We start from the raw sequence: 56682 nt of genomic DNA on the forward strand, positions 1-56682 counted from the left end.
TGGCTGTTCCAGGCCGAAAAGGCCGGCCATGCCGGCACGCTCGACCCTCTTGCCTCCGGCATGCTGCCGATCGCGCTCGGCGAGGCCACCAAGACCGTGCCCTACGTGCAGGACGGCGCCAAGATTTACCGTTTCACCGTTGCCTGGGGACAGGAGCGGTCGACCGATGACCTCGAAGGTCCGGTGACGAAAGAGGCCGATCAGCGTCCATCGGAAGCCGATGTCCGGGTGTTGCTGCCGAAATACACCGGCGTCATTATGCAGACGCCACCGCAATTTTCCGCGATCAAGATTGCGGGTGAACGCGCCTACGACCTCGCCCGCGAAGGCGAGACGGTCGACATACCGCCGCGCGAGATCGAGATCGGCCGGCTCGACATTGTCGAGCACAAGCCGGACCAGACGATTTTCGAGGTCGAATGCGGCAAGGGTACTTATGTGCGTTCGCTGGCCCGCGACATGGGCCGCGACCTCGGCTGCTTCGGCCATATCAGCGAACTGCGCCGGGTCGAGGTCGAGCCGTTTACGCCAGAGGACTTCGTCACCATCGCCGAACTCGAGGCCGCGCGCTTCGGCGCGCAAGGTGACGATAAACCGGATCCGGAGGCAGATGCCGCGGACGCAGTGGAGATGCCTATCGATTTCGGCGCCATCGACGGGCTTCTCGTCGACACCTCGGCGGCGCTCGACTGCCTGCCGCAGATCGCGATCAGCGACGATGCCGCGACCAAGATCCGCCTCGGCAATCCGGTCATCATTCGTGGCCGTGACGCGCCGGTGGAGGCGGAAGAAGCCTGTGCGACGGCGCGCGGCAAGCTCGTCGCCATCGGCGCTATCGAGCAAGGCATGTTCAAGCCCAAGCGGGTCTTTGCCGGGTGATCGGTCTGATCGCGATGGCGGTATAGGACAAGCAGGTTCGACGGGTGGGGGCATGGCAAAGGCCGAGGTGGTGAAAAAACGGGCGCCGGTGAAGACGAGACGGCCTCCGGTTGGCGCCTCGCCCGGCACGCTGATCGCCGATCCGGCGGCGCGGCGCTCCGAACTGCGGCTGACCTTGATCTCGCCGCAGAAGTTCAAGACCATCGAGAACGCCAGCATCGACGACGTCGAGGTCAGTTGCCGGAAATGGCCCGTCATCTGGCTCGACTGCACCGGCCTTGCCAACATCCAATTGATCGAGGAGATCGGCCGCATCTTCAGCCTGCATCCGCTGGCGCTGGAGGATGTCGTCAACACCGGCCAGCGGCCGAAAGTCGACTTCTTCGAGGATCACGCCTTCGTCGTCATGCGCATGATCGACGATGTCACGTCGCATCGCTATGAGCAGATCGCTCTCTTCCTCGGCGAGAACTTCGTCGTCACCTTCCAGGAGCGCGAGGGCGATCCGTTCGATCCGGTGCGCAAGCGCATCGAGAGTTCGGCCCCGAACCGGTTGCGCACGCGCGGCGCCGACTATCTCGCCTATGCGCTGATCGACGCCATCGTCGACAGCTATTTTCCGCCGATCGAGGCTGCCGGCGACCTGGTCGACAGCATTGAGGACCAGATGCTGCATTCGACGCACAAGCACCAGATGCGGCAGCTGCACGAATTGCGGCGCGATGCCAATGTTTTGAAAGGCGTGCTGTGGCCCATGCGCGATGCGCTGGCAACGCTGATCCGCAACGACGTGGCCTATGTCACAGCCGAGACCAAGGTCTTCCTCAACGACACGCTCGACCATTCGCTCAGGCTGATCGAGCTGGTCGAGACCCAGCGCGACATGCTGACCGGCCTGATCGAAATGCATCTGTCGCTGAGCCAGGCCCGCACCAACGACGTCATCTCCTATCTCACCATCGTTTCGGTCATCTTCATGCCGCTCACCTTCCTGGTCGGCATCTGGGGCATGAACTTCGACCCCGCCAGCTCGCCATGGAATATGCCGGAGCTGAAGGCGTACTACGGCTATCCCTTGTCTCTGCTGTTCATGGCTGCCGTCGCTGTCGGGCTGATTGCATTCTTCAAATGGAAGAAATGGCTTTGACCGGGTTTAAACCTGTCATTTGAGCCTCAAAAGCCGGCTTGTGAATTGGGCTGGTGTTTTTCTGGGAATTGCACTATATGCGCCGCAGCATAGCGCCTTGACGCTTTGCATGCACGGCCCCTGCTGGACGACATCCCGGCTGTGGGCGACCCGTTTCCTCAAACAGATAAGGAAAAACACGATGTCGATTACTGCCGAGCGCAAACAGGAATTGATGGGTGAATTCGCAACCGCCAAGGGCGATACCGGGTCTCCGGAAGTCCAGGTGGCCATCCTTTCCGAGCGCATCAAGAACCTGACCGACCATTTCAAGGACCACAAGAAGGATAACCATTCCCGCCGTGGTCTGCTCGCTCTCGTGTCCCAGCGCCGCAGCCTGCTTGATTATCTCAAGCGCAAGGACGACTCGCGCTATCAGACACTGATCGAGAAGCTCGGTCTGCGCCGTTGACGAATTGACCGGCGGGCTTTCTTCGGAGAGCCCGCCGGTCGCGCATTCTGCCAGTCGCACAGGCTGGCCAGACCCGGTTTCGAACGTGCAAAGGGCCGCTCGAAACCGCCCATGGACGGTCATGGGGCAGGATTGCAGGACGCTCGCGCGCGCTTGTCGCGCCTAAATCACCCGAGCTTCCCGTTGTCTTGCCCGTGGCTGCCCGAGAAAGGAAGCCAGGCAAAGGGCATCCGCGCACCGTGAAACGGCGCGGCCCTTTCCGCTTATTAAGGACAAGACATGTTCAATCACCACAAAGTGGAAATCGAATGGGGCGGTCGTCCGCTCATCCTGGAGACCGGCAAGATCGCGCGCCAGGCCGACGGCGCGGTGCTCGCCACCTACGGCGAGACCAAGGTTCTCGCCACCGTCGTTTCGATGAAGGAGCCCAAGCCCGGTCTCGACTTCTTTCCGCTGACCGTCAATTACCAGGAAAAGACGTATGCCGCCGGCAAGATCCCGGGCGGCTATTTCAAGCGCGAAGGCCGTCCGAGCGAGAAGGAAACGCTGGTTTCCCGCCTCATCGACCGCCCGATCCGCCCGCTCTTCGCCGCCGGCTACAAGAACGACACGCAGATCGTCGTCACCGTCGTCCAGCACGATCTCGAAAATGACCCGGACATCCTGTCGATCGTCGCCACCTCGGCGGCCCTGACCCTGTCGGGCGTTCCCTTCATGGGCCCGATCGGCGGCGCGCGCGTCGGCTACATCAATGGCGAATATGTGCTGAACCCGCATGTCGACGAGATGCAGGAATCCAAGCTCGACCTCATCGTTGCCGGCACCACTGATGCCGTGCTGATGGTCGAGTCGGAAGCCAAGGAACTCGGCGAAGAGCTGATGCTCGGCGCTGTCATGTTCGGCCACAAGGGCTTCCAGCCGGTCATCGACGCCATCATCAAGCTGGCGGAAGTTGCCGCCAAGGAGCCGCGCGACTTCACCGCGCCGGATTATTCCGCGCTTGAGGCCGAGATGCTGAAGATCGTCGGCGACGAGCTCAGCAATGCCTACAAGAACGTCGACAAGCAGAAGCGCTACGCCGCCGTCGACGCTGTCAAGGCGAAGGTCAAGGCCGCGTTTGCCCCGGCTGAAGGCGAGGACGCAAAGTACACCTCCGAACAGATCGGCTCGGTATTCAAGGAATTGCAGGCGAAGGTCGTTCGCTGGAACATCCTCGACACCGGCGCGCGCATCGATGGCCGCGACTTGAGCACGGTTCGCAAGATCGTCTCCGAAGTCGGCGTCCTGCCGCGCACCCATGGTTCGGCGCTGTTCACCCGCGGCGAGACCCAGGCGCTCGTGGTTGCCACGCTCGGCACCGGCGAGGATGAGCAGTACGTCGATTCCCTGACCGGCATGTACAAGGAGAAATTCCTCCTTCACTACAACTTCCCTCCCTACTCCGTCGGTGAGACCGGCCGCATGGGTTCGCCGGGCCGCCGCGAAATCGGCCATGGCAAGCTCGCCTGGCGCGCCATCCGTCCGATGCTGCCCTCCGCCGACCAGTTCCCCTACACGCTGCGCGTCGTCTCGGAGATCACCGAGTCCAACGGCTCGTCCTCGATGGCTACCGTCTGCGGCACCTCGCTGGCGCTGATGGATGCCGGCGTGCCGCTGGCCAAGCCGGTGGCCGGTATCGCCATGGGCCTGATCAAGGAAGGCGAGCGCTTCGCCGTGCTCTCCGACATCTTGGGCGACGAGGATCACCTCGGCGACATGGACTTCAAGGTTGCCGGCACCGAAGGCGGCATCACCTCGCTGCAGATGGACATCAAGATCGACGGCATCACCGAGGAGATCATGAAGATCGCCCTTGGCCAGGCCAAGGACGGTCGCCTGCATATCCTCGGCGAGATGTCCCATGCTCTGACCGGCGCCCGCCCCGAACTCGGCGAGTTCGCGCCGCGCATCGAGGTCATGCACATCCCGACCGACAAGATCCGCGACGTCATCGGTTCGGGCGGCAAGGTCATCCGCGAGATCGTCGAGAAGACCGGCGCCAAGATCAACATCGAGGACGACGGCACGGTCAAGATCGCTTCGTCGAACGCCAAGGAGATCGAGGCGGCGAAGAAGTGGATCCACACCATCGTCGCCGAGCCGGAAGTCGGCGAGATCTACGAAGGCACGGTCGTGAAGACCGCCGACTTCGGCGCCTTCGTCAACTTCTTCGGTCCGCGTGACGGCCTCGTCCACATCTCGCAGCTTGCCAACGACCGGGTCGCCAAGACCTCGGACGTCGTCAAGGAAGGCGACAAGGTCTGGGTCAAGCTGATGGGCTTCGACGAGCGCGGCAAGGTCCGCCTGTCGATGAAGGTCGTCGACCAGGCCACCGGCAAGGAAATCGCCCGCGACAAGAAGACCGAAGGCGAAGAAAACGCCGCCTGAGGCCTCTGACGGAAAAATCGAAGCGGGCGCGGCTTATGTCGCGCCCGCTTTTGTTTATGGAGCACGGCTATGTCCGCTGAAGCGTTGAAGACGCTTTTTCACCCGTTCGAGGCCGGGGCTCTTTCCCTGCCGGGCAGGGGCGAGCGCATCCTCTTCCTTGGCGCCGAACCCGGCCTGCGCTTGCCACCGGGTTTCGAGGCTACGCTGCATCTCGTACAGGGCTTTCGGCCGTATTTTCGCGCGTTGCAGGCAGCTGGCTTCACGGTCACGCCGCGATCGGCTGGTGAGGATTTCGATGCAGTGCTTGTGCTCGCCGGCCGCCATCGCGGCGAGAACGAACTGCGCATCGCCGAGGCTCTCGAGCGGGTGGCGGAGGGCGGATTGATCGTCATTGCAGGTGGCAAGGAGGATGGCATCGCAAGCCTGCGCAAGCGCGTCGGCGATCTTGTTCTGCTTGATAGCCACATGCCAAAATATCACGGTATTGCCTTCTGGCTGCGTCGTCCGGTTGATGTGCAAGCCGCCGCCGCGCTTCGCGCCGCCAATCCCGCCTTGCTTGTTGAGGACCGGTTCCGCACCGCACCCGGCATGTTCTCCTTCGACCGCGTCGATACCGGTTCGAAACTGCTGGTCGACAATCTGCCCGGTGATTTGCGTGGCACCGCGGCCGATTTCTGCGCCGGCTGGGGCTATGTGGCGGCCGAGATGGCTGCCCGCTGTCCGGGCTTGTCGGCCCTCGATCTTTACGAGGCCGATTTCGATGCGCTGGAGGCCGCCAGGGGCAACCTTGCCAACACCTTGGCGCAGGGCTTCTTCTGGACGGATCTGCTGGCCGAGCCTGTCGAGCGCCGCTACGACGTCATCGCAATGAACCCACCCTTCCACCGCAGCCGTGCGGCCGAGCCCGAGATCGGCGTCGGCATGATCCGCGCCGCGGCCAAGGCCTTGAAGCCCGGTGGGCGCCTGTTCATGGTCGCCAACCGCCAGCTTCCCTACGAGCCGGTGCTGTCGGCCGCCTTTGCCAGCCACGCCGAGCTTGCCCGCGACGGTATGTTCAAGGTGTTTGTCGCACGGCGCTGACGCGATGCATTTAATGCGTGTCGCCCGGAATTGTCATCGGTTCGGGGACAACGCCATCCACAAATCAGAAGCTTACAGCAGGTCGGGCGAATCCTATTGCCGCGACATGTTGTAGGTCAGTGTAGATTGGCGACGCGCCGGACTTCGTCGGTGGCGTGCCTGTCACCAGCGCTGAATTTGAGCGGCGCCGGCCGGCCGAACAGATAACCCTGCACCACTTCGCAACCAGCTGCCCGCAGCAGTGTCGCCTGGTTCTCGGTCTCGACGCCCTCGGCAATGATGCTGACGCCAAGCGCCCGGGAAAGCCCGACAATGGTCGACACGACCGCGCCGGAGCTCGCATCGGTATCGATACGGCTGACGAAGGAGCGGTCGATCTTCAGCTTGCCGAATGAGAAGTCGATCAGATAGCTGAGGTTGGAATAGCCGGTGCCGAAATCATCGACGGCGACCGAGATCCCCATCTCGGCGAGTTCTTTTAGGATGGCGGCCGCGCGGTCGCGGTCCTGCATCATCGCCGTCTCGGTGACTTCCAGTTCCAGCCGTGACGGCTTGATGCCGGTGCTCCGCATCGTGTCGCGCACAAGGCCGACGAAATCCTTGGTCATGAACTGGACCGGCGAGATGTTGACGGCGACGAAACAGTCGTCCGGCAGATGGCGGGCATCGCTGCAGGCCTTGCGCAGCACCCATTCGCCGATCGGATTGATCATGCCGGTCTCCTCGGCGATCTGGATAAACTCCATCGGAGGGATCATGCCGCGTTCGGGATGCTGCCACCGGATCAACGCCTCGTAGCCGACGATGCGGCCGGTCGGAAGGTCGAGCTGCGGCTGATAATGCAGGTCGAAATCGCCGCGCTCGAACGCATTGTGCAGTTCGGACTCGACCCATTGGCGATGGTCGGCCACCCGCCCCATATCGCTGTTGAAGACCGACCAGTTGCCAACCCCGCTGGCGCGCGCATTCTGCAGCGCCAGGTTGGAACGGCGCAGGATGAGGACCGGATCGATCCCATCCTTGGGCATCGCCACGATGCCCACCGACAGGCTCACCGATTGCTGGTGGGTGCTGAGTTCATACGGCTCCATCATCTCGTCGATGAGCCTCTCGACCATGCTTTCCAGGGTCCCCTGGATCTGGTGATCGGGAAGCAGCACCGCGAACTCGCCGGCCCCGATCCGCCCGATCAGTGCGCGCGCCGGCACGCAGTCGTGCAGCCGCTTGGTGAAGGCGCGGATCAGTTCGTCACCGTGAGTGTAGCCGATTGCGTCGTTGATCTGCTTGAACCGGTCGATGTCGATGTCGATCAGGAACATCGGTTCCCCGGTGCGGCTTGTCGCGCATGCCGCCTCGGCGATCTTGCCGACCATCGCCGGGCGGGCCAGCAGTCCGGTCAGCTTGTCGAAATGGGTTTCGTTGAAGACGAAATCCGCCGATTCATCGACACCAGCAAAGAAGGACATTGCCGCCACCGATGCGGCCAGCGCACAAAGCGCGGCCATGATCGACACCATCATATCAGCCGAAATGCCGGCAAATCCGTCGCCGAGACCGTGCTTCAGCCCCCAGATTCCGAGGACGAAACTGCCAATGCCCGAACTTGCTATCGTGAGCAGTCGGAACACGGGTGTTCGCTTCGGGTTGATGGCGGCAGGCATGAAAAAGGTCCCCAGATGGGAGCTTTATAGCGGAAACCTTCTTAAAATGGGTTTCCGCGAATGAATCCAATTTTACCGGAGAGGATTATTTTCTTTACTGGCAAAAGACCCGCGTGACCGGGGCCGCTCGTCAGTCGCGACCGCCATCTGTCTGCTTCAACTCGTCGAGGGTCGGCATCGACACGATATGGTAGCCGGAATCGACATAGTGGATTTCGCCTGTGACGCCGGAAGCAAGGTCTGACAGGAGATACAGCGCGGAGCCGCCGACCTCGTCGATCGTCACCGTCCGGCGCAGCGGCGAGTTTCGTTGCTGGTAGGAGAACATGTGGCGGGCGTCCGAAATGCCGGCGCCGGCCAGTGTACGCACCGGACCGGCCGAGATGCCGTTGACCCGGATGCCGCGCGGACCGTAGTCGTTGGCGAGGTAGCGCACGCTGGCCTCCAGGCCGGCCTTGGCGACGCCCATGACATTATAGTTCGGCATGACGCGGACCGAGCCGGCATAGGTCAGCGTGATCATCGAGCCGCCGGCGGTCATCAGGGGCGCGGCATTGCGCGCCACCTCGGTGAAGGAATAGCAGGAGATCACCATGGTGCGGACGAAATTGTCGCGGCTGGTATCGGCATAGAGGCCTTTCAACTCGTTCTTGTCGGAAAAGCCGATGGCATGGACGACGAAGTCCAGTCCGCCCCACGCCTTGCCAAGCGTCTCGAACGTGGCGGCGACCGAAGCGCTGTCCTCGACGTCGCAGGGAACGACCAGCGAAGCGCCGAGCTTGTCGGCGAGCGGCTTGACCCGGCGGCCAAAAGCCTCGCCCTGGTAGGTGAAGGCCAGTTCCGCCCCCTGTTCGGACAATTTCCTGGCAATGCCCCAGGCGATCGAATGATCGTTGGCAACACCCATGACAAGCCCGCGCTTGCCCTTCATCAATCCGTCCATGGCCGGCAATCCTTATATGAAAAACTTGGCCTTATGCGGAGTAGCGCTGGAAAACGAGCGTCGCGTTGGTGCCGCCGAAACCGAAGGAGTTCGACAGAACGGTGTCGATCCCTGCGTTGTCGATGCGCTTGCGTACGATCGGCATGCCCTCGAATTCCGGATCTAGCGTCTCGATATGGGCGCTTTCGCCGATGAAGCCGCCTTGCATCATCAGGATCGAATAGATGGATTCCTGCACGCCCGCCGCGCCCAGAGAATGGCCGGTCAGCGACTTCGTCGACGTGATGAACGGCATCTTCTCGCCGAACACTTCACGGATCGCGCCCATTTCCTTGGAATCGCCGACCGGCGTCGAGGTGCCGTGCGTGTTGATGTAGTCGACCGGCGTGGAAACCGTCGCCAGCGCCTGGCGCATGCAGCGGACCGCGCCTTCGCCCGAGGGCGCAACCATGTCGAAACCGTCCGAAGTGGCGCCGTAGCCGACGATCTCCGCGTAGATCTTGGCGCCGCGCGCCTTGGCGTGCTCCAGCTCTTCCAGCACCAGTACGCCGGCGCCGCCGGCTATGACGAAGCCGTCGCGATTGGCGTCGTAGGCGCGCGATGCGGTCGGGGCCCTGTCGTTGAACTTCGACGACATGGCGCCCATGGCGTCGAACAGGTCCGACATCGTCCAGTCGAGATCCTCGTGGCCGCCGGCAAAGACCATGTCCTGCTTGCCCCACTGGATCAGCTCGTAGCCATTGCCGATGCAATGCGCCGAGGTCGAGCAGGCCGAGGAGATCGAATAGTTGACGCCATGGATCTTGAACCATGTTGCCAAGGTTGCCGAGGCCGTCGACGACATCGCCTTCGGCACCGCGAAGGGACCGATGCGCTTGGGGCTGCCGTTCTTGAGCGTGGTTTCGGCCGCCTCGACGATGGTGCGCGTGGAGGGACCGCCCGAACCCATGACGATGCCGGTGCGCTCGTTGGTGATGTCGCTCTCGTCGAGGCCGGCATCCGCGATCGCCTGGTCCATGGCGACGTGATTCCACGCCGCGCCCTGGCTCAGGAATCGCATCGCGCGGCGGTCGATCATCGCCGAAGGATCGAGCGTCGGCGCGCCCCAGACCTGGCACCGGAAGCCATGTTCGGCAAAGGAATCGGAAAAGCTGATGCCGGATCTGGCGTCATGCAGCGAGGTCTGCACCTCGTTGGCATTGTTGCCGATCGACGACACGATGCCGAGGCCTGTGACTACGACACGTCTCATTCGCAACTCCTTCCAGGGATGCTGGCCAATGCGCGGGCCAGGGCTGCGGTCAAGCGACCGCCGACTGCTTGGACAGACCGACCTTCAGGTCCGTCGCCGCATATATGGGCTCGCCATCCGCCTTCATCCAGCCATCGGCGATGCCGAGCACCAGCCGGCCGCGCATCACACGCTTGAAATCAACGCCGTACTCGACCTTCTTGACCGATGGCGTGACCATGCCCTTGAACTTGACCTCTCCGGTCGACAGCGCCATTCCCTTGCCGGGTTCGCCAAGCCAGCCGAGATAGAAGCCGGTCAATTGCCACAGGGCGTCAAGGCCCAGACAGCCCGGCATGATCGGATTGCCGATGAAATGGCAGGCAAAGAACCACAGGTCGGGATTGATATCGAATTCCGCGCGAATGAAACCCTTGTCGAAGGCGCCGCCGGTCTCGCTGACCTCGGTGATACGGTCGAACATCAGCATCGGCGGGTAGGGCAACTGGGCATTGCCCTCTCCGAACAGCTCGCCACGAGCGCAGGCCAGCAATTCTTCGTAGTCGTAGCTGGATTTCGAACCCGCCATCAATTTCGTCCCCATATCGTCCGGGCGGTAGCGCGCCCTTGTCGTTGGTGTCCTAACACAATCTGTTTCAGGCCGGAAACCGGCGTTTGCGCTTAACCCGCCAGTCTGCCCGGGTCAATGCGCGCTATTGATCGCATTCGGGCGACAGAATATATGTCAACAGGGGTCCGGTTCCGGCAGACATTCATTTTTTTGCCATTCTGGGCGTGTCTTGAAGCGGGACTGCGAGCTTGGAAGACCAGATGGACCGGGGCTGCCGGAAGGAAAATGTCGCTGTGGACAAGCGGGTACGTGAAGCCGGCCTGAGGCCGACCCGTCAGCGCATTGCGCTGGCCGACCTGCTTTTCGCCAAGGGCGACCGCCATTTGTCGGCTGAGGAACTGCATGAGGAGGCGCAGGCCGCCGGCGTGCCGGTATCGCTGGCCACCGTCTACAACGCGCTTCACCAGTTTACCCAGGCGGGGCTGCTGCGCATTCTCGCCGTCGAAGGTTCCAAGACCTACTTCGACACCAACACCTCCGACCACCACCATTTCTACATCGAAGGCGAAAACAGGATTTTCGACATTGCCAACGGCCCGGTAACCGTTACCAATCTGCCGGAGCCGCCCGAAGGCATGGAGATCGCCAATGTCGATATCGTGGTGAGGCTGCGTCCCAAGCGTCCGGAATGATCGGCAAGGCCGGAATAAGCGGTCTGGGATGAAATTCCTCGATTGGATAGTCCGGCTCGAATGGGCCGTCGCGGCGGCTGCCGCGATCGTCTTCTATGGCGCGACAGGCGTTTCCTGGTGGCTCTTCGCGTTGCTCATCCTGGCGCCGGACCTGTCGATGCTGGGTTATCTCGGCGGCCCACGCGTCGGCGCCATTGCCTACAACGCCTTGCACATTCTGATCGTACCGGTGCTTGTGTTGCTTGCCGGGCACCTCGCCGGCAGTGCGGTCGGCAACGCCGTCGCACTGATCTGGATCGCGCATATCGCGATCGACCGCGCGCTGGGCTACGGCTTGAAGCTGTCAACAGGATTTCAGGATACCCATCTCGGCCGTATCGGGCGCAAAAGCGAAACGTTCAGTCCTTGACCCGCTCGCCCGGATAAGCGCCCCAGACGACCGACTGGGCAAGCCAGCCGGTGTGGCCGTCGAACGTCATCTCGCACCACTGGCCGTCGCAGGCTTTGATCGTGCCCATGACGCCGGGTTCTACGATCGCCACCACTCTGGCATCCTTTTCGGGGCTCTTGAGAAGGTTGATCTGGCCGCCCTTGCCGCGCTGCCAGGGAGCGACGATTGCGGTACGTCGGCCCGAAAGCAGCGACTGGTTGATCCATCCTTCCGAGCCGTCGGCGTCGCGCACGCGCCGCCACGTATCGAATTCCTGGATGATTTCCATGGGCAGGCCAGCCTTCATGTACATCCAGTCGACCGAATAGTTGGCGCCGGGGCCGACACGCGAGTTGACGCGGCCGGATTTCAGGCTGACGAATCGCGGCAGCGGCAGGCCGCTCGGTCCGAGCGTGATGGCGCTCTGGGCGGGAGCGGCCGCGCTTTGCGCGCCGGCAAGCGGAGAATAGAGAAGAGCGCCGAGAAATGCTGCGCTGAGGGCCAGGCGAAGCGACGCGAAACCAGACACTTTCGTTCCTTTCGGCACCGGCCCGATGGCTGCGGCACCCCTTTTTCTTTGTCTTCGGCGGCACCGCTTGTTACATGGGTAAATCGGCTACCGCGACCGGCTTTCAGTTTCGCCTGTCTTGGTTAAAGAGGTCTCAACGAGGGAAACAATGGTAGGCAAAAAGAAGCCTCTCGTGGTCATCACGCGAAAGCTGCCCGACCCGGTCGAGACCCGCATGCGCGAGCTGTTCGACGCAAGGCTGAACGTCGAGGACAGGCCGATGACGCAGCCGGAACTGGTCGCCGCGGTCAAGGAAGCCGACGTGCTGGTGCCGACCGTGACCGACCAGATCGACGCCGCACTGATTGCCCAGGCCGGCGACAATCTCAAGCTGATCGCCAATTTCGGCAACGGCGTCGACAAGATCGACGTGGCGGCGGCGGCCAAGAGGGGCATCACCGTCACCAACACGCCCAACGTGCTCACCGAAGATACCGCCGATATGACCATGGCGTTGATGCTGGCGGTGCCGCGCCGGCTGGCGGAAGGCGCCAGTGTGCTCACGGGCGACAAGAAATGGGCCGGCTGGTCGCCGACCTGGATGCTTGGCCGGCGCATCTGGGGCAAGCGGCTCGGCATTGTCGGCATGGGCCGCATCGGCACCGCCGTTGCCAGGCGAGCCAAGGCTTTCGGTCTGTCCATTCACTATCACAACCGGCATCGTGTGCTGCCGGCGGTCGAGGATGGGCTGGAGGCGACCTATTGGGAAAGTCTCGACCAGATGCTGGCCCGCATGGACATCATCTCGGTGAATTGTCCCTCGACACCCGCTACCTTTCATCTTCTGTCGGCGCGGCGGCTCGCGTTGCTGCAGCCCACCGCCTATATCGTCAACACTGCCCGCGGCGACATTATCGACGAAGAAGCGCTGGTCAAGCTGATCCAGGACGGCAAGATCGCCGGCGCCGGCCTGGACGTTTACGAGCACGAACCGGCCCTGAACGGCAAGCTCTTGAAGCTGGCCGCCAGGAACAAGGTCGTGCTTCTGCCGCATATGGGCTCGGCCACGCTCGAGGGCCGCATCGACATGGGCGAGAAGGTCATCATCAATATCCGCGCCTTCGTCGATGGCCATCGCCCGCCGGACCGCGTGCTGCCGCTCAGGACCTGAAAACCTTCCAGGCGCCGGCTCTCATAAACCGAAGCTTACGAAATGGTCTTGCGCATGGTGATGGACGTCGGCCTGTCATAGCCCTCATGCACCGTCCGTTCGGTTTCGCGAAAGCCGAGCCGGGCAAAGGCGGCATGATTTGCGGCCAGTTCGATCCTCGTCTCCAGTTCGATGTCGGCCTTGCCGCGGCTGCGGGCCAGATCTTCGGCCGCTTGTATCAGCCGCCGGCCAATGCCTTGCCCCTGCCGGTCCGGGGCGACGGCGAGCTTGCCGACATAAAGACCCTCGGCCTTTTCGAGAGCAAAAACGCAGCCCACGATCCTGTCGCCGTCGAGCGCCAGAAAGCCTGTCTCCCGCAAGGCTTTGGCGCGCAGTGCTTCGACTGTGAGCAGGTGAGCCGACGACGGCGGGTCGATGATGCCGTCCATGAAGGCGAAGGCATGCATGATCAGGGCAAGCACATCACCCCAGCGGCCGAAATCGGCGGGGATTTGCGTGATCGAAACAGGGGGTTGTTCCAAGATCAGCGTCTTTTGTAGCGGATGGTCTCGAAGCGGGCGGCGAGCGCATCGTAAAGCAGCAGCCGGCCGATCAGCGGCTCGCCTATGCCGGTGACCAGTTTGATCGCCTCCATTGCCTGCAGGGTGCCGACGACGCCGGTCAGCGCGCCGAGCACTCCGGCCTCCGCACAGGACGGCACCAGGCCCGGCGGCGGGGCTTCGGGAAACAGATCCCGATAGCTCGGGTTCGGCTTGCCGTCCCTGCCGTCCTCGAAAGGCTTCAACACGGTGACCGAGCCATCGAAACGTCCGACGGCCGCATGCACCAGCGGCTTCCCTTCGCTGGCGCAGGCATCGGCAACCACATAACGCGTCTCGAAATTGTCGGACCCGTCGACGACGATATCGTACTTGGCGACGAGGGCAGGGGCGTTTTCCGCGGTGAGCCGGAATGTGTGCGTTTCGACCGATATGTTGGGATTGATGCGGGCGATCGCAGCGCCGGCGCTCTGGGTTTTCAGCATGCCGACCGTATCGGTGCCGTGAATGACCTGCCGTTGTAGGTTGGAGAGCGAAACAGTGTCGTCGTCGACAATGCCGAGCGTGCCGACACCGGCCGCGGCGAGATATTCAAGCACCGGCGCCCCGAGCCCGCCAGCGCCGATCACCAGCACCCGCGCCTGCTTGAGCTTCTGCTGGCCAGCGCCGCCGACCTCGGGCAGCACGATGTGGCGGGCATAGCGTTCGATCTCGTCGGCGGTGAGGGCGGTAGTCATGTCAGGACCATATAGCGGCCGAAAAATCTTGTCAGGGGTCTTCGGTTGGCCCAACCGTGCCATGGTCGACCGTCAGGAACTGAGCGCGGCCATGCAGGCTGGAAAACAGCGCCGCATCGGTACCCGTCATGAAAGCCTGGCAGTTCAGGTCTTCCAGGATCGAGAACAGTGCCGCGCGCCGGCCGCCATCGAGGTGCGCCGCGATCTCGTCGAGCAGCAGGATCGGCGTCAGGCCGGACATTTCGCCGGTCAGCCGGGCATGCGACAGCACGATGCCGACCAGCAACGCCTTCTGTTCGCCGGTCGAGCAGAGTTCGGCCGGCATTGCCTTGGGCCGGTGCCGGACCATGAGGTCCGAGCGGTGCGGGCCCTCGAGGGTACGTCCGGCGGCGCGGTCGCGGTCGCGGCCATCGGCAAGCGCCCGTCGGAACCGCTCCTCGACATCGACCGCCGGCGCACCGGCAATCTCGGCCTCCAACTCACCCGAAAGGCCGACATCGGCCTGCGGAAACGGTCCGGTGTCGGGCAGCCGGTCGATCATGGCCACCAGCAGGCGCACCAACTCGGCGCGCGCGGCCGCTATCGCCACGCCGGTCTCGGCCATTTGCGTCTCTATCGCCTCGAACCAGCTGGCATCCCGCGAGCCTTCCGTCAGCAAGCGGTTACGGCCTCGCATCGCCTTCTCGTAATCGAGTGCGCGCTGGCCATGGCCGGGATCGATCGCCAGCACCAGCCGGTCGAGAAAGCGCCGGCGATCCGCGGCTGGCCCGGTGAACAGCGAATCCATAGCCGGCGTCAGCCACACGACCCGCAGCCATTCCAGCATGTCCTCGGCCCGCGCCGCGGCTCCATTTATACGCACCCGCCTGCCGCTCTCCGCGGAGTCGCCCCCGGAAATGCCTGTGCCGATCTCGACCTCGCCTGCAAGTCCGCCGAGCCGTGCATGCAGGGCAAAACCGCCATCGCCACCCTCACGGGCCACATCCCCGTAGGCTGCGCGGCGCAAGCCGCGTCCCGGTGTCAAAAAGGAGATCGCTTCGAGGAGATTGGTCTTGCCGGCACCATTGTCGCCGGAAAAGACCACGGCGCCCGGCGCGACATCTATCGCAAGGGTCGCATAGTTGCGAAAATTGGTAAGCGTGAGCTTACTTATGTGGGTTTGTGCCGGCAACCGCTATCCGCCTGTAGAAGTCGCCGCAACCAAGGCCTAGTCGTATCGCCAGCGACGCCGCGCCGGCTATACCCGCATCGGCATCAGCACGTAAAGCGCGGTCTCATCGGCCATGTCGTGGATCAGCGTCGGCGAACCGGCATCGGCCAACATGAATTTGGCCTCCGTGCCGGTCAATTGCGCGGCGACATCGAGCAGGTATTTGGCGTTGAAGCCGATCTCGATCGGGTCGGCCGAATAGTCGGCCGCCAGTTCTTCCGTGGCGCTGCCTGAATCAGGATTGTTGACCGCAAGCGTCACCTGGCCTTCGCTGATCGAGAGCTTCACCGCGCGGCCGCGTTCGGAAGAGATGGTCGAGACCCGGTCGACCGCGGCGGCGAAGCTTTGGCGGTCGAGGATCAGCTTCTTGTCGTTGCCGGTCGGAATGACCCGCTGATAGTCCGGGAAGGTGCCGTCGATCAGCTTCGAGGTGAGGACGACGCTGCCGATGGTGAAGCGGATTTTGGTGTCGGACAGTTCGGTGGTCACGGCGACATCCGGATCGTCGACCAGTTTCTGCAACTCGCTCACTGTTTTGCGCGGAATGATGATGCCCGGCATGCCCTCGGAGCCGGCCGGCGCGTCAATCTCGGCGCGCGCCAGCCGATGGCCGTCGGTTGCCACCGAGCGCAGCTTCAGCTTGCCGCCGACTTCATGCGTGTGCAGGTAGATGCCGTTGAGATAGTAGCGTGTCTCCTCGGTGGAGATGGCGAACTGCGTCTTCTCGATCAGGCCCTTCAGCGCCACCGCATCGAGGCGGAAGATGTGCGAGAAGGATCCGGCCGAAAGCTCGGGAAAATCGGATTGCGGCAGGCACTGCAGGCGGAAGCTCGAGCGGCCCGACGTCACCGTCATGGCGTTGCCGTCCTCATCCGTCTTCAGCATTACCTCGGCGCCGTCGGAGAGCTTGCGCACGATGTCATAGAGCAGGTGCGCGGGGACCGTCGTCGCGCCGCCGCGCTCGACCTTGGCGGGCGTCGCTTCCGTCACCTCCAGGTCGAGGTCGGTGGCCTTCATTTCGAGGCTGGCGCCGTCCGCGCTGAGAAGCACGTTCGACAGGATCGGTATGGTGTTGCGCCGTTCGACCACGCGGTGCACGTGGTTGAGCGACTTCAGGAGATTTGACCGTTCCAGGATAACACGCATGACGAAACAGGCTCGCTTGAATGAATGAACGGGTCTCCGGCTGCCGGCGCCCCGCGAAAGCTCTGAACAGGCTTCAGAATCTACGCAAACTGACAGGAAAAAACCAGTGAACGCAAGCCCGCGCCACCGGTTCGGGCCGGTTGCGCGGGCTTTCTGGGGATAAAGCTGGCCAACCCCGCAAGCGGGCGCTTTCCAGCCGGTCAGGCCTGGTCGTTGATCAGCCTTCTCAGCAATTCCAGTTCCTGCGCCAGCGTGTTGTCATTGCCGGAAAGGTCCTCGATCTTGCGCACGGCGTGCAGCACCGTCGTGTGATCGCGGCCACCGAAGCGCCGTCCGATTTCCGGCAGCGAGCGCGGCGTCATCACCTTCGACAGATACATGGCGACCTGTCGCGGCTTGACGATGGTGCGCGTGCGCCGATTGGACAGCAATTCCGTCTTCGAGACGTTGTAGTGACGCGCCACGATGCGCTGAATGTCCTCGATGCGGACCCGCTTCGGCTCGCCCGTGCGATAGATGTGGCCGAGGATCTCGTCGATGCGGTCGATGGTGATCTGCGGCTCGAACGACTGGCGAAACAGGAGCTGGTTGAAGGCGCCCTCCAGTTCACGTCCGCTGCCGGTCACGGTGCGGGCAACGTGGTTGAGGATCTCTTCGGAAATGCCCAGCGATGCATCGTCGATCCTGGCCGTGGCCAGACGCAGTTTGAGCATGCCGAGCCGCATGGCGAAATCGGGCGCCGACATTTCGAGCGCGACGCCGCCATTGAGACGCGAACGGACCCGCGGTTCGAGCGATTCCAGCTCCGACGGTGGCCGGTCGGCGGCAACGACGACCTGCTTGGCGCTGTCGAGCAGCATGTTGATCAGATGACAGAATTCATGCTGGATCGATTTGCCCTGCAGGAATTGCATGTCGTCGATGATCAAGAGATCGATGTCGCGCAACTGCTCCTTGAGCGTCAGTGCGTTGTTGTCGCGGATCGCCGTGGCGAAGCGCCACATGAAATACTCCGCGGTGAGGTAGACGACGCGTGACTTCGGGTTCTGCTTCAGCGATTCCGCCGCGATGGCCTGCAGCAGGTGCGTCTTGCCGAGCCCGACGGTGGCATGCAGGAAAAGCGGGTTGAAGCGTACCGCGCTCGACTGCGATTCCGCCACGGCCTTGGCGGCGGCGAAGGCAACGCGGTTCGACGGTCCCTCGATGAAGGAGCCGAACGTGTAACGCGGATCAAGCGGTGATCCCAGGACATTGTGGCGGAACTCGCTCTCGACCGGCACGCCCGGACGCGGCATCGGAGACCGCTCCACCCTACTTGGACTGACGGTGCCGGCGGCCAGCGCCGTCTGCGTCTGCCGCGTCATCTTGCGGGCCGGCGCCAATTCCGGTTCGGGCTGGCCGCGCCCCTGACGGGTTGCGGTGCGCACGACGATTTCGATCTTGAGAAGCTCGGGATCCTCGTGCTTCCACAGCTCTGAAATGAGATCATGATAGTGGCCGTTGATCCACGAGCGCAGGAATGCGGTGGGCACGGAGATGCGGACAATGCCCTTGGACGCTTCCGCGACCTTCATGCGCCCAAACCAGCTGGAATAGACTTCGGTTCCCAGGCGCGCCTTCAACTGGGCCTTGACCCGGTCGAACTTCTGTTCCGCGTCGCTGGAGACCGCCATCTCGTTTGCTCCGATCAAAGTTCCAGGAAATGGGAGGTCGCCCGTAAGCTCCCTTTCGATGCCGCTCTGCATGATCGAGTTCCTTGCCTTTCTGTACCTGTTTTTCGCTGGGGATGCGCCTCCTGCATCCTTTTCCGGCGACCGTGTCTTCGCTACGATGCCCATTGCCGCCGCCGGCAATGAACGTCGCCCACTATCCGACGGGAACCGGTGCCGGCCCATGGAAGCCAGTCCGCGTTGGGTATGTCAGGGCAATACAACGCCGTCCGGCGAAAGAGCGCCGGCGCGCCGTCCTACCTGCCATGTCTAGTTACGCCAGTCCCCTACCGTATCGAAAAAGAGCAAACCATACCCGTTCGCGGACTTGATCCACGTCGCAAATCCCGCCAATTTAAGCTGGCCGCGTAAGGCTGGGTTAGGGCCAGAGGCCCGTCCCGTTCGATAGATCGACATTACCGAAATCGCTGTGGATAGGGCAAGGCCACGTCTAACGGATTTTTAAGGAATCTGGTTACCTCGGGCAGGTTGGAGCGCCATGCCGCAGCGGCATATTTTGACAAAGCCATTGGGATTCAAACCCTTTTCCGACGAATATGAAAAAGCCGGGCCGGCGCGAAATTTTCTGAAATAATTCACTTGACAGCCAGTTGTCCTCCCGTCTCTTCGGCGCGTTGTGGACAAGCTGTGGATGACTGCCGCTAACCGATTGAAAAAAAATAGCTATTTGTGCGGAGCGTAGTTTTTTCAGTCGGCGCTTTTCAAGCGTGCCGGTCATCAGCGGGCATGTATGTGCCGGCAAATCATTTCGCACTCGGGAATCTGCACTTGGGGCTGTCTGCGGCTATTCTTTTTAAGTACTTGCCGGCAAACGAAAAAACCCGGCGCGATCGGCCGGGTTCGAAGAAGATCGTCCTGAAAAGGCGATGTCAGGCCGACAGCACCTTGAGGCGCTGGGCGAGGCGCGACACCTTGCGGGACGCTGTGTTCTTGTGCATCACGCCCTTGGTTGCGGCGCGCATCAATTCCGGCTCGGCTGCCTTGAAGGCGGCCTGTGCGGCGGCCTTGTCGCCGGAGGCGAGTGCCTCTTCGACCTGGCGCACGTAGGTGCGGACGCGCGAGCGGCGGTTCTTGTTGATCGCTGCGCGGCGGGCGATCTTGCGCGTTGCCTTTTTGGCCGAGGATGTGTTGGCCATGATGCCTCTCTTCTGATCTGGTCGGCGCACGCGGCGTGCCGCAGGGCGCAAAAAACAAACGGGCAGCCACGGGGCCGCCTCGGTTGGTGCGGCTTATAGTTCAGCTTTTCCGGCGCGTCAACGCCGACGGGCGTTCTTTTTGCCGATGCCACGGGTTTCGGACGCTGGCCCGCCACGCCCTACCGGTTGGTGAAATTCGGCTTCCGCTTTTCGGCGAACGCCGCCATCCCTTCCTTCTGGTCTTCGAGCGCGAAAAGCGAGTGGAACAGGCGGCGTTCGAAGCGCAATCCCTCGGCAAGCGTCGTCTCATAGGCCCGGTTCACCGCTTCCTTGGCCATCATCACCGATGGCAGCGAGAAATCCGCGATTTTGGCCGCCGCCTTGACGGCCTCTTCGACCAGCTCGGCGGCCGGAACGACCCGCGACACCAGGCCCGAACGTTCGGCCTCGGCGGCATCCATCATTCGTCCCGTCAGGCACATGTCCATTGCTTTCGATTTGCCGACGAACCGGGTCAGGCGTTGCGACCCGCCCATGCCGGGAATGACACCGAGCGTGATCTCGGGCTGGCCGAATTTGGCCGTATCGGCGGCAATGATGAAGTCGCACATCATGGCGAGTTCGCAGCCGCCTCCCAGGGCATAGCCGGCCACAGCCGCGATGATCGGCTTTCGTGCCCGCGTGAACTCTTCCCAGCCAACGAAGAAGTCCTGGCTGTAGGCATCCGCGTAGGAGATCGCCTGCATTTCCTTGATGTCGGCACCGGCGGCGAAGGCCTTGTCGGAACCGGTAACAACCACGGCGCCGATGCCAGGATCGGCGCAGAAACCGTTCACGGCCGAGACGAGTTCAGCAAGGATCCGGGAATTCAACGCATTGAGCGCTTTTGGCCGGTTCAGCGTGATCAGCCCGACCTTGCCACGCGTCTCGGTGATGATCGTCTCATAGTCCATGGGCTGCTTCTCCTTGCTCGACGGCGGTCTAGCTTACCTCTGACAGGTCCGGCAATAGAAGGTCGAGCGTCCGCTCTGCACGATACGTTGGACATGGCCGCTGCAGCCGGGCGTGGGGCAAGGCTCACCCTCGCGGTCGTACACGGCGAAGGAATGCTGGAAATAACCCAGCGACCCATCGGTGCGCACATAGTCGCGCAGTGAAGACCCGCCGGCCGCGATGGCGTCCGCGACGACCGAACGGATTGCCTCGGCGAGGCCTTCGCTTTGTTCCCTGGCCTTCTTGCCTGGCTTGGCGATGGTGCCTGCCTCGCGCAGGGGTGACAGCCCTGCGCGCCAGAGCGCCTCCGAGACGTATATATTGCCTAAGCCGGCGATCAGCCTCTGGTCGAGAAGCGCTGCCTTGAGCGGCGCTCTGCGGCCTTTCAGCAGCGAGGCAAGCAGAACGCCGTCCAGCGCATTGCCGGTGGGCTCGACACCCAGTCCGCCCAGCATCGGATGCGTCTCCGGCGGCTCTTCCGCAAACAGCATGAAACCGAAGCGGCGCGGGTCGTTGAAGATCACCCGGGAGCGCGCGCCGGCCGCGGAAACGACATGGAACACGACATGATCGTGCGCCGCGCTCTTCGAACGCTCATGATGGAACACGCCCGTTGTCTCGTCGTCGTCGCCGGTCTCGATGCGAAAGGAGCCCGACATGCCGAGGTGGCAGATCAGAACCGGACCGCCCTGCATATGCATGGTCAGATATTTGGCGCGCCGGCCAAGCGCCGTGACCGTCCTGCCCGTCAGCCGCTCCGAGAACCGTTCGGGAAAGGGGAAGCGCAGATCGGGTCGTCTCATCTCGACCTTGGCCAGATGAGCACCTTCCATGACCGGCTGCAGGCCGCGTCGGACTGTCTCGACTTCGGGCAATTCAGGCATGACCGCCAATCGTGGCGTGGAAGGACGTGCCGTTACGGCCGCGCGCCAGCCGCAGATGTTCGGCAACCGTCTCGCCGATATCGGCGAATGTCGCCCTCAGCCCTATGTCGCCGCCTTTGAGGCCGGGTCCAGTGCCGATGACCGGAATGCGTTCGCGCGTATGATCGGTGCCGCGCCAGGTCGGATCGTTGCCGTGGTCGGCGGTCAGGATGAGAAGGTCGCCCTGCTTCAGCTTCGCAAACGCCTCCGGCAGACGCCGGTCGAAGGCCTCGAGTGCGGCGGCATAACCGGCGACGTCGCGGCGATGGCCGAATTCGGTGTCGAAATCGACGAAATTGGCGAACACGAGGTCACCGTCGCCGGCCTCGTCCATGGCGCCCAGCGCCTGGTCGAACATGGCCATGTTGCCCGCCGCCTTGCGCACCTGCGAAATCCCGCGATGGGCGAAGATGTCGCCGATCTTGCCAACGGCGATGACGCGGCTGCCGCGCGCCGTCAGCCGGTCGAGCAATGTCGCTTCGGGTGGCGGCACGGCGTAGTCCTGGCGGTTGTAGGTTCGCTCGAAGGTGGCTGATGTCTCGCCGACGAAGGGGCGCGCGATTACCCGTCCGATCCTCAGCGGGTCAACCAGCCGGCGAACCACCTGGCACAATTCATAAAGCCGCTCCAGGCCGAAATGGACCTCATGCGCGGCGATCTGCAGGACGGAATCGACCGATGTGTAGCAGATCGGCTTGCCCGTGCGGATGTGTTCCTCGCCGAACCGCTCGATGATCTCGGTGCCTGGCGCATGGCAATTGCCGAGGATGCCTGAAACCTTGCCCTCGCGGATGATCGCCTCGGTCAGGTCGGCCGGAAAGGCGGGAACCGTATCCGGGAAATAACCCCAGTCGAAGCGTACTGGCAGGCCTGCGATCTCCCAGTGGCCGGAAGGCGTGTCCTTGCCGCTCGAAATCTCCTGCGCCGCGCCATGGAAGGCATTGGCGAGCAGGTCCGTCCCGAAATGAGCAAAACCCAGTCCTGTCGCCGTCTCGGCCGCCTTGCCAAGTCCCAGCGATGCCATGTGGGGGACGAACAGTGGTCCCTGACGAAGCCCGTCGCGATCGGCGCGCCCTTCCGCGCAAGCTTCGGCGATGTGCGCCAGCGTGTTTGCACCGGCGTCGCCATAGCGTTCTGCGTCGGCCGCGCCGCCGATGCCGAAGGAATCCAGGACAAAGAGGAATGCACGCGCCATCGGGTCATTTGTTGCCAGTGTGGACCTCAAGACATAGGGTTCCATGGCGGCCTTGGCAATTCGGAAGGCGCAAAGATCAGGTGTCGCGACCAGTTGGGCGCCCATGGACGAAACAAGAGGCAAGGCGGTCCTGTCATGAAGGCTGCGCTCAAGACATGGACTGCCCTCATGGCTGTGAACGGTGCGTTCTGTTGTGGACCGGCGTGGGCAGACTGGCGCGACGATATCGGCACATTTCGCATCGGTATCGTCGCCGAACCCGGCGCCGGCAATACCGTTCCGGGGCTGGCCGTGCTGACGCAAGCCTTTACCAATGCGCTCGGCATGAAGGTGGAATTCGTCGTTGCCCGCGATTACGCGGCACTGATCGAGGCACAGGCCAATGCGCGGATCGAATACGCCATCTATTCGGCGACCGCCTACGCCACGGCGCTGCAACGCTGCGAATGCGTCGAGCCGCTCGTAGCTCCGGTCGATTCAGACGGTGCGGCCGGCATCCGCTCGGTACTGCTGACCAGGGACGGCGAATTGCCCGGCCTGGCTGACATGGAGACCCGCCGGATCGCCATGCCGCCGCCGGACAGCGTCGGCGGTTCGCTTTTGCCGCTGGCGGGCTTGGCCGCCGAACACGTCAGGATCGCCGAAGACGCACCATTCCTTGTCCATGCCCCGTCGGCGTCGGCGGCTGAAACCATGCTCGTCGACGGCGAGGCCGACGCCATGTTCGGCTGGGTGAAGGCAGCGGCCGACGGTCAGCCGCGACTGCCTGGGGGCACGCAGGCAAGGCTCGAATCGTCGGGCCTTTCGGCCTCGGCCCTTCAGGTCGTGTGGACGTCGGGTCTGCTGAGATACGGTCCCCATGCGGTGCGCGGCGACCTCGATCCGGAAGCCAAGCGTCGGCTGACCGTGTTCCTCACCAACCTCAAATCGACGACGCCGGATGTCTACGACCTTCTGGAGCCGAAGCATGCTGGCGGCTTCATGCCCGTGGCTCCCAAGGACTATGCGGCGGCGGAGGCCATCGTGCGGATGGTATCGGTCGATGGGCGGCAATAAGTCTTTCAGCAATCGCTGCAAGGGATCGTGACGCTTCTGCGGGGACGCAGATAATAGGTTTCGCCCATCGTCATGCCTTTGGCGAGCGTCTCGACAAACCCGAGCTTCTGTTGGCTGTCGGTCGTCCAGCTGATGATCGGCTTATAGGCCAGGGTGCTGTCGACGCGGACGAGGAAGGTTCCGGGGACCCTGAGGCTTGCCGGAACCGTGGTGGCGGTGCCGGCGGTGGCCCCGACGCCGTTCACACCGTTGACCACCTTGCGCGACCACACCACCAGGACCTGCGGCGTGGCATCGGTGGTGACCTGTATGGCCGTGATGGTGATGTCCGGCACGGAGCGGTTATAGGGTTGAAGGGTCAAGGTGCCGATCTTCATGATGGCATCGAGGTCCACTTTGGCGATGGTCGGCTGTTGTGTGACGAGATCGGCGACCATGCTGCCGACACGGCTGACCTTCTTGCTCGTCTCGATGGCCTGCGAAGCCTCCATGGTCATGAAATACATGACCAGCAGGATAGGCGCGATAAGCGCGAACTCGACCGCCGCGACGCCACGACGATTGGACCAGAACCGGATTGATTTGCCCCAGAGCATTGATTTGCCCCAGAGCCCAGCAATTCCCTGATGTGCCCCCGCACGCATCATATTCACTGCCTTTTTTCTTGTTGTTGCTTCGGTGATTGTCTCAATTGTCGAACGGCTCGTTCTGCCAGGTCACCGAAGCGAAATGCAGCGTTTTGTTGCCGCCCATCGACTGCGCCATCAGGTTGGTCATGATGGGCCATTTGTAGAAAACCCGCAGCATGTTCCTTGACTCCGCCGCACCCGCCGTGACGGTAAAGGGCACATCAGCGCCGCTATTCGTCAGCTGGATGTTACCGCCCTGAATCCTGAAGCCGGCCTGGGCCGCGTCGGCGAAAGCCGTGTACTGGCGAAGATCGACGCTCAACTGATTGGGGCAATCCTGCGAAACGATGATTTCCAGCTTGCCGCAGATCATGTTCTTCAAATTGTCTCCGGCGACGTCAGCGGCCCTCAACTGGCCGGTGCGCAGCCGGCGCGCGACATCGTCTGTAATGTTGGCCATCACCTCCTGGCTGGCAAACGAGATGCAGCTTTCGAGGATGGCGAAGACGAGAAGCGCGAACGGCATCGCAAGCAGCGCGAACTCCAGCGCCGTGGCGCCGCGCCGGTCGCGCACGAAGCGCTGGAAAGGCCTGGCGCGCTCGATCTTGCGTTGATCTGTCGAGCCGATTTCCTTGCTCATGCGATGTTCCTGCCATCCTGGACGGTGCTGACAGGTGTATTAGTGCAAACCAATTGAGGTCCGGTTTGAATGATCGTTAAACTCGGCGCAGGCGCTTTAACCAGGCAGTAACCTGGGCGCTGGCACGGCCCGCATGGCTTATTTGCTGACGCTCATCTCGGCTTCGGACGATTTCTCCGCGTCGCTCTTGTAGGAGCTTTCGCAATAGGGCGTGCACGACATGGTCTGGACCTCCGCGCGCCGGTAAATGCGAACCGACGAGGCCGCCTGGCGGACCACGGTAACCTGTGCGTCGACGATCGGGCTGCCCTCTGGGTCGAGAACGACGAGATTGGTGACACCGAAACCCTTGCCGGTGAGCACGATCGTCGAGGCATCCTGGACGGAGGCGTCGGCGATTGCCGGGTTGCCCACGACGATCGTATCGGCGGGGCGCGACAATTTCACGATCTTGGCCTGGTTCATGGTGACCTCGATCCCGGCGCCGGCCCTGGCGGGCGCGGTCAAGCTGGCGGCAAGAAGCACGGCAATCAGAATTGAGGATCTCGGCACGGCCATCACGGCGCTCCACGCAAGCGGACTGTTCAACAGAACATGAACGAGATTGGTGAAGCAACGGTTAAGTTGACTTGTTGCGCCCGGATATGGCGGTCGGCATGGCCGAGCGCACCATCGGACTCGTGCAGGCGTCGCAAGCCTGCCCAAGCCCTTGCCGTTTGCGGCGTCGACCTGCAAAACAGAACATTAGCCAGCGCTTAGTGTGGAGTTAACCACGCAACATGTTCTAGCCGGGAAAGGAATCGGTAAGGCTGTTTATTAAGCCGATCGAAAGAGCTTCTCCCTAGATTTGCAGCATCCGATCAACCATCACAGAAGTTGACGGAAGTGCTGTAACACGTGGAGTAGGAGCTCTCGAATGTCTAATCTCATCGCACGTTTCGTGAAGGACGAATCCGGCGCGACCGCCATCGAATATGGTCTGATCGCCGCTCTCATCGCGCTCGCCATCATCACCGGCGCAGGCGCGCTCGGCAATGCCATCAACGCCAAGTTCACGACCATCGGTACAACGCTGAACAGCAGCGGCAGCTGATCTGCTTATTTGCTGATCACCTGGATTGCATTCTGGACAGGGGTCGCCACATTGCGGCCCCTGTTTCTCTGTGACCGGTCCAGAGTGCTGCCGACAACGACCGTCTTTTCATGCGGACCTCATCAATCGTTAATCGAACCGACCTAGATTGAGTATCCTGGAAATCCGCACAATAGGCATAAGCGCCGATGCTTGAAGCCCTGATCTTCGTCGTCTTCCCGTTCTGCATGCTGTTCGCCGCGATCTCCGACATGCTGTCGATGACGATCGCCAATCGCGTGCCGGTGCTGCTTGTCGTCGTCTTCGCGCTGGTGGCGCCGCTGACGGGCATGGACTGGGCAGCCTATGGCGGACATTTCGCCGCCGGCGCCATCGTCCTTGCCGTGACGTTCGGCCTGTTCGCCTTGGGTGGCATGGGCGGCGGCGACGCCAAACTGCTGGCCGCCACGGCCGTGTGGATGGGGCTCAACGTGCATCTCGTCGAATATCTTGTCGTCTCGACATTCATCGGCGGCCTTCTGACAATCGCCATCCTGCTTTACCGGAAGTCGACGCTGGCGGTTTTCACCGGCCGCAATCCATTCCTGCGTCATTTCGCCGAAGAGTCGGCCGGTGTTCCCTATGGGATCGCGCTCGGCCTGGGCGGACTGCTGACCTTCCCCGATTCCCCCATGATGGTATGGGCGCTGGCAAGGCTGGCGAACTGAATTCATCAATTTTTCGTCGGCTGGCATGCCTTGCAAGCCGTCTTGCGGAGCGGCGGCCCAGCATTTCCACGCATCTCGGCGCGATCCATCCAATTTATGTAAACCTTAAATTAATCACGATCGTAAGCATTGCATTAACCTTGTTTTGACGATTGCCGCTGCAAAGTCCGGCTTGGCTAGGTGGTTTGCCAAGGGCGAGGGTTCGGACAGATGCCAGCATCCCGATTGATTATTCTGAGCGTGGCGGTGGCCGCGGCGGGCGGTGCTGGCTATGTCGCAAAAAACATGGTCGCTCCGCCGCCTCAGATCGTCGTCGATTCTGGCCCCCAGGCCCCGGCGGTATCCCTGCAGGATGTGCTCGTGCTTTCGGGTGATGTCGCGATGGGCAACGCGCTCCAGAACAGCATCGCCTGGCAATCCTGGCCCGCTGACGGCATCAACGCGAATTTCATCACCAAGGCCACCGCTCCCGATGCCCTGGAGAAGCTGAAAGGGTCGATTGCCCGTGTGCCGATGTATGCGGGCGAGCCCGTGCGGCGCTCCAAGCTGATCGGCGAGGGGCAAAGCTTCATGTCGTCCATCCTGCCTTCCGGCATGCGGGCGGTCGCCACGACCATATCGGCCGACACCTCGGCCGGCGGCTTCATCCTTCCAAACGATTTCGTCGACGTCATCATGACCCGCAGGGCCGATGCCAACACTGGGGCCGGCTTCAGCACCGAGACCATCCTGAAGAATATCCGCGTCCTGGCAATCGATCAGACCATCCAGGAAGACGAGGAAGGCAAGAAGACCAGGGTAGGCCAGACCGCCACGCTGGAGCTGACACCCAAACAGGCGGAGATCATCACCGTTGCCCAGCAGATGGCGGATCGCCTGACGCTGGCGCTGCGGGCGATCACGGACACCCAGGAAAAGAATGTGGACGAGGCCGACTATCTCGTTTCCGGCAATGGTCGCAGGGGAACGGTGAGGCTGATCAAGTCGGGCGAAGTCTCCGAGGTAGGGGCAAGGAAATGAGGCTAAGCGCTAAACTGCCGGCAATCGCAGCCATGGCATTCGGCCTGCTGCTGGTCGGAGCGAATGTGCAGGGCGTCGAGGCGAAGAGCACGCAGGTGTCGGCCACGACAGCCACCCAGCGCGTCAAGCTGGGCCTCAACAAGTCGGTGGTCATAGACCTGCCGAGCGATGCCTATGACATTCTTGTCGCCAATCCCTCTGTTGCCGACGCCGTGACCCGTACCGCAAGGCGTATCTATCTCTTTGGCAAGTCGGTCGGCGAAACCAACATCTTCGTCTTTGGACCGAACGGCGAACAGATCGCCAGCCTGGATCTTGCCATCGAACGCGACGTCGCCGGCCTGGAAGACTATATCAAGCGCTTCCTTCCGACATCGACCGTGAAGGTGGAACTGCTGAACGACAACGTCATCCTGACCGGCACCGTCGACACGCCGCTGGACGCCAAACGAGCGGTCGACTTGGCGACGATCTTCGTCTCGGGCGGTGAGGCGACGACGGGCCAGTATTCGCAGACCGCCGCCGGCGGCTCGGCCCAGAGCGGTGTCGACATCAACAACCCGGACCAGGAGCGCCGTGTCTCCAAGATCGTCAATCTCTTGCAGATCATCGGTGACGACCAGGTCACGCTGAAGGTGACCGTCGCCGAAGTCAGTCGCTCCGTGATGAAGCAACTCGGTGTCAACATGCTCAGCAGCGGTAGCTCGAACGGCATCAGCTACGGGGCCTTGAGTTCGCCCAATTACGGACTTGGCAAGCCACTTTCGCAGAATTCATACTTCAGGCTCGGCGACGGCCTCGGCAATGGAATTCAGGCCTACGTCAACGCGATGGAGCAAAGCGGCGTCATGAAGACGCTTGCCGAACCGACCCTCACGGCGGTTTCTGGCGAGAAGGCGACGTTCAAGGTCGGTGGGGAATTCAATCTCATCACCGGACGCACCAACAATGTTTCGAGCGACAACCAGACCGGCCAAGTTACGTACACCAATGACAAGCTCGAATATGGCATTGGGCTTGAGTTCCAGCCCGTAGTGCTGTCGGCCGGGCGCATCAGCCTGAAGGTCAGGACCTCCGTATCGGAGCCGACCGCGGAAGGTGCCACTACGCTCGAAGGGGCAGGCGCCTTGCCTGGAATGACCATACTGTCGATTCGCAAACGCCTGGCAGACACCACCGTTGAGCTACCCTCCGGCGGCTCCATGATGATCGCCGGCCTGGTGCGCGACGATGTCCGTCAGGCAGTCTCCGGTCTGCCAGGTCTCGCCAAGATTCCCGTGCTCGGCACACTCTTCCGCAGCAAGGACTTCGTCCGCAACGAAAGCGAGCTCGTCATCATCATCACGCCCTACCTGGCGCGGCCAGTGGCACGCAATGATCTCGCCAAGCCGGACGACAATTTCAACCCTCCGAGCGATGGCGCCGGGATGTTCCTTGGGCGTGTCAATCGCGTCTACGGCACCATGCAGACCGACAGGCCCAACGGTCGCTATCACGGCGTCGTCGGCTTTATCTACAAGTGAACGGGAAAGCGGACATGTCTCAGTCAGCATTGAAGGCAAGGATCTCTGCGATGCGCTCCGGCCGTTCTTGGACAGGCCTGCGGGTCCTTCCGATCCTCGCGGCAGCGTTGACGGCTCTCCTGGCCGGTTGCGCCCACCGCGACAGCGTTACCGTCGGCGCCATCCCCGACGACTATCGCACCAATCATCCGATCGTCATCGCGGAGAAGAACCAGAAGATCGATCTTCCCGTCGGCGCCGGCGACCGTGGCATGACCGGCTCGCAGCGCGACACGCTTCTGGGTTTCCTCGACGGCTATGATAAGTCTGCCGCTCCGACATTGACGATCCAGGTTCCAAGCGGATCGGCCAACGAAGTCGCCGCGACGGCGGCTGGCCGCGATTTCGCCCGGCTCGCGGTCGCCGCCGGTATCAAGCGCGACCGGATCGTTGTGGTCTCCTATCAGGCTGGATCGAGCGAGGCCTCAGCCCCGGTTCGCGTTTCCTATATCGCGGTGAGGGCACAGACCGACAAATGCGGGCGTTGGCCCGATGACCTGGTGGACACCTCGGAAAACAAGCACTACGCCGATTTCGGCTGCTCCTATCAGAACAATCTTGCCGCTCAGATGGCCAATCCAAATGATCTTCTCGGGCCGCGCAAGCAGACCACCATCGATGCGGAACGGCGTGGTCAGGTCATCGATGACTATCGGAAAGTTCCGTTGGCAGTGCCTCCGGTCAACCAAGAAGTCGATTACTGATTATGATTGCAAAGTCTAGGGGCAACCAACCATGAGCAGCCTTGCCTATGACGCCACCGTCGAGGGCGGCGATACCTCGCCGCAGGACGTCGCCGCGATGCAGGCGTTGCGGCCGGTTCCGCGCATTTCGATCCAGGCATTCTGCGAGACCGAGGGCGTTGCCAATCCGGTCCAGCGCGCCGGGGAGGACCGTCGCATGACCAAGGCGCATCTCAAGGTCCATATGGGCGGCGTCGCCACCGCAATCGAATTCTACCAGTCGGCGCCGACACCGAACCTGATCCTGCTGGAATCGCGCAGCGAACCCAAGCAATTGCTGGAGCAGCTCGCCCAGCTTTCGGAATACTGCGATCCATCCTCGAAAGTGGTGGTGATCGGTCACTACAATGATGTCGGTCTTTATCGCGAACTCATCCGTTCCGGCATCTCCGAGTATGTCATCGCGCCGGTGTCGATGGCCGACATCGTCAGCGTCGTGTCGTCGATCTTCGTCGATCCGGATGCCGAACCGCTCGGCCGCACCGTCGCCTTCGTCGGCGCCAAGGGCGGCGTCGGCTCTTCCACGATCGCCCACAACGTCGCCTGGGCAATGTCCTCCCTGTTCAAATCCGAGGTCGTTGTCGCCGACCTCGATCTCGCCTTCGGCACCGCCAACATCAATTTCGACCAGGATCCGGCCCAGGGCATCGCCGAGGCGGTGTTCTCGCCCGAGCGCATAGACGAAGTCTATCTCGACCGGCTGTTGACCCAATGCGCCGAGCACCTGTCGCTGCTTGCGGCGCCCTCGACGCTGGAACGCGTCTACGACTTCGATCCCGATGCCTTCGCGCAACTTGTCGATACCGCGCAGCGCAGCGTGCCGCTGCTTGTGCTCGATGTTCCTCATGTCTGGACGGGATGGGCCAAGAACACGCTGGTCAAGGCTGACGAGATCGTCATCACGGCGACTCCGGAACTGGCCAATCTGCGCAACACCAAGAACCTGGTCGACATGTTGAAGCGGCTTCGTCCGAACGACCCGCCGCCGAAATTGATCATCAACCAGGCCGGCGTGCCCAAGCGGCCCGAGATCTCGGCATCCGATTTCGCCGAACCGCTCGGCCTGACACCAATGTCGGTCATCGGCTTTGATCCCCTGCTGTTCGGCAATGCCGCAAACAACGGGCGCATGCTGGGCGAGATGGATGCCAAGAATCCGGTTGTGGCCACGATCAACGAGATTGCCCATGTGCTGACGGGCCGCAGCGAAATCCGGGCGAAGAAGAAAGCTGGCCTGGGCAGTCTGCTCGGCAAGCTCTCGCGCAACAAGAAGTGACGCAATGGGGTCGGTAGTCGGTCATGTTCGGTAAAAGAGGCAACGACGACGGCAACCGGTTCACGCCGGAATTCCGCCAGCCGGCACCGGCACCGGCTACGATTGCGCCGGCCGCCGCGGGTCCGGCCGACACCGCGGTGCTTGCCCGGCCCGCGGCCACGCCTCAGCCGAGCGCACCTGTCGCGCCGCCGGCCAGGCGCGCGGTCGAAGCGCCACCCATGGCGCCGGAACCGAGGAGGGGCCGCGAAAAGAGCGAAACCTACTATGACACCAAGAGCCAGGTGTTCTCGGCTCTCATCGATACGATCGACCTGTCGCAGCTCGCCAAGCTCGATCCCGAAAGCGCGCGCGAGGAAATCCGCGACATCGTCAACGACATCATCGCGATCAAGAACTTCGCGATGTCGATCGCCGAGCAGGAAGAACTGCTCGAGGACATCTGCAATGACGTGCTTGGCTATGGGCCGCTCGAGCCGTTGCTGGCGCGCGACGACATCGCCGACATCATGGTCAACGGGTCCAAGAACGTCTACATCGAAGTGAACGGTAAGGTCGAGCAGACCGGCATTCGGTTTCGCGATAACCAGCAGCTTCTCAACATCTGCCAGCGCATCGTCAGCCAGGTCGGCCGCCGCGTCGACGAATCCAGCCCGATCTGCGACGCTCGTCTTCCCGACGGGTCGCGCGTCAACGTCATTGCGCCGCCGCTGGCTATCGATGGCACCGCGCTCACCATCCGCAAATTCAAGAAGGACAAGCTGACGCTCGATCAGCTGGTCAAGTTCGGCGCCATCTCTCCGCAAGGGGCAGAAGTTCTCAAGATCATCGGCCGTGTCCGCTGCAACATCGTCATCTCGGGCGGCACCGGCTCCGGCAAGACGACATTGCTCAACTGCCTGACCAACTACATCGACCGCGACGAGCGCGTCATCACCTGTGAGGACTCGGCCGAACTGCAGCTGCAGCAGCCGCATGTCGTGCGCCTGGAAACGCGTCCGCCCAATCTCGAGGGCGAGGGCGAGGTGACGATGCGCGACCTGGTCAAGAATTGCCTGCGCATGCGGCCTGAACGCATCATCGTCGGCGAAGTGCGCGGACCCGAGGTCTTCGACCTTCTTCAGGCGATGAACACGGGCCATGACGGCTCGATGGGCACGATCCACTCCAACAGCCCGCGCGAATGCCTGAACCGTATCGAATCCATGATCGCCATGGGCGGCTATTCGCTGCCGCAGAAAACCGTGCGCGAAATCGTCGTCGGCTCCATCGACGTCATCATCCAGGCGGCACGCCTGCGCGATGGATCGCGCCGCATCACCCATATCACCGAAGTGATCGGGATGGAGGGCGACGTCGTCATCACCCAGGATATCGTCCTCTACAACATCAAGGGCGAGGACGCCAACGGCAGGCTGCTGGGAGAACACGTCTCGACCGGCATCGGCCGCCCGCATTTCTGGGAACGCGCGCGCTACTACGGCGAAGAGCAGCGCCTCGCAATAGCGCTCGAGGCCATGGAGAAACGTGCTGACTGACGCACTCACAGGCGTGAAGGTTCTGGTCGATGTTTGGAATTGACGGCACCGTACTGGCGTTTGTCGTACTCGCCGGCTTCAGCGCCGGCGCGGTCGCCTATGTATTTCTGTTCAACCAGATCAGCAACGAGAAACAGGCCGGCAGGCGGCTGGAAACGATCAAGGCCGCCGAGACGGACCGTTCCGTCGTCAAGGCCACCCGCGACCGGGCGGCCGACGCCGCCAAGCGCCGCAAATCGGTGCAGGATTCACTGAAGGATCTGGACGAAAAGCAGAAATCCAAGGACATCGCCGTCAAGAAGCCGCCGCTGAAAGCGCAGCTTCGCCAGGCTGGGATGAAGGTGTCGATCGAACGTTTCTATATTTATTCGGCCATCTGCGGTCTCGCGCTGACGGTGGTCGCGTTCGTGGCCGGTGCGCCGATGATTGTCTTGCCCGGTGTGCTGCTCGCCGGAGCGCTTGGCCTGCCGCGTTGGTTCGTTTCTTTTCGTCGTAGCCGGCGCGTCAAGTCATTCCTCAACGAATTTCCAAACGCGCTCGACGTCATCGTGCGGGCGGTCAAGTCCGGCCTGCCGCTGAACGATGCCATACGCCTGATCGCCAACGAATCCCCTGAACCGGTCAAGACCGAGTTTCGCCGCATCGTCGATTCGCAGCAGATGGGCCTGTCGATCCCCGACGCCACCTTGCGCATGCCCGAAACCATGCCATGCACCGAGGCGAGCTTCTTCGGCATCGTCATCCAGATCCAGTCGCAAGCCGGTGGCAATCTCTCCGAAGCGCTAGGCAATCTTTCGCGCGTCTTGCGCGACCGCAAGAAGATGAAGGCCAAGGTCGCGGCCCTGTCGATGGAGGCGAAAGCATCCGCCGCCATCATCGGCGCCTTGCCTTTCATCGTTGCCTTTCTCGTCTATCTCTCCAGTCCCAACTACCTGATGCCGCTGTTCACGACCAGCGTCGGCCATCTGATCCTCGGTGTTTCCGGCATCTGGATGTCGATCGGCATCTTCGTGATGCGCAAGATGATGAATTTCGAAGTCTAGGGCCGTGGCATGACCGAACAAGTCATCAAATCACTGACGGATCCCAGCCTCCTGATTGCGATGCTGGTCGCTGTCGCCGTGTTCGCAACCGTTTTTACGCTGCTGCCGGCCCTTGGCGGAAACCAGCTCAAGGCGCGCATGAAGTCGGTCGCGCTGGAGCGTGACGAGCTTCGCGCCAAGCAGCGCGCGCGGCTTGCGAACGAGGCCGATCGCCGCCGCAAGGGCCTGCGCGAGCAGCAGTCGGTCGGTATGCGCAACATTGTCGACCGGCTCGATCTGCGCCGTGCGTTGGCCGACGAGTCCACCTTGCAAAAGCTGAAGGTCGCCGGCTTTCGCGGGCAAAATCCGCTAACGCGATTTCTGTTCTTCCGTCTGGTGCTTCCTTTTGTCGGTTTCGCGCTGGGTCTGTTCTATATTTTCGTGCTGGGAGGGTTGCCCGACAAGCCATTGGTGATCCGGCTTTTCGTCTGCATCCTCGTTGCCTATGGCGGCTTCTATGCGCCGGTCCTCTACGTCAACAACCGCGCGACCAAGCGCAAGCAGTCGATCCAGCTGGCGTGGCCGGATGCGCTCGACCTGATGCTGATCTGCGTGGAATCCGGCATGTCGGTGGAAGCCGGCCTGCGCAAAGTCGCCGACGAGATCGGCGCGCAATCGGTGGCCCTGGCGGAAGAATTCATCCTGACCAACGCCGAGCTCTCATACCTGCAGGAACGTAAGCAGGCTTACGAGAATCTTGCGAGCCGTACCGGCTTGGAATCGGTCAGGTCCGTGTCACAGGCGCTCGTCCAGGCCGAGCGCTACGGCACGCCAGTGGCGCTCGCACTGCGTGTGCTTGCCGCGGAAAGCCGCGACATGCGCATGAACGCGGCCGAGAAGAAGGCCGCCGCGCTGCCGCCCAAGCTCACCGTGCCGATGATCCTGTTCTTCCTGCCGGTGCTGTTCGCCATCATCCTGGGTCCTGCCGGCATCCAGGTCAGCCAGCGCGGCATCTTCGGCCAGTCGCAAAGCAACGGCACCCAGTAGGCGAATCCGCACAATCCAAAGCGAAAGAGCCGCGCGGAAAATGCCACGCGGCTCTTTCGTTTGGCGCGATCGGGCGCCGCGCGCGACGATCAGTTGGTGGCGGTTTTCGCCGTTTTCGCCTTGTCCTGATCCTTGAGCTGGCTCCAGGCGTTCTGCTGGGCCAGCATCTGCCGGAGATAGGCGACGTTGGCCTGCGCCTGTTCGGGGGAAAGTTCTTGCGAGGCGATCTTCTCGGCTTCGTCGAAGCGACCTTGCAGCCCGACAACGAGCGCCAGGTTCTGACGCACCCGGCTGTCGGCATTCGGCTGCTGGGCGGCAGAGCGCATATAGGTCTCGGCGGTGCGCAAATCCCCTTCCAGCACATAGGACATGCCGAGATTGGAAAGGATCGATGGCTCGTTCGGCTTGAGTTCAAGCGCCTTGCGGTAGAGTTGGCGCGCTTCGTTCTTCTGGCCGACCTGATCGAGGATGGCCGCCTCCGCCGACACCAGCCTCCAGTCGGGGTATTCCGGCGTTTGTGCGCGGCGCACGGCGTCGAGCGCTGCCTCGAGCTGGCCATTGGCGGCCAATGCCTTGCCATAGGCGGCGAGAACTTCGCGGTCCTTGGGGTAGGCGATCGCCAGCTTGCGCATCACGGCAAGCGACTGGTCGGCATCGCCGTCCATCTGCAGCGCCGCCGCGAAGTTGGTCGCTATCCGCTTGTCGTTGGGGTTCCTCGCGTAGGATTGGCCAAGTGCGGCCGTGGCGTTGTGCAATTCTCCCGCCGACATCGTTTCCAGCGGCTTGCCGCTGGTGCGTCCGATCGAGCCTGTGGTGAGTTTGTCGGTCGCGCAACCGGCAACGCCCGCCGCGAGCGCTAGCATGAATGCCGTGGTAATGAGCCGTTTTCCCCGGATGTCTATCGTGCGGTTGGTCGGCATCGGCACCTGGGCCTCCATTCATGCGTGGCCATTGCGTGACCATCTTCCCTCCAGCAGAAATATTCTGTTAACCCTAACGGAGGGTTAAGACGCGCCGACTCGCAAACTCGGCAGGAGAAACATCTGATGTCCGTTGAACTGGTCGAGAGCAAGCCGAAGAACCCGCTGCCAATCCATCTGGTCGCCAGGGATGGGCTGGAGGCAGCCGGTCTGTCGCCGTCTATTGTCGCATGGGCCAAGGCAAACGGCTTTTCCGGCGAGGCTGGCAGGACGCTGGTCCTGCCAGGCGAGAACGGAGCGCTTGGCGGCGCCATGTTCGGCCTCGGTGAGGGCGAGGGCGCGCTTGCCGTCGGTGCGCTGGCGAAAACCTTGCCGGAGGGCGATTGGCATTTTGCCTCCATGCCCGCGGAGCCGGAATTGGCGGCTCTTGCAATCGTGCTCGGCGGTTATGTCTTTGCCCGCTACGGCAAGAAACCGGGCAAGGCGCTGCGCTTCGAGCTGCCGGCCGGTGTCGATGCGCAGCGCGTTCGCCGCGTCGTCGATGGTGTTTTCCTGACGCGCGACCTGGTCAACACACCGACCAACGATATGGGACCGGACGATCTGGAGAAGGCGGTGCGGATCCTGGCTGGGGCTCACAAGGCCGAAGTCTCGGTCATCAAGGGCGACGACCTGCTCGCACAGAACTTCCCGATGATCCATGCCGTCGGCCGCGCTTCGTCCGATGCCCCGCGTCTGATCGACATGACCTGGGGGCGGCAGGGCGCGCCGAAGGTGACGCTGGTCGGCAAGGGCGTCTGCTTCGACACGGGCGGGCTCGACATCAAGCCGTCATCGGGCATGCTGTTGATGAAGAAGGACATGGGTGGCGCCGCCAATGTGCTGGGCCTGGCCTCGATGATCATGGCCGCCGGGCTCAATGTGCGGCTGCGCGTGCTGATCCCCGCGGTCGAGAATTCGATCGCCAGCAACGCTTTCCGCCCGGGAGACGTGCTGGCGAGCCGCAAGGGCATCACGGTCGAGATCGGCAACACGGACGCCGAGGGTAGGCTGGTGCTGGGGGACGCGCTGGCGCTGGCCGACGACGAGGAGCCGCAGCTTCTCATCGACATGGCGACGCTGACCGGCGCCGCCCGCGTTGCGCTTGGCCCCGACCTGCCGCCCTTCTACACCGATAACGAGGCGCTTGCCTCGGAGCTGGCGGCGGCGTCGCTGGCGGTCGAGGATCCGCTGTGGCGCATGCCGCTATGGCGGCCTTACGACGCGAAACTGTCGTCGAAGATAGCCGACATCAACAATGTCACATCAGATGGTTTCGCCGGTTCGATCACCGCGGCGCTGTTCCTCAAGCGCTTCGTCGAGAAGACGGCAAGCTGGGCGCATTTCGACATCTTCGCCTGGAACCCCGCCGATCGCCCGCATGGCCCGGCCGGCGGTGAGGCGCAGGGCATCCGGGCGCTGGAGCGGATCATCTCGACGCGCTATGGCTGATTGCCGCAAGCAGAGTCGGCGATTTCGAGAACTGAAACGGAACCGAAACAATTTGCCGTCATGCTGGCGCGATGTCGATTGCGATGCGCCCGAGCCAGGCCCTGCGACTGTGGCAGCAAGTGATGCTGTCGCAGGTGCGCGAGGACGCGCCTGATCTCACCATGCGCCAGACGGCGATCCTGTTCACCATCTACCTCGATCCGCCGCCGCACACCGTGCGCGGGCTCGCCGCCCGCCTCAACGTCACCAAGCCGGTTATCACGCGCGCGCTCGACACGATGGGCGCGCTGAAACTGGTGTCGCGCCATCGCGACGAGCTCGACAAGCGCAACGTCCTGATCAAGCGCACCGTCGAAGGCGCGCTCTTTGTCGAGCGTTTCGGAGATGGTATCATCGCCAAGGCCCACGAACTGCCGATCTGACAAGTGCTCTGTCTAACTAACTGGATTGCCGATTTGACCGCCCACGACGCCCGCCTGCACGCTTTCCGCTCCGACCTTGCCGATTCGCGCCTGATAGGCGAGGTCACGGCGGAGCGTTTCGTCGCCGGCCGGCCGGCGCGGATTTCCGCATCCGTTGCCGAAGTGCGCAAGGCGCCACGCCCGGATGCCGGCATCAACACGCAGTTCCTGTTCGGCGACGATGTCCTCGTCTTCGAGCAAACCGAAGGCTGGGCCTGGGTCCAGGGCGAACGCGATGGCTATGTCGGCTATGTCGCCGATGCCATGCTGGGCGGGCGCGACCATGCGTCCACTCATATCGTTTCGGTGCCACGCACGTTTCTCTATCCCGGTCCGGACCTGCGCTTTCCGATTGCCGGGCAATTGTCCATGGGATCGACCGTAGCCGTTACGGGTGCCGCTGAAACACGGGGCACGCACTATGCGCTGCTGCCCTCCGGTAAAGCCGTGATCGCTGGCCATCTGCAGCCAATCGGCGAAGTGGCCGGCGACTATGTGTCTGTGGCCGAGACATTTCTCGGCACGCCCTATCTATGGGGCGGTGTTTCCGGCTTCGGCATCGACTGCTCCGGCCTGGTGCAACTGCCCATGCGCATGGCGGGCAGGAATGTGCTGCGCGATTCCGACATGCAGGCCGCCTCGATCGGCGAGCCGCTCGATGCGGGCCCTGATTTTTCGGGGCTGCGACGTGGTGACCTGGTGTTCTGGAAAGGGCATGTCGCCATCATGACCGACGCCGAAACCATGATCCACGCCAACGGCCACACCATGCTTGTGTCGCGCGAAGGGCTGAAGGAAGCAATCGCCCGCATCGGCTATCTCTATGGCGGGCCTACAGGGTTCCGGCGCCCGTAACGCTTTTTCGATCCCCTTTTGTTCCGAATCTGCTTGGCGATTGACTGTCGCCGCGCTACCTCTGGCGCGTGACAGTTGAGCCCCGCCTCGCCGACCAGAATGCCGCAGTCGTCTTGCCCGAGCCATTCCTAAAATGGTTCGGCGAGAAAGGCTGGTCGCCGCGCGCTCATCAGATCGAGCTCCTGGCGAAGGCCCAGGCGGGGCAATCGGTGCTGCTGATCGCACCGACCGGCGCTGGCAAGACGCTGGCCGGCTTCCTGCCGTCGCTGACCGAACTGGCCGTCAGGCCAAGGCGAAAACCAGGCCAGGCGCGGCGCGGGATTCACACGCTGTACATCTCGCCGCTTAAGGCACTGGCCGTCGACATCGAGCGCAATCTCGGGAAGCCGGTCGAGGAGATCGGCCTGCCCGTCACCATCGAAACGCGCACCGGCGACACCCCCGCCCACAAGCGCCAGCGCCAGAAGCTGGTGCCGCCGGACATTCTTTTGACGACGCCCGAGCAGCTTGCGCTGCTGATCGCGGCTTCCGACGCCAGGCGTTTCTTCGAGGATCTGCGCTATGTCGTGCTCGACGAATTGCATTCGCTGGTGACGTCGAAACGCGGCCATCTTTTGGCGCTCGGCCTCGCGCGGTTGCGCAGCTTTGTCCCAAGCCTGCAGACGATCGGCCTGTCGGCGACGGTGGCCGAGCCGGACGAATTGCGGCGCTGGCTGGTCAGCCAGAACCCACCGGGTGACATGGCGGAATTGATCACTGTGACGGGTGGTGCCAAGCCCGAAATCTCGATCCTCGATTCCGAGGAGCGCGTGCCGTGGGCAGGGCACTCGGCGCGCTACGCCACGCCGGAAATCTACCGCGAGATCAAGCGCCACAAGACGACCTTGCTTTTCGTCAACACACGCAGCCAGGCGGAGCTGCTGTTCCAGGAGTTGTGGCGCGTCAACGAGGACACCTTGCCGATCGCCTTGCATCATGGCTCGCTCGACGTCGCCCAGCGCCGGCGCGTCGAGAAGGCAATGGGCGAGAACGCGCTACGCGCCATCGTCGCCACGTCGACGCTCGATCTCGGCATCGACTGGGGCGATGTCGATCTGGTCGTGCATGTCGGTGCTCCGAAGGGCGCCAGCCGGTTGGCACAGCGCATCGGCCGTGCCAATCACCGCATGGATGAGCCGTCCAAGGCGATTTTGATCCCCGCCAACCGTTTCGAGGTGCTGGAGTGCCGGGCCGCACTCGACGCCAATTATCTCGGCGCGCAGGATACGCCGCCACTGGTCAATGGCGGGCTCGACGTGCTGGCCCAGCATGTGCTCGGCTGCGCCTGCGGCGCACCGTTCCGCGCCGATGACCTATACGAGGAGGTACGAACGGCGGCACCCTATGCCGGCCTCGATCGGCCGACCTTCGACCGTGTCATCGATTTCGTAGCCACCGGTGGCTATGCACTGAAGAACTATGAGCGCTATGCCCGCATCCGCCTTAACAAGGACGGGCTGTGGCGCGTCTCCAATCTGCGCGTCGCCCAGCAATATAGGCTCAATGTCGGCACCATCATCGAGGTGCCCGCCCTCAACGTGCGTTACGTCAAGGCCGGCAGCAAAGGGGCGGCGTCGCACGGTGGCCGCGTGCTCGGCAAGATCGAGGAGGCCTTCCTCGAAACGTTGACGCATGGCGATACTTTCATGTTCGCCGGCAAGGTGCTGCGTTTCGAGGGCATCCGCGAGAATGAGTGCTTCGTGTCGAACGCGCCCGGCAGCGACGCCAAGGTGCCATATTATGGCGGCGGCAAGTTCCCGCTCTCGACCTACCTCGCAGAGCAGGTCCGCATCATGCTGGACGATCCGCAGCGCTGGAAGAAGCTGCCGGAGCAGGTGGCCGACTGGCTGCGGTTCCAGTCGGACAAATCCATGCTGCCCAAGCGCGACGATTTGCTGATCGAAACCTTTCCGCGTGGCAATCGCCATTATCTGGTCGCCTATCCCTTTGAGGGCAGGCTGGCGCACCAGACGCTTGGCATGTTGCTCACCCGTCGCCTCGACAGGGCGGGCGTCAGGCCGCTCGGCTTTGTCGCCACTGATTATGCCTTGGCCATATGGTCGCTGGGCGACATGGGCGCGATGTTCAAAGCCAGGAAACCTTCACTGAGCGCGCTGTTCGACCAGGACATGCTGGGCGACGATCTCGAAGCCTGGCTGGCCGACAGCTGGCTTCTCAAGCGCACTTTCCGCAATTGCGCGCTGATCTCGGGCCTGATCGAAAAACGTCACCCCGGCCAAGAGAAGAGCGGCCGGCAGGTCACCGTGTCGACCGACCTGATCTACGATGTGCTGCGCAGCCATGAGCCGGACCACATCCTGCTTCAGGCGACGCGTGCCGATGCGGCGACCGGCCTGCTCGATGTCAGCAGACTTGCGGACATGCTCTCGCGCATCCAGGGTCGAATCATGCATAAGGCGCTCGAACAGATATCGCCGCTTGCCGTGCCGATCATGCTCGAGATCGGCAAGATGCCGGTGAACGGCGAGGCCGATGAAACGCTGCTTATGGATGCGGCGACACTGGTCGAAGAGGCCATGGGGCCCGGGATGGTTGATGAATGAATTTCTCGCTGGCGCGCGCATCGCTGATCGCCGAGGCCGATCTCGTCGGCATCGCGGACGAGCGCGCGGTCTGCGATCCGCGCGGCGTGCTGTATTTCCCCGAGCTCAAGCTGCTGACGGTATCGGACCTGCATCTGGAGAAGGGGTCGTCCCTGGCAAGGCGCGGCACGCTCATCCCGCCCTATGATACTGGCGCGACCCTGCTCAGGCTGCAGGCGGTCATATCGGACTACCAGCCGTCGATCGTCATCAGCCTGGGGGACTCCTTCCACGATGGCGGCGGCGCCGCGCGCATGCATTCGAGCTTTCGCGAACGGCTGGAAGCGCAGATGGCAGGCCGTGACTGGTTCTGGGTCGCCGGCAATCACGACCCCGAAGCGCCGGCGGATCTGCCTGGCGAGACCGTGCGGGAACTGGCCATAGGCTCGCTGCTGTTCCGGCATGAGCCATCGAAGGTGAGGGTAGAGGGGGAAATATCGGGCCACCTCCATCCCTGCGCCCGCATCGTGCAACAAGGCCGCTCGGTGCGCAGGCGCTGCTTTGCCGGCGATGGCGGCCGCATGATCATGCCGGCCTTCGGCGCCTATACCGGTTCGCTCAACGTGCTCGACCGCGCCTATGCCGGGCTGTTTCGCCTGGAGTCGCTGATGGCCTACATGCTCGGCACCGAGCGCATCTTCGCCATCTCGCACTCGATGCTGCGGCCAGGCTGAGATCTATCGCCCATAATAGAGCATGACCGTGTGCTTCGCTTCGGCGAAGAACAGCCAGCGTTCGACCAGCATGCCGGCAAACTGGGCGATCGCGGCCAGCGCCGATAGCGCCGCCGCGAGCGGCCACGGCAAGGCGAAGGCGGCAAGCAGCAACAGGATCGGCAAACCGAAGGCCAGCGCCTGCGTGATCCGGCGCAGCTTTGCGCTGTGCTTGCGCGCGATGCGAAAACCCATTTCCTTGAGCAGGTAGTTTTCTTCCGTATGCGGCCACTCCAGCGACTGCACCGTGCCACCGGTCAGCCCCGTCGCGGTGTTGGCATTGGTCGGGATTTCAAGCCGGTCGTTGTGGCGCCAGGTCGCCAGCTTCCAGCCCCAGCCAAGCAAAGTGAGCAGCGCGGAAGCCGCCAGAAGCATTTTCGAGCCGAGAGAAAATGCTTGCAGCACAGCGTTCAGAAGCACGCTGCCGCTCATCGCCGAGTAGATGAGATAGCCGGGCAAGGTGTAGGGGCTGTGCCAGTGGGCGATGGGTTTCAGCGAGGCATAGATCATGCCTGTCATGCAGACCGTGGCTATGGCGCCGACGGCGGCCAAGACGCCGGCGGCCGCCACCCAGCCATCGAGGCGGCTAAGGAAGACCCAGCCTACGCCGAACACGCCTGCGGGAATGAAGGTGGCGACCGAGGCAACGCCTTCGCGCGACAGCCATGAGCTGCGCCATTGCGAGAACGCCCGCCAGGCCCGTTCGGGCCTGCCGAGATGGCCGGTCGATGACAACAGGCCGGCGGCGATCAGGCCGAGCGCCAGCCCCATGCCGACGAAGCCCGGCCAGAAATCGGGCGCGACGAAGCCGGCCGGGCCGAGCACGCCCAGCAGCGCGAGCAGCCCATAGCCGGCACCCGTGGCGGTGGTGAAGAAGACGACGGAAAAAGCCGGATGCATGGATGGTCAGCTCGAAAGCATGCGGTCGACCCAGCCAAGGAAACCGCCCTCGGCCCGTAGCGGCTCCAGCGCGGGAGCGATCACCGATGCGGCGCGTTGCGTGTGAGCGCGCGGGGGCAGGTATTTGTTGGTCGGGCGATAGCCGAGTTCGGACATCAGGTCGACACCGCCGCGCTCCGCCGCCAGTTGCGAAACGGGGGATTGGGGATCGCCGAGGTCGCCGAAATGCCGGGCGCTGGTCGGGCAGGCGGCGACGCAGGCCGGCACGCGGTCCCCCTCGGCCAGGTTGTCGTTGTAGATGCGGTCGACGCAGAGCGTGCATTTCTTCATCACCCCGACATCGCCATCGAATTCGCGCGCGCCGTAAGGGCAGGCCCAGCTGCACAATTTGCAGCCGATGCACTTGTCCTCGTCGATCAGCACGATGCCGTCCGACGCGCGCTTGTAGGAGGCGCCGGTCGGGCAGACGGTGACGCAGGCCGGCGTCTCGCAATGCAGGCAGGAACGCGGGAAGTTGACCGTGCGCCCACCCATCTCGGTGATGTGCTCGTAACTGTGCACGCGGTTGAACCAGACCCCGTCGACATGGCCGCCATAGGGGTCGATGTCGGTCAGCGGCGCCATGTGGCCGCCGGTGTTCCATTCCTTGCAAGCGGTGACGCAGGCCTGGCAGCCGACACAGGTGTCGAGGTCGATGACGAGGCCAAGCTTCTTGCCGCCTGGACTTGGAAGACAGGTCATTCGGTTGCCTCTCTTGCCTGCCGAAACCCGGCGCCGAAAGTGAGCTTGTCGGGCGAGGGTTCGAAATGCGGCGGCTGTTGAAAACGCTCGAATTGCGGCTCGGTGAAGCCGGCCTCCTCCGCCGCGCATTTGACGATGCGCACGCGCAGATCGAACCACGCCGCCTGGCCCGTGACCGGATCGGAATTCGAATAACGCTTGCCCTGCGCGTCGGCCAAGGTCTGGTCTCCAATGATGTGGTTGAGCAGGAAGCCGCGATTGCTTTCGGCGGCATCGTCTTTCAGCCCCCAACTGCCGCGTCGCTTGCCGATCGCGTTCCAGGTCCACACCGTGCTTTCGTTGACCCCTTCGACCAGCTTGATCTGCCCCTTGACCCTGCCGTTGATGCTCTCGATCCACACCCAGTCGTCGTCGCCAAGGCCGAGCCCGGCGGCGGTTTGCTGATGCACGAACAGCCGGTTCTGGCTGGTGATCTGCCGCAACCACGCATTTTGCGAACCCCAGGAATGGTACATGTGCATGGGCCGCTGCGTCAGCGCGTGCAGCGGGTATTCTTCCTGGTCGACGGACGCTTCCTCGAACGGCATGTACCAGAACGGCAGCGGGTCCATGTAGGTCTCGACGCGCTTGCGTTCGCTTTCGGGCGGCACCACCCGGCCATGACCACGCGCGGCCAGCCGAAAACGCTGCATCGGTTCGGAATAGAGCTGGAAGACGATCGGCTCGGCCTTGGGGATGAAGCCCAGTTGCACCGCGAAGTCGAGATAGGAGCGGTTGGCCATCTTGTAGTAGCGCTGGTCCTCGGTGAAATCGTGGTGCCAGAACCCGCCATTGTCGATGTAGCGTTGCAACTGGTTGGGATTGACGTCGCCCTTGCCGATCGAGTTTTCGTCCTTGCCGCGCCAGCCTGCGAGCGGGCCGATGCCGGGCGTGCGTTCATGATTGACGATGTAGTCGGCATAGTCGCGGTACTTCGGCGAGCTTTCGTCATCGACGAAGCCGGGCAGGCCAAGCCGCGCGCCGAGGTCGATCAGCACCGACTGGAAGGGCCTGACGTCGCGGTCGGGCTCGACGACCGGATGGCGAATGGCGTCGCCCGGCCCGTCGGCATGGCTGATCGGCCGGTCGAGCAGGCTGATGCAGTCATGACGCTCTAGATAGGTGGTGTCGGGCAGGACCAGGTCCGCGAACGGCACGGTCTCGGAGTAGTAGGCATCGGAATAGATGATGGAGGGGATCTTGTAGTTGCCCGCTTCGTCATGGTCGGTGAGCATGGCCATGGTCTCGACGGTGTTCATCGAGGAATTCCAGGCCATGTTCGACATGTACATCATCAGCGTGTCGATCGGGTAGGGATCGCCGGCCCAGGCGTTGCGGATGACTGTGTGCATCAGCCCATGCGCCGCAAGCGGCGAATCCCAGGAATAGGCCTTGTCGATGCGCAGCGGCGTGCCCGCTTCGTCGACCAGCAGATCGTCGGGTCCACAGACGAAACCGAGCGGCATGCCGTCGAGCGGCGTCATCGGCCTGACATCCTTGCCGCAGGGCTTCGGGCCGGGCGGCGCCGATCTGGGATAGGGCGGCTTGAAGCGGAAGCCGCCCGGCACGTCCACCGTGCCCAGCAGAACCTGCAGCAGGTGGATGGCGCGACAGGTGTGAAAGCCGTTGGAATGGGCCGAGATGCCGCGCATGGCATGCATCGAAACCGGCCGTCCCGTGATCGTATCGTGCCGCCGTCCGGCCCAGTCGGTCCATGCGACCGGCAGTTCGATCGCCTGCTCGAAGGCGACATGGGCCAGTTCGGCGGCGATCCGGCGGATCGTTCCGGCCGGGATGCCGCAACGCTCCGCGACCGCATCGGGCGAATAGCTGACGTCCATGTAGCGGTCCGCGATCAGCTGGAACACGGGAAGGCACCTGCGCCCGTCGACTGTGAAGCTGCCGGTCAGTGCCGGTTTGGCATTTGAATCGACTGCGTTGACGGAGGTCGTCGCCACTCTGTCCCATGCCAGCGGATTGCCGTCGCTGTCGCGCATGAACAGCCCGTCATCGGCCGCGCCCGGCTCCTGGATAACCAGGACATGCGCGTTGGTGTAGCGGAGCAGATAATCGAGATCGACGCGGCCGGCTTTCAAGAGTTCGTGGATCAGCGCGAACACGAACAGGCCGTCCGTGCCGGGCCGGATGCCGATCCAGTCGTCGGCGATCGCATTGTAGCCGGTCCGGCATGGATTGATCGACACCACCTTGGCGCCGCGCGCCTTGAGCTTGCCCAGTCCGATCTTGATCGGATTGGAATCATGGTCCTCGGCAACGCCGAACAGCATGAAGTATTTCGTGTTGTCCCAATCGGGCTCGCCGAACTCCCAGAACGAGCCGCCGATCGTGTAGAGCCCGCCCGCCGCCATGTTCACCGAACAGAAGCCGCCATGAGCGGCGAAGTTCGGCGTGCCGAACTGGCTCGCCCACCACCCTGTAAGAGATTGTGATTGGTCACGGCCCGTGAAGAAAGCGAGTTTCTTAGGATCGGTCCGGCGGATATTCGACAGCCGCTCGGTGGCGATCGAGAAGGCCTCCTCCCACTCGATCTCGCGGAACTCACCCGAGCCGCGCGGCCCGGTGCGTAAGAGTGGCTTCTTCAGCCTGGCCGGGCTGTAGTGCTGCATGATGCCGGAGCTGCCCTTGCCGCAGATCACGCCGCGATTGACCGGATGATCCTTGTTGCCGTTGATGTAGCGGACCTTGCCGTCTTTGATGTGCACGTCGATGCCGCAGCGGCAGGCGCACATGTAGCAGGTCGTCTTGGCGATGCTGTCGGAAACATCAGGCGAGGTGTCGACACCGTCGCCTTCATCGGGCGCCCGCGTGTCGGCAAGCGGGCGTTGCGAGGGGGCTGAATTGGCGCCGCGCGGCGGTCCTTGCATCATGATCCCGTGGTGCTCGCGCGGCCAGCGGATTTGGCCCGCGTCTTCGGCCCGGGGCCGCGCATATAATGTTCTTCGGGATGGTAGCGATCACCGGCCAGCCGTCGCCTTATACCGCGGCTCCAATGCGCAAGCAGGGACCTGAACCGCCCGACCATTTTGCTCTTTGCGACCTGCAGGCTAATTTTTTCTAACTTCCGACGAAAAAGTAGAATAAAGCTATCGATCCGTCTAATCAGTTGTTCTTGTAAATTCGATCGATATTGGTTCTTAATACAGGCATGACCCTGGATCAGTTGCGCATTTTCGTCGCCGTCGCAGAGCGCGGCCACATGACAAAGGCGGCGGAGCTCCTGGGCATTTCCCAGTCGGCCGCGTCGGCGGCCATTCGCGCTCTGGAAGAGCAGCATGGCGTCCATCTGTTCAACCGCGTCGGCCGCAACATCGAGCTGGCTCAGACCGGCCATCGGTTTCTGCCGGAGGCCAAGGCCGTGCTGGAGCGGGCCGCCGCCGCGCGCAATGTCCTGGAACATGTTTCGCAGACGGTCGCCGGCAGCCTCTCCATCGCCGCCAGCCTGACCATCGCCAGTTACTGGCTGCCGCGCCGGCTGGCCTCTTTCCACGAGGCCTATCCGGCCGTCAGGCTGAGCGTCACCATCGGCAACACAAGGCAGGTCGAGGCCAGCGTGCTGGATGGAACCGCCGATCTCGGCCTGGTCGAAGGGCGCACCGAGTCCGACTTATTGCGCCGCGTCAAGGTCGATACCGACCGGTTGATGCTGGTCGTTGCCAGCTCCCATCCAGAGATCGCCGAAACCGCGCCGGGCCGCCCCGACATCACCGGCCTGCGCTGGATAATCCGCGAGGGCGGCTCCGGCACGCGCGAGGTGCTGGAGGATCTGGCGCGCCGCGAGGGGATTTCGCTTGCCGACCTCAGGATATTCCTGGTGCTGCCCAGCAACGAGGCGGTTCGCCAGGCTGTCGAGGCGGGAGCCGGCGCGACCATCATTTCAGAGCTGGTCGCCGGGCGCGCGGTCGCCGAAGGGAGCCTGAGAGCCGTGCCGATCGAATTGCCGAAGCGCGACTTCGCCATGATCACCCATCGCGACCGTCAGGCAAGCCTGGCCCAGATGGCGCTGAAGGCGCATCTGGCCGCGGAGGCGAACGGGTCTACGTTGGGGTAGGTTCAGCCGAACTTCCGCTGCGCATCGAGCGCCAGGCCGAGCCCGACCGATCCGAACATATCGCCTTCTATGACGGAAGCCCGCGGCACCAGCGACAGGATTTCCCGCCTTGCCAGCGGGATCGCCGTCGATCCGCCGGTCAGGAACACCGCGGTGATGTCGGAGGGCTTGACCCCGGCGTCGCGGATGGTCTGTGCCACCGTTTCGGTAACCCGCTCGATGTCCCGAGCGATCGTCGCCTCCAGCCCGTCGCGTGTGATCCCGGCGGCGAACGCCGCGCCCGGCAGCTTCACCGCCACGTCCGCCGATGACATGTCGGTCAGCTCTATCTTGGCCTTCTCGACCAGCGCCGCCAGCGCGTGCCCGTAGCGGTGCTCGACGATATGGATGAAGCGGTCGACCAGGTCGGCGCGCGCGGCCTCGTAGCGGATCTGGCGCAGATGCGTCATCGCCTTGGCGGTGTAGACCAGATTGATGCGCTGCCATGTGGCGAGATCGATGAAGTAGCTGGCCGGCAGATTGCGCTTGCCGTCCTTGGTCGCGGAGAGGTAGCCGAGCTGTGGCATGACATGGGCGATGCTCAGCAACCGGTCGAAATCAGTGCCGCCGATATGGATGCCGCGGCTGGCCAGGATGTCGTCCTTGCGATCGGTCGATCGCGCGCGCTCCGGCGAGACCCGCACGATGGAGAAGTCGGACGTGCCGCCGCCCATGTCGATGATCAGCGCCAGTTCCTCGCGTGTCACCTTCTGCTCGTAATCGAGCGCCGCCGCGATCGGCTCGAACTGGAAAGCGATATGCTTGAAGCCTTGGGCACGGGCAGCCTTCTCGAGTTCGCCTTGCGCCTCCGCGTCGGCTTGCGCGTCGTCATCGACGAACTGCACCGGGCGGCCGAGCACCACGCTCTCCACCACGCCGCCGGCGTCCTCTTCCAGCCGCGTCCTCAGATGACCGATGAACAGGCCGATAATGTCGATGAAGCCGATCTGGCGTGCTTTGATCCGCGTCTTCTCGTGGGCGAGCGAACTGCCGAGCACGCTCTTCAACGAGCGCATCAGGCGGCCTTCGATGCTGTCGGTATAGTCGCCGATCGCGCGGCGGCCGAAATAAGTATGGCCGTCCTCGAAATTGAAGAACACGGCACTTGGCAAAGTGGGCTGCCCGCCCTCCAGCGGGACCAGCCGCGCCTTGCCGTTGCGGATGACGCCCACCGTGGAATTGGACGTGCCGAAGTCGATGCCGCCGAATGCCTGATGCATCGCAGCCTCCTGTCATTGTTTCATGGCGGCAAAACAGCGGCGACGCGTCGCCGCTGTCATCGGGATGCCGGACCGCTCCTGGCGAACGGTATGTGCTTGTTTGCCCCTGGGTTGGGAGGCGGCGGTTTATCGCATGGCGGCGAAAAGGGGAACCCTCTTTTCCCGCGGCATCAATCCTTGCGGAACACCAGCCGGCCGAGCCAGCCCGTCACCATGGCCAGCGATACGGCGAACACGCCGTAGAGGAACGAATAGTCGTGGGCAACGCGGAAGATCGATTGTTCGAAGCCCGATTTGCGGATTTCGAGCTGCGCCGAACTCTCCTTGACGAATAGGCCGCTCTTGAACAGGAATGCGCGTGCTTTGTGCGTGCCGACCGAGACATCAGGCGCCAGCCTGACGGTAGCGCGAAACAGGTTCTGCGACAGGAATTGCACGCCCCCGACATTCTCGCTGTAGAGGCCGGCGGCGGCCTTGCGTTCGCGCAACGCGGCCGTGAATTCCTCGATCGTCGCCGGGCTGTCACCGGCTTCGGCGGGCTGCATATAGAGGTTGGAGGCGCCGAGCGACAGCTGCTTGTAGCTGTTGGGTTCGGTGATGTCCTGCAGCGGCCGCGTCGTCGCGACCGAATAGGACACCGGCACGTTCTCGAAGGTCTCGGAATCCAAATTGACCCAGACGCCCAGCACCCGGTCCTTGCGGCGCACGACCACCGGTTTCGGCGGCCCTTCGAGCACGACGATGACGTCGTAACGGCCCTGGCGTGCGACCAGCGGGTCGGGATTTTCCAGCGAACCGAAGATGGTCAGGTCGGCGCCGGAAAAACCGGCGGTGATCGACACCGCGTCGGTGGAAAGGCCGATCTGGATGCCTTCCGTCAGCGGCGTCTGCGCCTTCGCCGGCGCGGCGGCGATCAGGGACAGGAGAGCGACGGCTGCGAGCGCTTTCAGGCCATTCATCAGTTGAGGCCCAGGCCGGACAGCGAATAAAGGTTTGGCGGCGTGACGAACAGATCGGTGGCAAGCCGGATCGCCACCGCCAGCACCAGCAGCGCCAGGAGCGCCCTCAATTGCTCGCCGCGCAGCCGCTGGCCGGCCTTGGCGCCATATTGCGCCCCAGCCACGCCGCCGGCCATTAACAGGAATGCCAGCATCACATCGACGGTCTGGTTTGTGGTGGCGTGAACCAGCGTCGTATAGGCGGAGGTGAAGATGATCTGGAACAGCGAGGTGCCGATGACGACATTGGTCGGCACTTTCAAGAGATAGATCAGCGCCGGCACCATGATGAAGCCGCCGCCGACACCCATGATCGACGACAGGAAGCCGATGCCGGCACCAAGCCCGAGCACCGGAATGACGCTGACGAACAGTTTCGACGCGCGGAAGCGCATCTTCAGCGGCAGGCGGTGGATCCAGTTGTGCTGGCCGGATTTCTTCAGCACCGGTGCCGCGCCGCTGCGCGTGGCGCGCAGGGCGTTGATGCTCTCGACCAGCATCAGCCCGCCGACGGTGCCGAGCAGCACGACGTAGAGCAGCGAGATGAACAGGTCGAGCTGGCCGAGCCTGCGCAGGAAGCCGAACACATAGATGCCGCCGGTTGAGCCGACGACGCCGCCGGCCAGAAGCACGCTGCCGAGCTTGAAGTCGAGCGTCCCTCGCTTCATGTGCGACAACACGCCGGAGACGGAAGAAGCAATAACCTGGTTGGCGCCGGTGGCGACCGCGATCGCCGGCGGGATGTTGTAGAAGATCAAGAGCGGCGTGATCAGGAAGCCGCCGCCCACCCCGAACATGCCCGACAGGAAGCCCACCGCGGCGCCCATGGCCAGCAGCACGAAGACGTTGACGGAAATTTCCGCGATCGGGAGATAGATGCCCACCCGTCTGTCTCGATCAGTTTGCCTGTCGGCGAATAAAGCCGCTGCGGGCACTATCGCATCGAAAAGCCAATTTTCTCTTGCGCCGACGCGGCAGCGGGACCAAACCCCGTCACCGCGCCGAAACAAAAAACAACTCAATCAGTTAACAGGCAAATGTAAGGCAAGGGCGTCGTGGAAACGACGCTTCTGCCGTTATTTGCGCGCCAGCAATGCCTTGACCAGCTTCTCGTCGACCGCGCCCGTCGCTGGCAGCTTGTTGTCGGTCTGGAAAGCGATGATCGCGTTCTTGGTCTTCCCGCCCATCACGCCGTCGGCGCCGCCGGCGTCATAGCCGTTCTTGTTGAGGATGAGCTGGATGTTCTTGACCGCCTTCTTCATGTCGATGCCGGCCGTCGTCTGCGGCGTGCCTTCCTGCCAGGATTCGGGAATGTCCACCGAATTGGCCGCCGCGTTGAGCGGCTTGGCCTTCCACAATTCGGTCGCCGCGCGCGCGCGCGCGAGCTGCTCGGGTCGCAGCGCGTTGGCGATCTCGTCGCGCTTGGCCGCGGCATCCTTGTCGCCGGTCTTGGCGACGAGCGCGAACCATTTGTAGGATTCCTCCAGGTTCTGCTTCATGCCGACGCCCTTGGCGGCGAGGATGCCAAGATTGAATTGGCTGTCCTTGACGCCGAGGTCGGCGGCCGCCTGGAACCAGTGCGCGGCCGATTCATTGTCGGTTGCGCCGTCGGCGGCCATGGCGAACAGCACCGCCAGATTGTGCATGGCGCTGGCGTTGCCCTGCGCGGCGGCGAGCTGGTACCAGGTCTTCGACTTCTTGATGTCGCGCGCGACGCCGATGCCCTTCTCGTAGAAATTGCCGATGCGGTATTCAGCCGGCGCGAAGCCGAGTTCCGCCGATTTCTCGTACCATTTGGCGGCAGCCGGCATGTCTTCCTTGACGCCGCGCGACTCGGCGTAGCGCGAGCCGACCTCGAACAGCGCCTTGGCGTCGCCACCGGCGGCGGCGTCACGCAAGGCGACCGGGCCGGCATCGGCCGGAATGTCGAACTTGATCGCGGCTGTCGCCGCCGGCTTGTCCATGGGCGCAACGGCGCCAGTCGTGTCGTTGGTCGTCGCCTCGGTCGCCACTGGCGCGGCAGGGGCCGCTTGGAGATCGGCATCCCTCGCCTGCGTAGCGCCGGCGGCTGCTGCCGGATCCGTCATGGCCGGGGCAGCGGTCATCGGAGCAACCGGCGCGGCCGAAGCCATCGCGTCGGGGGCGCTCGGGCCGGAAGCCATGGCCGACGTGACCGGCGAAGCGGGCTCGGCCGTGGGCGCTGTGTCCGGCATCGCGTCAGACGGCATGGCCACGACGCTCCGCGCCGCCATATCGTCCTTGCTGGCCGGCGCGGATTGTTCGGCCTGCCTGGCCGGACGGGCCGGCGCACTGTTCATCGCCGTCGGCTGAACTTCGGTCTTCGGCTGGCTGGCGGCATCGAGAGATGCCGTCTGAACCGGCTGCGGGGCGACGATCGGGGATGCGTCGTTGCTTGCCACCTGGGCGGGATCCGAAAGGAACGCCTTGCCGAGCTGCAGGCCGGCAAGCGCCAGCATGATCGCTGCCGCCGCCATCAGGATCGGCTTGCGCCGCGCCTTGAGCAGGTCGCCTATCCTGAGCGCCTTGACCGGGCCTTTCATCGTCGACTGGCGCTTCAGGGCGTCGGCCTCGGCCGCGGCCGCCTGCGCCGCGCGCCGGGCGGCGGCGATGAAATCCGATTTCGCCGCGTCGCTGTCGCCGAGCTTTGCCGGTTGTCCGCGCTCGTCGCGCACGCGCTTCATGATGGCATTGAGGTCAGGCGCGCCGGAGCCCGGCTCCAGCGGGCGGTTGGCGACCTTCGGGTCGAGCGGCTCGTCGAGATCGACACTCGGGATGTCGGCGCTCGGCGCCGAGCCGGCCAGCGGCGGAACATCCGCCGCTTTCTTGCCCTTGAAGGCCCGCGCCAGACCGCCGAACATCGACTTGCGGCCTGCCGGCTGGTCCTTTCCGGCGGTGGTGTCGGAACCGAGTGCGGCCATCGCGGCGGCGGCGGCGGCTTCCGCCGGCGAGCGCGTGCCCGGCCGGGGAGACAAGCCCGTTCCAACGTGCAGTGCGGGCTCGCCGGGCTCGGTGCGCACTATGGCCGCGGCACGCGCGTCCAGATCGGCCATGTCGCCAGTCAGCGGCAGCTCGTCCATGGTCATGGATGGTGCGTTCACGGCCATCTTGGGCCGCTGCAAGCCACGCCAGCCACTGGGTTCGATCGAGGCCGCGTCCAGGAGCTCGCTTACCGCCTCGGACGGGTCGCTGGTTTCCAGCGAGCCCAGCCTGTCGACGATCTTGAGCAGTGTGTCGTGAATGGCCTCGAAGGTCCGCGAATTGCGCTCGTCGGAACGCCGCGTCAGCGTCTCCAGGGTCTTCAGATCCTGGGCGAGGCCGGATACCGCGGCCGTATTGGTGCTCGTTCCGGCCAGCGAGCGCACCGCGTTCTCGGCCGCCTCACGTGCCGCGCCGAGGATGGAATCGCGGGTCCCGGCCAGCGCTTTTTCGATTTCGTCGAGGCGTGGGCTGATGTCCTCGAAGTCCGGCAGCGGCGTGCTGGGCTTGGAAAGATGCGCCGACAGGCCGGCGACCTGCGCCTCCAGGCTGCGGATCAGCGCCGGATCGATGCCGGCCACCTGGGCCGCCGAAGCGTCCAGCCGGCTTGAAATATCTTCGAGCCGGCTTTCCAGGCCCCGGATCGCCGCCTCGCCGGCGGGATCGGGAGCGCGTGTCTCCATGCGCTTGGCCAGTGCGGTGAAGCGAGCGTCGATGGCGTCCATGATGCCGGCACTGTCGACCTGCGGCATGCTGCGCTGGTCCAGCCGGTCGGCAACCTCGTCCAGCCGGCGCTCGAGATCGCGAAACAGCATGTTGCCCTGCTCGATGGCGTCGCCCTGGCGCCGCTCCATCATGCCCGACAGCACGTCGAAGCGCTGCTCCAGCCCGTGGAAGATGTAGTCGGCGTCGGGCATGGCCGGCGCCTGATCGATCTTGTCGGCGATCAGCGCGATCTGCTTGGCGAGCCGTTCCATCGCCTGCTCGGGCAGGTTGGCGCGGCCGGCGAGGTCGTCGACCCGGCTCGACAGCGTGTTCAGCCGGTCGATCACGACATTTGCGGGACGGTCCTGCGCCACTTCCTCGATCTGCTGGGCGAGCGAGTCGATCCGCTTCTCGATGCGCTCGAAGGCTTCGTGGTCGACTGAATTCGCCTGTGCGGCGACTGTCGAGGCGACGATGGCGCGGGAAATCTCGTCCAGCCGCTCGTCGATCATGGCCAGCGTGCCGCCGCCGCGATTGTCCTGCTGGCTGGCGAAATGGTCGACCGCCCCGGCCAGCGTGCGGACCTTCTCCTCCAGCGAGCGCAGGGACAGCGATTCCGGCAGGTTGTTGACGGCGTTGCTGATCTGCTCCAGCCGGTCGGTCAAGGCGGCAAGGGCGGGGTCGTCGGAGCGTTTGCGCTGGTCGGCGTCGACGCGGTCCTCGAAGGCCGTCCAGCGGCGATCGAACTCGTCCCAGCGACGGTCGACCTTCTGCACGCTCTCCTCGCGCGCCAGCGTGTCGAGCGCGGCCTTGACCTGTTCGAGTTCCAGTCGCAGCAGGTTGACGCTCCTGTCGTCGCTCTTCTCCGACAGCGATTTAATGGCGCCGGAGAGCCGCTCGAATTCCACGCCGAGTTCAGCGCTGCCCTTGCCCGAGGTCCCGTACTTGGCGTTCGACTGGAAGGCGCGGTCGATGTCCTTGCGCAGCGCGTCGAATTCGCGCTGCAGCCCTGAAGTCACCTGGTGGCGCAGTTCCTCGCGCATGCCGCGCAGTTCGCCGGCGATCTTGCCGACCATGGCGACGCTGTCTTCCTGGCCGCGCACGCGGTCGATGTCACGCGCGATCGCCTGATAATTCTGGTCGAAGGGTGCAGGGGAGGGCGCCGGGTTGTGCGCACGCGGTGCCGGCTGCGGATCCTCGTACCAGCGCTGCTGGGCCGTCGGCTGCGCAGCGGGATAGCGCGGGTCGGAGGCGGGGTAACGCGGTTCGGCGCCATATTGGCGAGGAGCGGGTCGTGCCGTCGCGTCCTCGCGCGTCTGCCCCAGGCGCTGTTCCAGCGTCTCCAGGGAGCGGTTCAGCTGCTCGAGCGTGGTCTGCGGCTTGCGCTGCCTGCCAGCATTGAGTGTATCGAGGTAGGACCGCTTGCTGTTCATCGGTGCGTCCGTCTTTCAGATTGGCCGGCTTGCGGCCAGCTCCCCAAGTCCCTGCCGGAACGAGGCGACCGCGCTTCGATGCCACGGTGGAAGACAAGCTTCCCGGGTTTCCCCGCGCTCCGAAAAACCGTGAAAATTCGATACAGGATAACCACGGGTAGCCGACACGCGCACATTTCGCCCAACGTGGTAAACAACGCGTTAACCAAGCTTAAGAAGTTGCAAGGAAGTTGGCTGACGTGACTTCCGGTGCGGCATAAAGCACCGTTCTCAGAACGCCCTTGCGTCATGAGACGGCTACCGGTATAGAATTGACGTAAACGTAAATGGCGTATCAACTGCGCTGTTTGCGATTTGTTTGTCGAAACCACGGCCGGAAGCACGCCCCCGCTTCCAGTCAGGCGACGCATGGTCCGGGACCGCGACGCCACCAGACGGGGAAGCCAGTGACCATGAAGCTTATCTCGGCCGGCGAGACCGCGGCCAACACCAATAATGCAACCGTTGAAGCCGGCGAGGATCTCTCCCGCATCGGCGAGATGGCCAAGAAGTACGGCGTGACGCTGCGCACGCTCCGTTTCTATGAAGACAAGGGCCTGCTCAACCCTCAGCGCGACGGTTCGACCCGTCTCTATACGCGCCGCGACAAGGCGAGGCTGAAGCTGATCCTGCTCGGCCGCAAGGTTGGGTTCTCGTTGCGCGACGTCAAGCAGATGATGGACCTCTACGATCCGACCGGTTCCAACACCAAGCAGTTGCGGCTGGCGCTGGACAAGTCGGAAAAGCAGCTCGCTCGCCTGCAGAAGCAGCGGGCGCTGATCGACGACGCCATCAATGAGCTCGGCGGCTCGATGTCGGCGGTGCGTCAGATGCTGGCCGAGCGTTCGGCGCCGCAAGCGAGCGTCGCGAGCTAAGCCGCCCTCCGATACTGTCGGACCCTTCACCACAAAGCCGCGTGGCCATGCCGCGCGGCTTTTTCGCTGTCTGGCCTGCGTGCTTCGCGCTGGCTTGCGCATTGCCGTGACGCTTGGCCGATTGCGCCCGTGGTGGCGGAAATCTTGCCGCAGCGCAAATATTGACGTTTACGCAAACGTCAATATTTGCTATTGCGGCTTCGACATTGGCCCGCTTGCCGCGCACGGCTTGATTTCGGGGTCAATCCGCATGGTGGAGGAAAAGCATGCCGATCTACAGGGCCCCGGTCCAGGACACGCTGTTCGTGCTCAACGAGGTGCTCGGCTATCAGCGCTATTCGAACCTTCCGGGATTCGCCGACGCAACGCCTGACGTGCTGGAGGCAATTCTCGCCGAAGGGGCCAAGCTCGCCGA

At 63.3% G+C, this 56682-nt stretch carries 51 protein-coding genes (2 of these 51 cut by a window edge); 26 read left to right on the plus strand and 25 right to left on the minus strand.

Features of this window, described 5'->3' with window-relative positions:
- From truB to FJ954_RS05195, 5 genes are all read left to right on the plus strand, one after another.
- On the plus strand, positions 1-879 hold the 3' portion of the coding sequence (gene truB / locus FJ954_RS05175) for a tRNA pseudouridine(55) synthase TruB (protein ID WP_140660646.1). 102 nt of this gene lie to the left of the window's left edge; the window shows 879 of its 981 coding nt (coding positions 103-981); its start codon lies beyond the left edge, outside the window; its stop codon occupies positions 877-879.
- Positions 880-931: 52 nt separating this feature from the next.
- Positions 932-2026 carry a magnesium/cobalt transporter CorA gene (gene corA / locus FJ954_RS05180; RefSeq protein WP_140660647.1) on the plus strand — a complete coding sequence of 365 codons (1095 nt, stop codon included), beginning with the start codon at positions 932-934 and terminating at the stop codon, positions 2024-2026.
- A 181-nt stretch (positions 2027-2207) separates the two neighbouring features.
- Positions 2208-2477, plus strand: a complete 270-nt coding sequence (rpsO, locus tag FJ954_RS05185; protein WP_015314002.1) for a 30S ribosomal protein S15 — start codon at positions 2208-2210, stop codon at positions 2475-2477.
- A gap of 279 nt (positions 2478-2756) precedes the next feature.
- Positions 2757-4904, plus strand: coding sequence for a polyribonucleotide nucleotidyltransferase (pnp, locus tag FJ954_RS05190; RefSeq protein ID WP_015314001.1), 2148 nt, complete (start codon positions 2757-2759; stop codon positions 4902-4904).
- A gap of 69 nt (positions 4905-4973) precedes the next feature.
- Positions 4974-5984 (plus strand): class I SAM-dependent methyltransferase, encoded by a 1011-nt coding sequence (locus FJ954_RS05195; RefSeq protein WP_140660648.1) that lies wholly within the window; start codon positions 4974-4976, stop codon positions 5982-5984.
- A 116-nt stretch (positions 5985-6100) separates the two neighbouring features.
- Here FJ954_RS05195 and FJ954_RS05200 read toward each other — a convergent pair whose 3' ends face one another.
- The 4 genes from FJ954_RS05200 to fabA form a co-directional block, all read right to left on the minus strand.
- A complete protein-coding gene (locus tag FJ954_RS05200; RefSeq protein ID WP_140660649.1) occupies positions 6101-7645 on the minus strand; it encodes a bifunctional diguanylate cyclase/phosphodiesterase in 1545 nt (514 codons plus the stop codon).
- Between the two features lie 130 nt (positions 7646-7775).
- Complete coding sequence (gene fabI / locus FJ954_RS05205) at positions 7776-8588, minus strand: enoyl-ACP reductase FabI (protein ID WP_140660650.1); 813 nt, start codon at positions 8586-8588, stop codon at positions 7776-7778.
- 31 nt (positions 8589-8619) lie between these two features.
- Complete coding sequence (gene fabB / locus FJ954_RS05210) at positions 8620-9840, minus strand: beta-ketoacyl-ACP synthase I (RefSeq protein WP_023773045.1); 1221 nt, start codon at positions 9838-9840, stop codon at positions 8620-8622.
- Positions 9841-9889: 49 nt separating this feature from the next.
- The gene (gene fabA / locus FJ954_RS05215) at positions 9890-10408 is read right to left on the minus strand and encodes a 3-hydroxyacyl-[acyl-carrier-protein] dehydratase FabA (RefSeq protein WP_015313996.1); all 519 of its coding nucleotides are present in this window, start codon (positions 10406-10408) and stop codon (positions 9890-9892) included.
- Between the two features lie 242 nt (positions 10409-10650).
- Here fabA and irrA point away from each other — a divergent pair, with 242 nt between their 5' ends.
- Both irrA and FJ954_RS05225 read left to right on the plus strand, forming a co-directional pair.
- Positions 10651-11082, plus strand: coding sequence for an iron response transcriptional regulator IrrA (irrA, locus tag FJ954_RS05220; protein WP_015313995.1), 432 nt, complete (start codon positions 10651-10653; stop codon positions 11080-11082).
- Between the two features lie 28 nt (positions 11083-11110).
- Positions 11111-11491, plus strand: coding sequence for a DUF4260 domain-containing protein (locus FJ954_RS05225; protein ID WP_140660651.1), 381 nt, complete (start codon positions 11111-11113; stop codon positions 11489-11491).
- Here the strand turns inward: FJ954_RS05225 and FJ954_RS05230 are convergent.
- Positions 11481-12041, minus strand: a complete 561-nt coding sequence (locus tag FJ954_RS05230; RefSeq protein WP_015313993.1) for an SH3 domain-containing protein — start codon at positions 12039-12041, stop codon at positions 11481-11483. The two genes, FJ954_RS05225 and FJ954_RS05230, sit on opposite strands and share 11 nt — an antisense overlap.
- Before the next feature lie 148 nt (positions 12042-12189).
- Here FJ954_RS05230 and FJ954_RS05235 point away from each other — a divergent pair, with 148 nt between their 5' ends.
- Positions 12190-13191 (plus strand): D-glycerate dehydrogenase, encoded by a 1002-nt coding sequence (locus FJ954_RS05235; protein WP_140660652.1) that lies wholly within the window; start codon positions 12190-12192, stop codon positions 13189-13191.
- Positions 13192-13226: 35 nt separating this feature from the next.
- On the opposite strand, the gene FJ954_RS05240 is transcribed toward FJ954_RS05235, so the two are convergent.
- From FJ954_RS05240 to FJ954_RS05280, 9 genes are all read right to left on the minus strand, one after another.
- The gene (locus FJ954_RS05240) at positions 13227-13712 is read right to left on the minus strand and encodes a GNAT family N-acetyltransferase (protein ID WP_181177748.1); all 486 of its coding nucleotides are present in this window, start codon (positions 13710-13712) and stop codon (positions 13227-13229) included.
- A gap of 2 nt (positions 13713-13714) precedes the next feature.
- Positions 13715-14467, minus strand: coding sequence for a molybdopterin-synthase adenylyltransferase MoeB (locus tag FJ954_RS05245; RefSeq protein WP_015313990.1), 753 nt, complete (start codon positions 14465-14467; stop codon positions 13715-13717).
- Between the two features lie 31 nt (positions 14468-14498).
- Positions 14499-15638, minus strand: a complete 1140-nt coding sequence (recF, locus tag FJ954_RS05250; RefSeq protein WP_140660654.1) for a DNA replication/repair protein RecF — start codon at positions 15636-15638, stop codon at positions 14499-14501.
- A gap of 66 nt (positions 15639-15704) precedes the next feature.
- Positions 15705-16823, minus strand: coding sequence for a DNA polymerase III subunit beta (dnaN, locus tag FJ954_RS05255; RefSeq protein ID WP_015313988.1), 1119 nt, complete (start codon positions 16821-16823; stop codon positions 15705-15707).
- A 200-nt stretch (positions 16824-17023) separates the two neighbouring features.
- Positions 17024-18568, minus strand: a complete 1545-nt coding sequence (dnaA, locus tag FJ954_RS05260) for a chromosomal replication initiator protein DnaA (RefSeq protein WP_015313987.1) — start codon at positions 18566-18568, stop codon at positions 17024-17026.
- A gap of 854 nt (positions 18569-19422) precedes the next feature.
- The gene (rpsT, locus tag FJ954_RS05265; protein WP_015319343.1) at positions 19423-19689 is read right to left on the minus strand and encodes a 30S ribosomal protein S20; all 267 of its coding nucleotides are present in this window, start codon (positions 19687-19689) and stop codon (positions 19423-19425) included.
- A 179-nt stretch (positions 19690-19868) separates the two neighbouring features.
- Positions 19869-20642, minus strand: coding sequence for an enoyl-CoA hydratase (locus FJ954_RS05270; protein ID WP_015319342.1), 774 nt, complete (start codon positions 20640-20642; stop codon positions 19869-19871).
- 33 nt (positions 20643-20675) lie between these two features.
- Positions 20676-21566 carry a bifunctional DNA-formamidopyrimidine glycosylase/DNA-(apurinic or apyrimidinic site) lyase gene (gene mutM / locus FJ954_RS05275; RefSeq protein WP_140660655.1) on the minus strand — a complete coding sequence of 297 codons (891 nt, stop codon included), beginning with the start codon at positions 21564-21566 and terminating at the stop codon, positions 20676-20678.
- Positions 21559-22800, minus strand: a complete 1242-nt coding sequence (locus FJ954_RS05280) for a phosphopentomutase (RefSeq protein WP_140660656.1) — start codon at positions 22798-22800, stop codon at positions 21559-21561. The genes mutM and FJ954_RS05280 overlap by 8 nt, the downstream gene beginning before the upstream one ends.
- A gap of 135 nt (positions 22801-22935) precedes the next feature.
- Here FJ954_RS05280 and FJ954_RS05285 point away from each other — a divergent pair, with 135 nt between their 5' ends.
- On the plus strand, positions 22936-23856 hold the full coding sequence (locus FJ954_RS05285) for a phosphate/phosphite/phosphonate ABC transporter substrate-binding protein (RefSeq protein ID WP_140660657.1): 921 nt from the start codon (positions 22936-22938) through the stop codon (positions 23854-23856).
- Between the two features lie 5 nt (positions 23857-23861).
- On the opposite strand, the gene FJ954_RS05290 is transcribed toward FJ954_RS05285, so the two are convergent.
- The 3 genes from FJ954_RS05290 to FJ954_RS05300 all read right to left on the minus strand — a co-directional run bounded on the left by FJ954_RS05290 (position 23862) and on the right by FJ954_RS05300 (position 25683).
- Positions 23862-24503: a TadE/TadG family type IV pilus assembly protein gene (locus FJ954_RS05290; RefSeq protein WP_140660893.1), complete on the minus strand. Its 642-nt coding sequence runs from the start codon at positions 24501-24503 to the stop codon at positions 23862-23864.
- A 40-nt stretch (positions 24504-24543) separates the two neighbouring features.
- A complete protein-coding gene (locus FJ954_RS05295) occupies positions 24544-25125 on the minus strand; it encodes a TadE/TadG family type IV pilus assembly protein (RefSeq protein ID WP_015319337.1) in 582 nt (193 codons plus the stop codon).
- A 138-nt stretch (positions 25126-25263) separates the two neighbouring features.
- Positions 25264-25683, minus strand: a complete 420-nt coding sequence (locus FJ954_RS05300) for a pilus assembly protein N-terminal domain-containing protein (protein ID WP_140660658.1) — start codon at positions 25681-25683, stop codon at positions 25264-25266.
- 358 nt (positions 25684-26041) lie between these two features.
- Here FJ954_RS05300 and FJ954_RS05305 point away from each other — a divergent pair, with 358 nt between their 5' ends.
- The 9 genes from FJ954_RS05305 to FJ954_RS05345 all read left to right on the plus strand — a co-directional run bounded on the left by FJ954_RS05305 (position 26042) and on the right by FJ954_RS05345 (position 35130).
- Positions 26042-26218 (plus strand): Flp family type IVb pilin, encoded by a 177-nt coding sequence (locus tag FJ954_RS05305; protein ID WP_140614764.1) that lies wholly within the window; start codon positions 26042-26044, stop codon positions 26216-26218.
- A 188-nt stretch (positions 26219-26406) separates the two neighbouring features.
- Positions 26407-26925 (plus strand): prepilin peptidase, encoded by a 519-nt coding sequence (locus FJ954_RS05310; protein ID WP_015319334.1) that lies wholly within the window; start codon positions 26407-26409, stop codon positions 26923-26925.
- 210 nt (positions 26926-27135) lie between these two features.
- Positions 27136-27945, plus strand: coding sequence for a Flp pilus assembly protein CpaB (gene cpaB, locus FJ954_RS05315; RefSeq protein WP_140614762.1), 810 nt, complete (start codon positions 27136-27138; stop codon positions 27943-27945).
- Positions 27942-29468: a type II and III secretion system protein family protein gene (locus FJ954_RS05320; RefSeq protein WP_140660659.1), complete on the plus strand. Its 1527-nt coding sequence runs from the start codon at positions 27942-27944 to the stop codon at positions 29466-29468. Before cpaB ends, FJ954_RS05320 begins: the two co-directional genes overlap by 4 nt.
- Positions 29469-29482: 14 nt before the next feature.
- Positions 29483-30211: a CpaD family pilus assembly protein gene (locus tag FJ954_RS05325; protein WP_140660660.1), complete on the plus strand. Its 729-nt coding sequence runs from the start codon at positions 29483-29485 to the stop codon at positions 30209-30211.
- Between the two features lie 31 nt (positions 30212-30242).
- A complete protein-coding gene (locus FJ954_RS05330) occupies positions 30243-31526 on the plus strand; it encodes a CpaE family protein (protein WP_140660661.1) in 1284 nt (427 codons plus the stop codon).
- A gap of 23 nt (positions 31527-31549) precedes the next feature.
- Positions 31550-33061, plus strand: a complete 1512-nt coding sequence (locus tag FJ954_RS05335) for a CpaF family protein (RefSeq protein ID WP_140660662.1) — start codon at positions 31550-31552, stop codon at positions 33059-33061.
- A 29-nt stretch (positions 33062-33090) separates the two neighbouring features.
- On the plus strand, positions 33091-34104 hold the full coding sequence (locus tag FJ954_RS05340) for a type II secretion system F family protein (RefSeq protein WP_015319328.1): 1014 nt from the start codon (positions 33091-33093) through the stop codon (positions 34102-34104).
- Positions 34105-34113: 9 nt separating this feature from the next.
- Positions 34114-35130 (plus strand): type II secretion system F family protein, encoded by a 1017-nt coding sequence (locus tag FJ954_RS05345; RefSeq protein ID WP_015319327.1) that lies wholly within the window; start codon positions 34114-34116, stop codon positions 35128-35130.
- An 89-nt stretch (positions 35131-35219) separates the two neighbouring features.
- Here FJ954_RS05345 and FJ954_RS05350 read toward each other — a convergent pair whose 3' ends face one another.
- Positions 35220-36050, minus strand: a complete 831-nt coding sequence (locus FJ954_RS05350; protein WP_140615415.1) for a tetratricopeptide repeat protein — start codon at positions 36048-36050, stop codon at positions 35220-35222.
- A gap of 126 nt (positions 36051-36176) precedes the next feature.
- On the opposite strand from FJ954_RS05350, the gene FJ954_RS05355 reads away from it, so the two are divergent.
- From FJ954_RS05355 to pdeM, 5 genes are all read left to right on the plus strand, one after another.
- On the plus strand, positions 36177-37541 hold the full coding sequence (locus FJ954_RS05355; RefSeq protein ID WP_140660663.1) for a leucyl aminopeptidase family protein: 1365 nt from the start codon (positions 36177-36179) through the stop codon (positions 37539-37541).
- 71 nt (positions 37542-37612) lie between these two features.
- On the plus strand, positions 37613-37963 hold the full coding sequence (locus FJ954_RS05360; protein WP_015319324.1) for a MarR family winged helix-turn-helix transcriptional regulator: 351 nt from the start codon (positions 37613-37615) through the stop codon (positions 37961-37963).
- 33 nt (positions 37964-37996) lie between these two features.
- Positions 37997-38857 (plus strand): NlpC/P60 family protein, encoded by an 861-nt coding sequence (locus FJ954_RS05365; RefSeq protein WP_140660664.1) that lies wholly within the window; start codon positions 37997-37999, stop codon positions 38855-38857.
- A 68-nt stretch (positions 38858-38925) separates the two neighbouring features.
- Positions 38926-41460 carry a ligase-associated DNA damage response DEXH box helicase gene (locus FJ954_RS05370; protein WP_140660665.1) on the plus strand — a complete coding sequence of 845 codons (2535 nt, stop codon included), beginning with the start codon at positions 38926-38928 and terminating at the stop codon, positions 41458-41460.
- On the plus strand, positions 41457-42173 hold the full coding sequence (pdeM, locus tag FJ954_RS05375) for a ligase-associated DNA damage response endonuclease PdeM (RefSeq protein WP_140660666.1): 717 nt from the start codon (positions 41457-41459) through the stop codon (positions 42171-42173). Before FJ954_RS05370 ends, pdeM begins: the two co-directional genes overlap by 4 nt.
- A 3-nt stretch (positions 42174-42176) precedes the next feature.
- Here the strand turns inward: pdeM and FJ954_RS05380 are convergent, their stop codons facing one another.
- The 3 genes from FJ954_RS05380 to FJ954_RS05390 are packed head-to-tail and all read right to left on the minus strand — an operon-like array spanning position 42177 to position 46780.
- Complete coding sequence (locus tag FJ954_RS05380) at positions 42177-43112, minus strand: DmsC/YnfH family molybdoenzyme membrane anchor subunit (RefSeq protein WP_140660667.1); 936 nt, start codon at positions 43110-43112, stop codon at positions 42177-42179.
- Between the two features lie 6 nt (positions 43113-43118).
- Positions 43119-43853, minus strand: coding sequence for a 4Fe-4S dicluster domain-containing protein (locus FJ954_RS05385; protein WP_140660668.1), 735 nt, complete (start codon positions 43851-43853; stop codon positions 43119-43121).
- Positions 43850-46780 carry a molybdopterin oxidoreductase family protein gene (locus FJ954_RS05390; protein WP_181177749.1) on the minus strand — a complete coding sequence of 977 codons (2931 nt, stop codon included), beginning with the start codon at positions 46778-46780 and terminating at the stop codon, positions 43850-43852. The genes FJ954_RS05385 and FJ954_RS05390 overlap by 4 nt, the downstream gene beginning before the upstream one ends.
- 278 nt (positions 46781-47058) lie before the next feature.
- On the opposite strand from FJ954_RS05390, the gene FJ954_RS05395 reads away from it, so the two are divergent.
- Positions 47059-47961, plus strand: coding sequence for a LysR family transcriptional regulator (locus tag FJ954_RS05395; protein WP_140660669.1), 903 nt, complete (start codon positions 47059-47061; stop codon positions 47959-47961).
- A gap of 2 nt (positions 47962-47963) precedes the next feature.
- Here FJ954_RS05395 and FJ954_RS05400 read toward each other — a convergent pair whose 3' ends face one another.
- From FJ954_RS05400 to FJ954_RS05415, 4 genes are all read right to left on the minus strand, one after another.
- Positions 47964-49220 (minus strand): Hsp70 family protein, encoded by a 1257-nt coding sequence (locus FJ954_RS05400; protein ID WP_140660670.1) that lies wholly within the window; start codon positions 49218-49220, stop codon positions 47964-47966.
- 170 nt (positions 49221-49390) lie between these two features.
- Complete coding sequence (locus FJ954_RS05405; protein WP_140614750.1) at positions 49391-50179, minus strand: TIGR02186 family protein; 789 nt, start codon at positions 50177-50179, stop codon at positions 49391-49393.
- A complete protein-coding gene (locus tag FJ954_RS05410; RefSeq protein ID WP_015319313.1) occupies positions 50179-51102 on the minus strand; it encodes a sulfite exporter TauE/SafE family protein in 924 nt (307 codons plus the stop codon). The genes FJ954_RS05405 and FJ954_RS05410 overlap by 1 nt, the downstream gene beginning before the upstream one ends.
- 192 nt (positions 51103-51294) lie before the next feature.
- Positions 51295-55353 carry a peptidoglycan-binding protein gene (locus FJ954_RS05415; protein ID WP_140660671.1) on the minus strand — a complete coding sequence of 1353 codons (4059 nt, stop codon included), beginning with the start codon at positions 55351-55353 and terminating at the stop codon, positions 51295-51297.
- 452 nt (positions 55354-55805) lie between these two features.
- On the opposite strand from FJ954_RS05415, the gene FJ954_RS05420 reads away from it, so the two are divergent.
- Together FJ954_RS05420 and FJ954_RS05425 are read left to right on the plus strand one after the other, a co-directional pair.
- On the plus strand, positions 55806-56267 hold the full coding sequence (locus tag FJ954_RS05420; protein WP_015319311.1) for a MerR family DNA-binding transcriptional regulator: 462 nt from the start codon (positions 55806-55808) through the stop codon (positions 56265-56267).
- A 266-nt stretch (positions 56268-56533) separates the two neighbouring features.
- A protein-coding gene (locus tag FJ954_RS05425) for an acyl-CoA dehydrogenase (protein WP_140660672.1) crosses the window boundary here: on the plus strand, positions 56534-56682 show its start. The gene runs 1642 nt beyond the window's last position; the window shows 149 of its 1791 coding nt (coding positions 1-149); the start codon lies at positions 56534-56536; the stop codon falls past the right edge of the window.

This window comes from Mesorhizobium sp. B2-3-15 (assembly GCF_006442875.1).
GTDB lineage: Bacteria > Pseudomonadota > Alphaproteobacteria > Rhizobiales > Rhizobiaceae > Mesorhizobium > Mesorhizobium australicum.

What these genes read in the sequence shown, in the direction of transcription:
- corA (WP_140660647.1), top strand. Translation starts at nt 932, where the DNA reads ATGGCAAAGGCCGAGGTGGTGAAAAAACGGGCGCCGGTGAAGACGAGA.
- rpsO (WP_015314002.1), top strand. Translation starts at nt 2,208, where the DNA reads ATGTCGATTACTGCCGAGCGCAAACAGGAATTGATGGGTGAATTCGCA.
- pnp (WP_015314001.1), top strand. Translation starts at nt 2,757, where the DNA reads ATGTTCAATCACCACAAAGTGGAAATCGAATGGGGCGGTCGTCCGCTC.
- FJ954_RS05195 (WP_140660648.1), top strand. Translation starts at nt 4,974, where the DNA reads ATGTCCGCTGAAGCGTTGAAGACGCTTTTTCACCCGTTCGAGGCCGGG.
- FJ954_RS05200 (WP_140660649.1), bottom strand. Translation starts at nt 7,645, where the DNA reads ATGCCTGCCGCCATCAACCCGAAGCGAACACCCGTGTTCCGACTGCTC.
- fabI (WP_140660650.1), bottom strand. Translation starts at nt 8,588, where the DNA reads ATGGACGGATTGATGAAGGGCAAGCGCGGGCTTGTCATGGGTGTTGCC.
- fabB (WP_023773045.1), bottom strand. Translation starts at nt 9,840, where the DNA reads ATGAGACGTGTCGTAGTCACAGGCCTCGGCATCGTGTCGTCGATCGGC.
- fabA (WP_015313996.1), bottom strand. Translation starts at nt 10,408, where the DNA reads ATGGCGGGTTCGAAATCCAGCTACGACTACGAAGAATTGCTGGCCTGC.
- irrA (WP_015313995.1), top strand. Translation starts at nt 10,651, where the DNA reads ATGGACCGGGGCTGCCGGAAGGAAAATGTCGCTGTGGACAAGCGGGTA.
- FJ954_RS05225 (WP_140660651.1), top strand. Translation starts at nt 11,111, where the DNA reads ATGAAATTCCTCGATTGGATAGTCCGGCTCGAATGGGCCGTCGCGGCG.
- FJ954_RS05235 (WP_140660652.1), top strand. Translation starts at nt 12,190, where the DNA reads ATGGTAGGCAAAAAGAAGCCTCTCGTGGTCATCACGCGAAAGCTGCCC.
- FJ954_RS05245 (WP_015313990.1), bottom strand. Translation starts at nt 14,467, where the DNA reads ATGACTACCGCCCTCACCGCCGACGAGATCGAACGCTATGCCCGCCAC.
- dnaN (WP_015313988.1), bottom strand. Translation starts at nt 16,823, where the DNA reads ATGCGTGTTATCCTGGAACGGTCAAATCTCCTGAAGTCGCTCAACCAC.
- dnaA (WP_015313987.1), bottom strand. Translation starts at nt 18,568, where the DNA reads ATGCAGAGCGGCATCGAAAGGGAGCTTACGGGCGACCTCCCATTTCCT.
- rpsT (WP_015319343.1), bottom strand. Translation starts at nt 19,689, where the DNA reads ATGGCCAACACATCCTCGGCCAAAAAGGCAACGCGCAAGATCGCCCGC.
- FJ954_RS05270 (WP_015319342.1), bottom strand. Translation starts at nt 20,642, where the DNA reads ATGGACTATGAGACGATCATCACCGAGACGCGTGGCAAGGTCGGGCTG.
- mutM (WP_140660655.1), bottom strand. Translation starts at nt 21,566, where the DNA reads ATGCCTGAATTGCCCGAAGTCGAGACAGTCCGACGCGGCCTGCAGCCG.
- FJ954_RS05280 (WP_140660656.1), bottom strand. Translation starts at nt 22,800, where the DNA reads ATGGCGCGTGCATTCCTCTTTGTCCTGGATTCCTTCGGCATCGGCGGC.
- FJ954_RS05285 (WP_140660657.1), top strand. Translation starts at nt 22,936, where the DNA reads ATGAAGGCTGCGCTCAAGACATGGACTGCCCTCATGGCTGTGAACGGT.
- FJ954_RS05290 (WP_140660893.1), bottom strand. Translation starts at nt 24,503, where the DNA reads ATGATGCGTGCGGGGGCACATCAGGGAATTGCTGGGCTCTGGGGCAAA.
- FJ954_RS05295 (WP_015319337.1), bottom strand. Translation starts at nt 25,125, where the DNA reads ATGAGCAAGGAAATCGGCTCGACAGATCAACGCAAGATCGAGCGCGCC.
- FJ954_RS05300 (WP_140660658.1), bottom strand. Translation starts at nt 25,683, where the DNA reads ATGGCCGTGCCGAGATCCTCAATTCTGATTGCCGTGCTTCTTGCCGCC.
- FJ954_RS05305 (WP_140614764.1), top strand. Translation starts at nt 26,042, where the DNA reads ATGTCTAATCTCATCGCACGTTTCGTGAAGGACGAATCCGGCGCGACC.
- FJ954_RS05310 (WP_015319334.1), top strand. Translation starts at nt 26,407, where the DNA reads ATGCTTGAAGCCCTGATCTTCGTCGTCTTCCCGTTCTGCATGCTGTTC.
- cpaB (WP_140614762.1), top strand. Translation starts at nt 27,136, where the DNA reads ATGCCAGCATCCCGATTGATTATTCTGAGCGTGGCGGTGGCCGCGGCG.
- FJ954_RS05320 (WP_140660659.1), top strand. Translation starts at nt 27,942, where the DNA reads ATGAGGCTAAGCGCTAAACTGCCGGCAATCGCAGCCATGGCATTCGGC.
- FJ954_RS05325 (WP_140660660.1), top strand. Translation starts at nt 29,483, where the DNA reads ATGTCTCAGTCAGCATTGAAGGCAAGGATCTCTGCGATGCGCTCCGGC.
- FJ954_RS05330 (WP_140660661.1), top strand. Translation starts at nt 30,243, where the DNA reads ATGAGCAGCCTTGCCTATGACGCCACCGTCGAGGGCGGCGATACCTCG.
- FJ954_RS05335 (WP_140660662.1), top strand. Translation starts at nt 31,550, where the DNA reads ATGTTCGGTAAAAGAGGCAACGACGACGGCAACCGGTTCACGCCGGAA.
- FJ954_RS05340 (WP_015319328.1), top strand. Translation starts at nt 33,091, where the DNA reads ATGTTTGGAATTGACGGCACCGTACTGGCGTTTGTCGTACTCGCCGGC.
- FJ954_RS05345 (WP_015319327.1), top strand. Translation starts at nt 34,114, where the DNA reads ATGACCGAACAAGTCATCAAATCACTGACGGATCCCAGCCTCCTGATT.
- FJ954_RS05350 (WP_140615415.1), bottom strand. Translation starts at nt 36,050, where the DNA reads ATGCCGACCAACCGCACGATAGACATCCGGGGAAAACGGCTCATTACC.
- FJ954_RS05355 (WP_140660663.1), top strand. Translation starts at nt 36,177, where the DNA reads ATGTCCGTTGAACTGGTCGAGAGCAAGCCGAAGAACCCGCTGCCAATC.
- FJ954_RS05360 (WP_015319324.1), top strand. Translation starts at nt 37,613, where the DNA reads ATGTCGATTGCGATGCGCCCGAGCCAGGCCCTGCGACTGTGGCAGCAA.
- pdeM (WP_140660666.1), top strand. Translation starts at nt 41,457, where the DNA reads ATGAATTTCTCGCTGGCGCGCGCATCGCTGATCGCCGAGGCCGATCTC.
- FJ954_RS05380 (WP_140660667.1), bottom strand. Translation starts at nt 43,112, where the DNA reads ATGCATCCGGCTTTTTCCGTCGTCTTCTTCACCACCGCCACGGGTGCC.
- FJ954_RS05385 (WP_140660668.1), bottom strand. Translation starts at nt 43,853, where the DNA reads ATGACCTGTCTTCCAAGTCCAGGCGGCAAGAAGCTTGGCCTCGTCATC.
- FJ954_RS05390 (WP_181177749.1), bottom strand. Translation starts at nt 46,780, where the DNA reads ATGATGCAAGGACCGCCGCGCGGCGCCAATTCAGCCCCCTCGCAACGC.
- FJ954_RS05395 (WP_140660669.1), top strand. Translation starts at nt 47,059, where the DNA reads ATGACCCTGGATCAGTTGCGCATTTTCGTCGCCGTCGCAGAGCGCGGC.
- FJ954_RS05400 (WP_140660670.1), bottom strand. Translation starts at nt 49,220, where the DNA reads ATGCATCAGGCATTCGGCGGCATCGACTTCGGCACGTCCAATTCCACG.
- FJ954_RS05405 (WP_140614750.1), bottom strand. Translation starts at nt 50,179, where the DNA reads ATGAATGGCCTGAAAGCGCTCGCAGCCGTCGCTCTCCTGTCCCTGATC.
- FJ954_RS05415 (WP_140660671.1), bottom strand. Translation starts at nt 55,353, where the DNA reads ATGAACAGCAAGCGGTCCTACCTCGATACACTCAATGCTGGCAGGCAG.
- FJ954_RS05420 (WP_015319311.1), top strand. Translation starts at nt 55,806, where the DNA reads ATGAAGCTTATCTCGGCCGGCGAGACCGCGGCCAACACCAATAATGCA.